Genomic DNA, 57,671 nt, shown 5'->3' on the forward strand with positions numbered 1-57,671 from the left:
GGGATGCGGGTAGTAAACCGCGCATTTGTGAACTTCATAGAAGGAAAAACAGTGAGGGCTTATTGATTTCATTAATGTAGCAAGCTGGGGAGACTCGTCTTTACGTCTTGAGGAGAAGATTTTAGCTTGGTGTTTCTTGTGGTTAAGATTTATACCATCAAGTGTACCAAGGTTTCATAAGGTGCAGTATTTGACTGATTTTGGAAGGGACCTTTGGTATAGGCTATAGCCAATTATAGTATTTGGAATCAAAAAAGTAGCGGGTGAAAGCCCGCTACTTTTTTGTGGTACCAGATTGGGGTAGAAGGAAGTTTCCCACTTACCTCAGCCCGTTGATTACCTCCAATAGTTCATCTGGATTGATGGGTTTGGATACAAATGCATCGGCACCTTTGTTGATTGCTTGGGCCGCTACATCCTGATCTCCGTATCTGGTGATCAAGACTACTTTTGAATCCTTGTTTCCCGATTTCAATTTTTCCAATATCTCAATCCCTGTCATATCAGGTAACCTATAATCCAGAATGGCAAATTCAAAACGGTTCAGTTCCATCAACTCCAAGGCATCACGCCCATTTTGGGCATCCATGACCTGAAAGTTGTTTTTTGACAAAAACCGGGTGAGTAGTTTACAAAAAACCACATCATCTTCTACAATTAAAATTTTATTACTCATGGTTATTGGTTTGAGGTGGTAAAATATGATTTAGATTCGCTTTGACCAAAAGTTTGAATTGCATTTTGATCAATGGCATATACAGCCATGGTACTTTGGACAAAACCCTTGATAAGTTCATCCACGCCAAGACCTAGCTGACCGAAATTTCTGACATCAAACAGCATCAACCTTTCATCGGCGTAAGACCAGCCATCTTCCCCTTTTATGGAGAGGTTGGTGCCATAGACTTCCCAGGAATTCATGTCCTCTGGAAGCTCTTGGTTCAGAGGGAACCTTGATTTTCTTGAGTATACAGCCAAAGGCCTCATGCCTTCTGAAGTGGCGTGCATCATCAGGCGTAGGTCAAATGCAAAACTTCTGCCTTTGCTGTCAGGAATGGTACCCACGTGATACCATGACTTGTTGGGGTCAAGCCCCTTGCTATAATTGCTGTGGATCAATTGCTGTACTAAATAGTCGTCCTTTGGATCGATTTCAGATTTGGCATGTTCCAGTTCCTTTTTGTTCACTACTGTATATACACCTTGGCCAGCATTCGAATCCGGTACTTTGATCACCATGCTTCCACCCAAAATCTCGAAATATTTGTCAAGCTCTGAGTATTTCACTTTTCTGTAAGTGTCAGGTGTAAATATTCCAATGCCCTTATCCCTAAATTCCTCATTGAACCTATCGTAGGCAGCACTCGCTACTTCTTTGTTCCTGCCCCCGGCCAAACAGGCTTCGATGGGGTTGAGGAGAAGTGTTTTTGGGTTTTTGGGGATTCTTGTCCATGGTTCTTGGGTGACGTATCTGAAAGCCGCCCTTATTTCCACCCATTCTTCCTTTTCGTTTTTGACATGCATTTTCCCATCAGTAAACTTGACGGGTGGATCTTGATCGTCCTTGTCAAATTTTGCAAGAAAAACATCCTCACCAAAAACATCAGCCACAGTAGCAGCGTATCCAATGTTTTCCATTGGGTTTTTGTCATAAATCACGGCAAGTGCACCTTTTTCACCGTGCGCATCAACCATTGGTTTGAATGTCTGTTCGATCAGGCGTTTATACCCACCTTGCTCCACATTCAGATCCAGTAGGGGCATGGACTTCTGTCCAGACGGGCAGCTGTTTGTTTCGATGACTGTCAAGCGTCGATTCCCCTCATGGTTCGTGACATGCATCAGGTCAGTTCCGGCCCATCTGAAGTATTTTGGCTGATAAGCCATGATGTTTTTGATGGTCTCGGGATCACTTTGTGGATTCAGTCTATGGTACCGCTCTACCATCTGCTCATGCGTGAGGTTCAGAAAGTAGGATACCAATGGATGGATGTTTGAATTCAAAACCCTTGGATACCAATGGTCGGTAGGCTCAAAATCACCAGGCTCTACCAAATGTACGTTCTTCGAAATGGATAATTTCATATGTTTATATTTTTTTTCTTTAATGATCACCCCGATTGGTCGGGACAGGTTATGGAATCTCACACCTGCGGTAGGCAGGCTAGATTTCATATAAGTTGATTTAAATGAATTTCTGTTATGGTATACTCAGCTACTAAGTTGTATGCAGCTTAATTTTAAATATTTTGATTGTTCTTTGTCGAATGGTAGACAGCAGCTTCCAGAAATACCATTCTTAGGATATTTGGAGGGGCTGTCTTTCGTCAAAAACAGGGGTTATACTCTGATAAGGTTTTCGACTATCCCCCAGTTTTTCCAAAGCATCAAGACCCCACTGAGAACCATGCTAGCTACTACTATCTGCCTGAAGAAATTATCGGATATCTTTGCAAGAATCAACTTGCCAAAATATACTGCAACCATCGAAGTCACACCGATGATGATTCCAAACTTCATGACTTCTCCGGTAACATAGCCATAGTATGCATAACTGATGATTTTGGTGGCATGAAGTAAGATTGCATTGGCAGACCTTGTCCCAAGAAGGGATTCTTTGCTGATCCCGTAGTTGAGGTAAGCAGAATTCATCAATGGCCCAACACCTCCGATAAGTCCAGAAAGAAATGCGACCACAAGTCCCATAGGTGCAAAATGCCAAGCTTTGATTTTGAAGGAGCTTTTCTTTTTTTGTTTGAATTGGAAAATGGTGGAAACCAGTAGAAGCCCAATCAATATCTGCAGGTAGTCACTGGACATGCTTGCAAAAAGACTGGCCCCTAGGATAGAACCTACAATGGTAGATGGGAATAACCAAGCAAATAGTGTCCAGTCTATGTGTTTCCAAAAGAGTGCTACCTTAGATGTGCTACTCATGCCTATACTAATTGCCATCACTGGTGCCACTGCTTTCACACCTACCACGATTGCCACCAAAGGCATCAATAACAAACTTGCACCACCACCTGTGAGGGTACTCAATATAAATATGACGAATGCGCCAATTATCACTAGAATCAATTGCATAAATAAATCTTTTGTTGTCTTTTTACAGTTGGGTTTGGGTATCTAATGATGAAAATCCCCAAACATTTTGTGAATCGAGGCTACCAAAGAAAATTCCGTACCAAATCCTGAAGGGGACTGAAGTCATTTGTGGCATGGAAGGAAGTTGAGGTGTGGAGAATTTTCCCATATTGTGGAGTCAAATGAAAATTTTAAAAATATAGAAATATGAATGTAGATGTAGCTTTATTGAAGCAAATCTGTGAAATAGCCGGTGCGCCGGGTTTTGAGAAAAGAGTGAGGGATTTGGTGGTTGAGATAGTGAGTCCGATGGCTGACGAGGTTATTTTGGACAATTTGGGGAATGTGATAGTTGTTAAAAAATCTAAAAAAAATCCAGATGCAAAAAAGGTGATGGTTGCTGCCCATATGGATGAGATTGGATTTATCGTAACCCATATTGATGACAATGGCTTCGTAAGATTTCATACCCTTGGGGGATTTGATCCGAAGACATTGACCGCACAGCGTGTAATTATCCACGGGAAAAAGGATTTGGTAGGGGTAATGGGGTCCAAACCCATCCATGTCATGTCTCCAGAGGAAAGGACGAAGCTTCCCAAAACCACTGATTTTTTTATAGATCTGGGAATGAAAAAAGAGGAAGTGGAGAAATTCATTTCAGTGGGAGATGCCATTACCAGAGATCGTGAATTGATCGAAATGGGGGATTGTGTCAACTGTAAATCCATAGACAACAGGGTAGCTGTCTATATATTGATAGAGACTTTGAAAACCATCAAAGATCCAGCGTATGATCTTTATGCAACCTTTACTGTTCAGGAGGAAGTAGGCCTGAGAGGTGCAAATGTAGCTGCGCATAGTATCAATCCCGATTTTGGGATCGCTCTGGATACTACCATCGCATTCGATGTGCCAGGTGCGCAAGCACATGAAAAAGTCACCGAATTGGGAAAAGGTACTGCCATCAAAATCATGGATGCGATGACGATCTGTGATTACAGAATGGTGGATTTTATGAAAAAGACTGCTGACCAAAACCAAATCAAGTGGCAACCTGAGATTCTAACAGCTGGTGGTACAGATACTGCGGGAGTCCAAAGGATGGGGAAACAGGGAGCTATCGCCGGGGCTATCTCCATTCCAACAAGACATTTGCACCAGGTGATAGAAATGGCACACAAAGAAGATATAGTCAATAGTATATTGCTTCTGAATGCCTGTCTGGAAAACCTGGATCAATATGATTGGAAGCATTGAGTTGTAGTAAATGGGGAAATCGCTTTTTAACACGTAATCTTCGAGGGTTTAAACCTCATCACCTTGGTCGGTGTCCCCACCGACCAATCCACCTAAGTAGGACAACCCTCGAAGGGTTCCTCACTTTGAATTTGTTAAAAGCGATTTCCCTGGTTTTATTTATGCGATTATCCCCAATTGTGCAGGGTTGGGTTTGGGGTTATTCCGCAAACTCAAGGATATCTCCGGGTTGACAATCCAAGGCTTTACAGATAGCCTCCAGGGTGTTGAAACGGATGGCTTTTGCTTTTCCTGTCTTGAGAATGGAAAGATTTGAGAGTGTTATATCCACTTTTTCGGAAAGCTCATTCAATGACATTTTTCTTTTGGCCATCATTACATCCAAGTTTACGATTATTGGCATGGTTCAGATGGTTAGTTCGTTCTCAGATTGGATCTCCAAACCTCTATTGAATACCCGGCTGATAGCATAGACGATGATTCCCATTAGAAGGTATTCAAATGCACCTCCGGTATTGCTCCATAATTCTGACAGCTCAAAACCTCTTTTCAGAAGCCATTTGAAATATCCATTGGTGATGATAAGGAGCAATGCGATTTGGATTGCAACCTGGCCAATCTGCGAAATCAATTTGGATATTTCTTTGCTGAATGGGTGCATCAGGTTGATTTTTAGGAATATCCTGATCATCAGGTAGAAAATGAATGCCTTAAGTCCCGTGATGACCAAGATGAGTGAAAGTACACTGATGTAATGCCAGAAGTTTTGTTCCAGCAATGTTGATAGATCCAAGCCTTCATAGAGGTTCTGTGCCACCAAAGGGTTGAATAGGCTGTAAATGAAGTTGAACAGTACAGCTCCTGTTTTGATACATAGACCGATAAATACAGACCAGATCACAATAGTGATCAACATCAGTCCGGGTTGTGTCTCCCATTTTTTCTTCCATTCCATAGTTGTTGAATTTTTGTTTATGCAATATTCAATAAAAATTTATTGAAAAACAATAAATAAAATGAAATTTGAGAAGGAAATCAAAAACTCTATGGTCTTTGCTTTATTTTCTAATTGTGGTAGTTGAATAAAAGTTGGTTTAGTTTTATATAAAGAACATAGAAAAAATGCTTTTGAACTTTTATTGAATGAGGGTTACAGATCCACTTACTATATTGGACATTTGTATACCATCTTTAATATAGACATACTCAACTTTATATGGATAAGTTCCATCAATGATACTCTTACCATTATATGTTCCATCCCATCCGTCGCTTCCTGAGTATATTAATTCCCCCCATCTATTATAGATATACATTTTGAAAGTAAGTGGACAGTCTGATATTGGATCAAAGAGTTCGGATTTTGGTCTTAAACCAGTTGGGAGTCTTACAGCAGGATCAGCTTCAGACATGGATATTGCAGAGCTTGTTTCACACCCATTAGCGTCTCTGACTATTAGCGTGTAATTGCCAATAGGTATATTAGACAAGGTCTGACTTATAGTATTATTACCTTCCCAAGTATATTCATAAGGTGGGGTCCCTCCAGTAGCTATTCCTGATATTTGTCCAGTAGATTCGTCTGGACAAGTAAATTTGTCAATCTCAAAATTCACAATCAATGGATCTGGAGACTCGACAAAAAAGCTATAGAGAGTAGCGCATTCGTTGTTGTCATATATCAATATTTCATGGTTTCCAGAACTTAGATTCTGAATGATCCACTGATTATTTTCAAATTTGGCATCTTCAATAGCTAGCCTAAATGGACCAACCCCATCATGGATTTCTAATATGTGTACACCATCATTGCTGTCATGACAACTCGTTTGAATTGTGGATATTGGCGAGACCACCATGATTGGACTTGCGTTGATTTTAAGATCGTTCAAAAATATTTGACAGCCATTTTGATCCGATATAGTAACGGAATAGAGACCTGGGGCTAAGTTTGAAGCTCGATTACTATTGAGGCCAGGGATTTCGTGCCATCTATAGTTGTAAGGTGGTATGCCTCCAGATACTGAAATTTCTATTTCACCTTGATTTTCACCATTACAAAATTGATCAGCTATGGAAATGTTTTCGGATACTAAAGGTTCCCAGATGTCGACAATTAAAGGGTTTGAGGTCCCCTCACAAGATTGGTTGGAATCACTGTATTCTTGATACCAAATTTCTCCTACAATACCTGGAGTAGACCAACTTACTTCAACAGTGGATAGATCGTCTTGAGATACTATTTCACCCCCATTGATATACCATTTATAACTTCTACCTGACACTACTTCGGCCACTGTATATTCATATAATACTGATTCTTCAAAACAGATTGCTTCATATCCTATAGGAGGTTGGGGTTCTAATTTTTCCAAAATCCTGACACTATACTCTATCGTGTCACCAGGACACCCCAGCGGAGAAAATGGTATTGCTTTGATCCATGCTTCATCATTTGTTTCTCCCCAGTTCACAGTAACGGTATGATCTTCAATGTCACTGATTCTTCCACCTGATACGAGCCATTCTACTCTTTCAAAATTTTGATAAGAATCAAAAACATAGGTTAAATATTCTATATCTGGGCAGGAAATTGCTGGGCCAATAATATTGCCTAGCAAGGAGTCTACCGTCAGTTCAAAATAAATGTTTTCTTGGTCGTCGCAGCTTGAAGGGCTAATCGAGGCTGTGACGATCACATCGTATACCCCCGGTGCATCAAAAGTATGAGTGACAGATTGACCTTCTTTCACTTGAGAACCATCTCCAAAATCCCACAGAAAATAAGTAAAAGCATCATCTGAAGCTTCTATAGTCCATGTGCCCTCTACATTTAAGCAAGCAACCTTATCTCCAATTACTTCAAAATCATATTCACTATCAATTTCAAAATCCAAATTGTCAAAATTTGCACCTAGAGCAAAGCCATATGAATCTAAATTTCCAAGGCCATAAACGTATCCAATAAACCCTTCCGGGTTGGTAAGGTGATAGTTGGTTTCTTCCAAATCAATTCTTGCGTAGGAATACTCTGGATTAAAAGGAACGGGATCGAATTTTCCTCCAATATTCTCTCCATTCAGGATGGTTAGACCTGCCGAAGCTGTTTTGGTGATCAAGTTTAGGTGGTGGTAGGGGATATTACTTCTATTTGTGAATGGTCTAAAGTAAGACTCGAAAAGCAATTGATCATTTGCTTGGTAAGTAGTCATAAATGGATCACCAATATTTGGTGTGGGACCAGTGCTGTTACACGATTGGCTTCTAGAAAAAACAGTTACAGATATGGGGTTATTGCTGTTGATTGAGGCGGTTTGGTTAGGTCCAATCAATAATGAAACATAGCTGGCTGCTTGATTAATATTGTATATATCCCCATTCACTTCCACTTGTGTATTGGGCTGGGAAGCCACTATTTTCAATAATTCACCCGAGTTTCTTTGAGATAGAGAAATGTGTGTGTAGGCTGTTCCCCAAGTGCTTGTGGGATATATTTGTTGAAATAAATGATCATTTTGTTCTCCACAATTGCCTACGGCAGTCCATTTGTTACCGCCAAACACTGCAATATTGTTACATTCTGAAGCCGTATCTCCAATGACTCTCACTCTGGTCCCTGTGAGGTCATTGTTTTTCAACACCTGATAGGTTTCGCCTGCATTGAGTTCGATGGTAAATGGGGCAGGGAATGGTTGTCCATCGGTACCTCTAGCATACTGGATTTCGATTTTTGTATTGTCTTCGACGGCAATGATCAGCATTGCGCTTTCATTGTTCATATTTTGCCCATCTGTAGTCTCGGAACCAGACACGATTTCGAAATGTGAGGTAATATAATAATCCTTGCCTAGACTTGTGGAAGGTAATATAATCGTACCGTCAGTGCTTCTGTAATTTACAGTTCTTTCGTTGAATGCATGAACACTGATCTTCCCCGAAGCATGTATGTAGATACTCTTACTTTGAATCATTTCACTATTTCTATGTAATGCATCAAATTCGTCAAATACATAGGTGAAATTCTCGCCTAGCTCCAGTTCGAAAGGAACAATCACTCCGTTATAAATGATTTCGCCAGTAGTGGGTTCATAGGCTGTGATTTGTACAGAACCCACATCCATGGATCCTGGGCTCCCATTATTAGCCATATACCCAACCCAAAACTCCTTTCCAATCGTAGGGAATTGGGCATAGGACTCGACTATGGTTAAAAGAAATATTGATATTAATAAACAAATATTTTTCAATTTATTTAGTTGTTTTAAGTGTTTTGAAGCCTATAGATGAGTTTTGATTTAATTGATTTGTATGTGAGTTCCTGTGGTGGTAATCGTATTTAAGATCTCAGGTGAGCCATAAATGAAAAATTCACAATCATCGCCAATGGGGATTTTTCCCAAGGTATTGCCCTGGCTTTCGGAAGAGGGTGTTTGGTAGGAGGATTGATTGACTAAATTTAGTTCAAATAAATTAACTTTTAATAGGCTAAACATAATAGGCTTGTTTTGGGTTTTTCGCTTTCACTCGTTTTTAAAACAGATTTGGAGATTAATGAAATCGATTTCAATAATAATCAATTAATTCCAAATTGAAAATGTCAATATATTTAAATTGGACTCTTTATAATATACAATGCTTAATTATCAATGTTTACAATAATTTAAGCAATATTAATTTTAGTGAAATGGTCATTTGATAGACCATTCGACAAATATTGATTCTAAAATTTAATTAAAATTATTCTAAAAGGCACACTTTTTTTTATTTTCTAATGAAATCGATTGCATATTTGATTTGTTTTCCCCAGATTTAGGGGCATATTACATAAGTTTGAATGAATCCCATTTTGTCTAAACAGTGAAGTGTCATTGACAATCAACCCAAAATGAATAGAATTCTACAATACCTGCTTCCGGTTTTTATACTGAATATAGTTTTTGTGTCTGCATCATTTGCAGAGATCCGGCTGCCATTTTTGATCAGTGATGGGATGGTTCTCCAGAGGGGTGTTCCCGTCAATATATGGGGTTGGGCAGATATTGGGGAAGAAATCCAAGTTGAGTTTGATGGAATAATAGTCAAAGGAAAAACTGATTCCGACGGAAAGTGGGAGTTTGCCTTGCCGCCCATGAAAGCCGGTGGGCCATTTCAGATGCAAATCACTGGCAATAATGAAGTGTTGGAAATCAGGGATATTTGGATAGGTGATGTATGGGTCTGTTCTGGACAGTCAAACATGGAGACTACCATGGAAAGGGTAGAACCTATGTTTCCAGAAGAATTTGTCGATGCGTACAATACAAGGATCAAGTATTTTGATGTTCCGGATGAATACAGCTTCACAGAAGTCAAGTCAGACTTGAAGGGAGGTAAATGGTTGGAGTTGAATCAGGAGAATATTAGGTCATTTGCTGCAGTCGCCTATTTTTTTGCGAAGAATATCAACCAGAAATATGATGTCCCCATAGGGATGATCAATGCCAGTGTCGGCGGATCTCCAATACAGTCCTGGTTACGGGAAGAAGATTTGAAAGCATTCCCCAGGGATTATGAAGAAGCATTGCATTTTCAGACTCCCGGGGTGATTGAGAATATTGAAAGGACTGATCGGGAGAGAATAAATGCCTGGAGAAGTGAATTGAAATCCAAAGACCAAGGGCTTTTGAACCCAGATCTTCCATGGTATTCTACTGATTTTAACCCAAAAGATTGGCAAATCATGGAAGAGGTGGGTTTTTGGCCTACTGATGATAGAAAGCCAATCAATGGTGTTTTTTGGTTTAGGAAAGAAATTGAGTTGGATTTTGATCCTACTGGATCTTCCGGGCAAAAATTACTGCTGGGGACGTTGGTGGATAGTGATGAAGCCTACATCAATGGTGTACTTGTGGGAAGTACAGGCTATAGATATCCACCAAGGAGATACAATATACCTAAGGGTGTATTAAAGAAAGGCAAGAATATCATCGTCGTGAAAATAGTCAATGAAAGTGGTAGGGGAGGTTTCATTACAGAAAAACCCTACCAACTGGAGATTGGGGATCAAACCATTGACCTGAGTAAATCTTGGCAATATCAAATTGGAGCTAAGATGCCCCAAGCGCCCAGCCAAACTGCCGTTAGGTTCAAGCCGATGGGTTTATACAATGCGATGATCGCACCACTTCACCGACTTTCGATCAAGGGTTTGCTATGGTATCAAGGTGAGTCCAATGCCGGACAGGCAAAAAACTATGAAAAACAGCTAGCCTCTTTGATAGCAGGATGGAGAGAAGAATGGCAGCGGCCGGAACTCCCGTTTTTGTTTGTGCAGCTTCCGAACTTTATGGAAGTGACAGATCAGCCACAGGAAAGTGGATGGGCAGAAATGAGAGAGGTACAAAGAAAGACTTTAGCCATTCCCCATACGGGAATGGCAATTACCATAGATGTTGGTGAAGCAAATGATATCCATCCATTGGACAAAAAAAGCGTGGGGGATAGGTTGGCACTACAAGCCCAGAAGTTGGTGTATGGAGAGAAATCCGGCCCGTTTTCGGGACCATTGTTTGAGGACGCCAGATTAAGAAAGCATAAATTGATTCTTACTTTTTCCGAAACAGGCAGTGGATTGAATATTTCTAACGGTGAAGAATTGAAAGGTTTTGCTTTGGCTGGAGAGGATGGGAAGTATTATTGGACAGATGCAGCCATTAAAAAGCATAAAGTCATTATCAGGTTTCCTGCTTCTGAAAAACCCAAAAAATTGAGATATGCATGGGCAAATAATCCCCAGTGGGCCAATTTGGTCAATTCTGTTGGACTTCCAGCATCACCTTTTGAAGTTGATCTAATGCCTTAAAGCCACTGTTTTTTGTTTTGCAGCAAGGGTCGCTAAGGAGCGCAAAGATTTTTTTACTTTTAATGTTTCACTTTGGGGGATTCCTGGTCTTTATGCGATGAGTTTAGTTTGATGTTTTTGTGTCCTTAAAAGAAATCTTCGGTAAAGTTGTTGCCGCAAGGGTCGCAAAGGAGCGCAAAGTTTTTTTTACTTTTTTAATGTTTCACACTGGGGGATTCCTTGCCTTTAAGCGAATGATTTAGTTTGGTGTTTTTGTGTCCTTTGTGTATCCATAGTGTTCCTTGTGGTTAAGTTTTTTCACCACCAAGCCCATTAAGGCTTCAGAAAGTCCGCAAATGTTTGTCTGTTTTTTTGATTTTTCTTTGCGTACCATTGCGTTCTTAGCGGTAAAAGAAATCTTCGGTAAAGTTGTTGCCGCAAGGGTCGCAAAGGAGCGCAAAGTTTTTTTTACTTTTTTAATGTTTCACACTGGGGGATTCCTTGCCTTTAAGCGAATGATTTAGTTTGGTGTTTTTGTGTCCTTTGTGTATCCATAGTGTTCCTTGTGGTTAAGTTTTTTCACCACCAAGCCCATTAAGGCTTCAGAAAGTCCGCAAATGTTTGTCTGTTTTTTTGATTTTTCTTTGCGTACCATTGCGTTCTTAGCGGTAAAAGAAATCTTCGGTAAAGTTGTTGCCGCAGAGGTCGCTAAGGAGCGCAAAGTTTTTTTACTTTTTTAATGCTTCACTTTGGGGGATGCATAGTCTTTATGCGAGGAGTTTAGTTTGGTGTTTTTGTGTATTCATAGTGTTCCTTGTGGTTAAGCTTTTCACCACCAAGCCCATTAAGGCTTCACAAAGTCCGCAAAGTTTTGTCTATTTTTTTGATTTTTCTTATCGTACCATTGCGTTCTTAGCGGTAAAAGAAATCTTCGGTAAAGTTGTTTCCGCTGAGGTCGCTGAGGTGCGCAAAGTTTTTTTACTTTTTTAATATTTCACCCTGGGGGGATCCCTTGTCTTTAAGCGAATTATTTAGTTTGATTTTTTGTGTCCTTTGTGTATTCATAGTGTTCCTTGTGGTTAGGCTTTTCACCACCAAGCCCATTAAGGCTTCACAAAGTCCGCAAAGTTTTGTCTCTTTTTTTGATTTTTCTTTGCGAACCATTGCGTTCTTAGCGGTAAAGGAAATCTTCGGTAAAGTTGTTGCCGCAAGGGTCGCTAAGGAGCGCAAAATTTTTTTTACTTTTAATGTTTCACTCTGGGGGAATCTCTTGTCTTTAAGCGAATTATTTAGTTTGATGTTTTGTGTCCTTTGTGTATCCATAGTGTTCCTTGTGGTTAGGCTTTTCACCACCAAGCTCATTAAGGCTTCACAAAGTCAGCCAAGGATTGTCTGTTTTTTTTGATTTTTCTTATCGTACCATTACGTTCTAAGCGGTAAAGGAAATCTTCAATCAAGTTAGCGCATCTAGTACCTGAATTTCTGTCTATATTTTTAACCCTAGAGTCTTGAATTAACCCAAATTGATAGATTGAATGTGTCAAACAGGTAATTTATTTGCTTATACTGAATGAAGTGATAGGTAATATTTTATGATAGATAGATTTTTTGGTATAAATGACTGTTAAAATATAGTGTGCTAATACAAACAATGAAAATTCAATATTTTTTTTTATATATAAACAACTGGTAATCAGTATTTTGGTCTAAGCGAAACAGGTTGCCTTATTGAAATCATTCAAAAACCCGCTCAATTCGCTCCAATGAGGGTTTTTTTACTTTTTTTATGTTTCAAGTAAGCGCAACGAATTTTTTAAATACTTGATAATCAAATAGTTGAAAATTAGTTTGTTTTTCGTTTTATATACAAGACTTTCTATATTTGATTCAGTTAATTTCAATCAAAACCCAGAATAAATATGATACATTATTACACTTCAATTCCCCAGTTACAAGACCCTGTTTGGGTGAATGTTTCGAGTCATTCACAGATGGCTATTCTTAAAAAAACTTGTAGCACTATTTCACCACTTCATTCAGTCAATAGACTTCAACAAGCCTAAGGTTTTTGGGCAGGTTGGGATTGTTTCCCCTTGCCTGGTTCCAAGCTTTTGAGTTTATGTCATGCTACAATGACATATACATGTCAACTGGTGCGCATCAGTATTTAACTTGACTACAAAATTCAATTATTAAATAAAACCCAAAATCAATGAGCATGATCAATACCCAACAAAACACCAGCTAGGTATGGTGTCACGCAGAATGTAGGATTTCTGCTGGAGCTGATCTGAATATTGATATTTAGACAAAAGCTCAACAATCAATCTTTTAAACCTTAAATAATAATTACCAAAATTATATGGATACAAAATTACTAAGGCGATTCTTTTTTATAAAAAAGAACTTGACATACGTCTTGGCAATTCTGCTGATCATGACGACAGTTTTATTGCCTTCCTATGCCAGAGATGCCAGAGGGGATGTTGCAGTTGGATTTTCGGATTCAACGGCGACTGCATCGATGTCTGTACCCGGTGAACTTAGCCATGGAGAAACTAAGTTGGATATCGCCCAAGCAAGGGTGGATAAATCAATTGTCAACCAAACGGAAATCAAAAAAGCCGGACAAGGGGTTGATCTTTTCAATGTCTTGGACGAGTTGGCAGCAAAAAATGATTTTGCTTACAATGTCAATGGGATCAAGAAACCAAGTAAACCTTCATTGGATAAAGCAAACGCAATCAAGTTAGCGCAGATAACAGGTATAGTTACAGATGCCAAAGATGGCCTTCCGATTCCTGGTGTGACTGTCCTTATCAAAGGTACTACCAAAGGAGTTGCCACGGATTTGGATGGTCAATTTAGAATTAATGTTGAGCCAGGAGAGTCTTTAATATTTAGTTTTATTGGCTACAAATCAAGAGAGATAGCCATAACAGACGGAAGAACTACCTATAACATTTCTTTAAGTGAAGATGAAACTTCGCTGGAGGAGATTGTTGTAGTTGGGTATTCTGAGCAGAAAAAGGAGACTGTTGTAGGTGCAGTTGTATCAGCACGAGGTGAGGAGCTTCAAAGAACTGGTGGTGTATCAAGTGTTGGAGCAGCTTTGACTGGAGCATTACCTGGATTAATAACTACAGCGGGTACTGGTGTACCAGGTGCTGACCAACCCCAAATTGTAATTAGGGGACAAAATAGCTGGAATGGAAATAGTCCTTTGATATTAGTAGATGGTGTGGAAAGACCTGAGTTTTTTAATCAAATGGACATTGGTTCGGTTGAATCTATTACAGTTTTGAAGGATGCATCAGCTACGGCTCAGTTTGGATCTAGGGGTGCCAATGGTGTAATTATAGTTATAACAAAAAGAGGTAGAGACGGAAGGGCTGAAGTGTCAGCTCGTGTAAGTAGTGCTGCAAAAGTAGTATCTATGCTACCAGGTAAGTTCGACTCCTATGATGCAATTGGTGTGAGAAATATGGCCATTGAGCGTGAACTGGGAGTGAACCCAAATGCATGGTCGCAAATCATACCTCAAGAAATGCGTAACTTATATCGATACCCAACAAGTCTAGAAGATGCAGAAAGGTATCCAAATGTAGATTGGCAAAGAACCTTGTTTAGAGATGTAGCGATGGCCCATAATGCTAATGTGAGCATTAGAGGAGGTACACCAAGAACTAAGTATTTTGCTAGTATTGATTACCAAAATGAAGGTGATCAGTTTAGAGGGCTTTCGAATAACGATAGAGGATACCAAGCTGGTTTTGATTTCAACAGGTTCAATTTTAGAAGTAACCTTGACTTTCAATTAACTAAATCAACTGTATTGAAAGTAGATTTGGGAGGGACGTATGCAGCCAGAAAAACTCCATTCCTTGCAGGAGATAACAATGCCTATTGGTCTTCAGCATATAACAATGCCCCTGATGCATTTATGCCAATATATTCTAATGGTTTTTATGGTTTTGTTGGTGAAGGAAGTTCTGGAGCTACAAATTCGTATTCAGCATTGGCTCACAATGGTATAGAATATATCACTACTGCTAATCTAATGTCCAACTTTATATTAGAGCAAGATTTGGGCATGTTGATTCCAGGTTTGAAGTTTAGGGGTAATTTATCGGTAGATAATAGGTTTACTGAAGTTGGAAGAGGTGTAGATGATAGGTTTAGAGAACCAAGAGCCATGTTTATAGATCCATTCACTGGGCAAGTTTCGTACTTTAGGGAATTTGATACAAACTCAAATTTCGATTATTTTCCAGAAAGATGGAATACTACAGTAGGTAATATTGGTACAAATAATTTCAATGGCCCTCAAAGACGTTTATTTTATCAGGCTAGATTGAATTATAATAAAACGATAGCTGATGATCATAATATATCAATATTAGGCCAGGTACAAAGACAAGAAGATGCTATTGGAAGTATGATACCTGTATATAGAGAGGATTGGGTTTTCCATACTTCATACAATTATAAAGGCAAGTACTTGATCGACTATAGTGGAGCGTATAATGGATCTGAAAAGTTTTCACCTGAGAACAGGTTCGCATTTTTCTCTGCTGGAGGTATAGGTTGGGTGATTTCGGAAGAAAACTTCCTAAAGTCTTTCTCTTCAATTGATTTTTTGAAGATAAGAGCGACATACGGGGAAGTTGGTGATGATAGTGCTGGAGGTAGATTTTTGTTCATGAACCAATGGGCATTTGGTGGTGCAGCAAGGATGGGTTTGGTTGGTGATCCCCCTGCAAATAGTCCCTATCAATGGTATAGGGAAACTGTGATTGGCAATCCTTCCGTAAAATGGGAAACTGTTTATAAATATAATATCGCTACTGAATTCAGCTTCTTTGAAGGTAAATTGTATGGTGAGTTAGATTTTTTTAGAGACAATAGGGTAGATGTATTGATGACTTCAGGAAGAGCTGTTCCATCATATTATGGGGCTTCTGCACCTGCTGCAAACTTGGGTGAGGTGATGACGCAAGGATTTGAATTACAGCTTGGTACGGAAAGGAAGTTTAGTTCAGGATTAAGGCTATGGGCAGATATAGCCGTCACGCATGCAACAGATCAAGTGATCTTTAGAGATGATCCAGAATTGTTGCCAGCTTACCAAAAACAAGCGGGTTTCCAACTAGGACAAACAAGATCTCATATCACTAACGGATTTGTTGGTTCATGGGATGAAGTATATGCACAGACACAATTTAATGCAGAAAATCAAAGTAGAATCCCTGGGATGTATCAGATTGTTGACTTCAATGGTGATGGGATTATTGATGCATTTGACTCAGCACCATATGGTTATTCTGGTGTGCCCATGAATACTTACAATACCAACATTGGTGCTGAGTATAAAGGGTGGAGCTTGTTCTTACAGTTTTATGCGGTAAACAATGTGACACGCTCTGTTCCCCTAATGAGCTTGACCAATCAAAGAAATCTAGTGTTTGAACAAGGAAGCCTTTGGTCACCAGATAACTTGAGTGCAGATACTGCTTTTCCAAGGTGGTTGCCTTCAGCTGGTTATCATATGGGAAACAGGTTCCAATTTGATGCATCTTATATCAGGTTGAAAAACGCAGAGATTGCCTACCAATTTCAACCAAATCAGGTCAAAAAACTTGGCTTGGCGAACTTGAGGGTTTTCTTAAACGGTAACAATCTCTTGATGTGGACACAAATGCCAGATGATAGAGAATCTAATGCTGGCGGTGGTGGAGGAACTGGTGCATACCCATTGGTTCGTAGGTTTAATTTAGGTTTAAATATGACATTCTAATGAAAACAGTTATGAATATTCTAAGAATGAAAAAATATAGCATAACCAGTATTTGGGTTATTGCATTGGTGATGATTTCTTCATGTGAAGACTACTTGGATAGAACTCCTGAGTCAGTTATTTCTGAAGAAACTGCGTTTCGGAATTTTGAGAATTTCCAGGGATTTACAGAAGAGCTCTATCGTTGTATCCCAGATAAGTTTCATTCTCACAATCAAGCGACAGGAAACTTTGGTGATGATGAAATATGGTCAGATGATTCTCCTGATCAGGTTGGGTTTAGATTTGACAGGGGAGATTTTTGGGCGTGGACACATTGGTCAAGCTACTTTGATCATGGTAGTCTAACGACAACTCAAGATAGAACTGCAAAGGGACTTTGGCCATTGGCATGGTATGGAATAAGAAAAGCCAACTTAGGCTTGGAAAATCTGCACAGGATGACAGAAGCAACACAAGAAGAAAGAGAACTTATAGAAGGTCAATTACTTTTCTTTAGAGGATGGCTTCATTTCAATATGGCTCAGTACTGGGGTAGCCTTCCCTATATCGATAGGGTTTTGCCTGGTGATGAGCCATTAAGGGAAGAGAAGTTATCTTATCAAGAGTTTGCAGAAAAAGCACATAATGATTTCAGAAGAGCAGCTGACTTATTACCTATCAACTGGGACAATACTGCGACAGGTAGGAGAACAGCTGGCAACAACCATTATCGCATCAATAAGATCATGGCCCTATCCTACTTAGGTAAAAACCTGCTTTGGGCAAGTAGTCCATTGATGAATAGTGTATCAGGCGGAGGTCCAGTTTATAATGCTGACTTGGCAAGAAGAAGTGCAGAAGCATTCGGTGAATTGTTGAATTTGGTGGAATCTGGACAGACGCAGTATGCCTTAGAGCCATTTAGCAACTACAAAAGGATATTCCTGACTAGAGGTCAGAATTGGCTATTACCAGGAGGAGCTGAAACTATTTTTAGAACTCTGGTGCATGGTGTAAATGCGACTCATTGGAACTTGACGCAATGTTGGATACCAGCTGTAATAGCTCGTGATGCAAATCACAGACTCTCACCGACTTCGAATTATGTAAATAGAAATTATGGAATGGCGAATGGGTTGCCTTTACCAGAAGATATTTCACAAGCTGACCCAGAGTCTGGTTACGATCCTAATTATCCTTTTAGAAATCGTGACCCTAGGTTTTATCATGATATTGCCTATGATGGTGTACAGATGGTACTTGGTTCATTATCACCAGAAAATGCAAATCTTAGATATGCAAATCTTTACACAGGAGGAAATTTCAGAAATGATAGAAACAGTACCCGTACAGGTTATGTACACATGAAATTCATGATGGTTGGTTACAATAATTTCGACCAACTCTTTAGCTACGGTAATGCGGGTAGCAGGAATATTCCCTATGTACGACTTTCTGACATTTACCTGATGTATGCCGAAGCTGCTTTGATGGGGTATAATAGTGTAACTGGTCAATCTCCTAATTTTTCAAAAAATGCTGTAGAAGCAGTAAATACCATCAGGGAGAGAGCTGGTATGCCTGAAGTTTTACCAAGATTTCAAACTACAGTTTCTGTTTTTCTTGAAGAATTGAGAAGAGAAAGGGCAGTAGAGTTGGCTTTTGAAGGTCATAGATTTACGGATTTGCGTAGATGGATGTTGATAACACATCCAGATTATGCAGCAAAAACAGCGATGGAGTTTGATAGGGCAGAAGCTTTAAATACCGAGGTCCCATCAGATACCAGGATTGTGAATTTACGAGAAAGGGTGATTATCAATAGGAACTATGATGACAAGCATTATTGGTTGCCTTTTAAAGTTTCTGACGTATCACTTTACCCTGAGTTTGACCAAAACCCTGGATGGTAAATGTGTTTTTTAAAGTTTAAATTTTAGAAAAGAAAATTATGAAATACATATGTAAAAGCCTGTTTCTTGTGGTCATTATGCTTTGTTCTGGGACATGGCTATGGGCTCAAGAGGAGGTTATGTTGATCGAAATAAGATCTACCGTGATGTCCGAAGATGGCATTCCGTTGTCAGGAGCTAGGGTGTCTAGCGAGAGTGACAGGGTATTTGCAACTACAGATGATTTTGGAAAATTCGAAATTGAAATCAGGCCAAATGCAACGATTGAGATCTTAGCTGATGGTTACATTGCGAGGTATATTCAAGCAAGTGATATAGGATCAGAGATTGCTATGAAACTTGTACAAGATGACAGGGTAAATGTGGCCATGCGCCAAGTAAATAGGGATAAGCTTTTAGGAGGTGTTTCTTATGTAGATGTGACTGAATTGATGAATGTAAACTATTTTGTCAATAGTCTTGATAACATGGCATCATTTGCAAGTGGTTTTCATGGGAATATTTGGGGGAACAATGGTTTTCTGGTATTGGTAGATGGACTTCCTAGAGATGCTAGCTCAGTAGTTGCTACTGAAATAGATCAAATTTCCTTTCTCAAGGGAGCGGCTGCAGTAGCTCTTTATGGGAGTAGGGCTGCAAAAGGCGTGATCTTAATCACAACAAAAAGAGGAGTAGCTGGTGAAAATCAAGTGAATGTAAGGGTGAATTCAGGTATCCATGCACCAAAACGCATTGCCAAATACTTGGGTTCTGCAGAATACATGACGCTATACAATGAGGCAAGGGTGAATGATGGACTTTCACCTTTATGGACTCAGGAAGATATCTACAATCATGGTTCAGGAATCAATCTATACAGATATCCAGATTTGGATTTCTTATCTTCAGATTACTTACAGAGAGTATATAGTGCACAGGATGCTACATTAGAAATTGCAGGAGGAAATGATAGGGCGAGGTATTATACTAATATCGGATACTGGGGACAGGGGTCTCTATTAAATTTTGGAGAAGCAGTTAACAATAGAAATGAAAGAATCAATATTCGTGGAAATATTGATGCGAAACTCAATGACTATATTACTGCGAAAGTAGATGCCGCTATGATCTTCAGGAATGATTATGGTACCAATGCGAACTTTTGGGGTGGTCATCATGGCCTTAGACCTCATCGGGTATCTCCTATGATTCCCTTAAGTATGCTAGAGCCAGATGATCTGAGTTCACAAGTTTATTTTCAAAATAGCGACCACATTATCAATGGTCAATATTTACTAGGTGGTAATCAACTAGAACCTACAAATCCAATTGGGGATATATATGCTGCAGGCACGAATGTAAATACCAATAGACAGTTTCAGTTCAATATAGGTACAGAAGCGGATCTTAGAAACCTCACTGAAGGCCTTACCTTCAATGCAAATTTTGGGATTGATTATTTGACCTCATATACCTTAGCATTCAACCATCAGTATGCTACTTATCGGCCTACTTGGACGAATTATGCGGGAGAAGAGTTGATAGCTTCACTCGAAAGGTTTGGTCAAGATGCTAGTACCCGAAATCAAAATATAAGCAATAGTTTGTTTCGTCAGACATTGATGTCATCTGCACAATTGAACTACACAAAGCAACTCAATGAAGATCATCATGTCTATGGAATGTTGTCAGCTTATGGTTTCTTAATTACAACTTCTGGACAATATCATAGGATGGGAAATGCCAATCTGGGATTATTGCTAGGCTATGAATACAAAAATAAATATCAAGTTGAATTCAATGGTGCCATGCCTCATTCTGCAAAATTGCCTGAAGGTAATAGAAAAGCCATATCACCTACCCTAAGTGCTGGTTGGAGATTGAGTGAAGAAGGCTTTATGTCAGGCGCTTCTAATATAAATAACCTTAGGCTAACAGCTTCTGCAGGTATAATCAATACAGATCTTGATATTGATGATTATTACATGTATGTCACCAATGTAGTTACTAGAGATGAAGGGAGTCATTGGGTAACTTGGAATGATGGTTTGAGTGTACGAACAGGAGTGGTAATGGGAGCAGAAAACCCATTCTTCACCTATCCAAAGAGAGAAGAAATCACTTTCGGTTTAGATGGATCATTTTTCAACAATAAGCTATTCTTCAATGGTAATTACTTCGCATCTAGAATGAGTGGGTTGATCACAAAGGTTGCTTTGGAATATCCTAGTTACTTGACTTCTAGCTGGCCCAATGCTGATTTTCTCCCAAACTTGAACTATAACAGTGATTTGAGAACTGGTTTTGACTTTAACTTGAACTATAGAGAAAAAATTGGTCAAGTCAATTGGAATTTTGGTTTAGTTGGGACCTATTATGAGGTAAAGGCTTTAAGAAGGGCTGAAGCATATGAAGATGATTATCAGTTTAGATCTGGGACTCCGCTTGATGGAATATGGGGTTTGAGAAGTGATGGTTTTTTTAATAGTGTAAGTGAGATTGAAGCTGCTCCTAATCAAACTTTTGGTCAAGTTAGACCAGGTGATATCAGGTATTTGGATCAAAATGGAGACGGTAGTATCAATGTCAGAGATGAGGTTTATCTAGGTAGAGGAGGATGGTGGGGATCACCTTTGACTCTGGGTTTGAACATAACTGCAAACTGGAAAAACTTCACCTTTTTTGCGCTAGGTACAGGAAGGTTTGGTGCAAATGCCATGAGAGACAGTCCATACTTCAGAGCTTCGGGTGAATCAAAGTATTCTGAAGTGGTCAGAGATCGATGGACACCTGAAACCATGGATACGGCTACTTATCCTAGATTGACTACTCAAAATGCAGCAAACAATTTTAGGACCAGTGATTTCTGGATGTATTCTACAGATCGATTTGATTTGGAAAGGGTTCAAATTACTTACAATGTACCAGCTGTATTAACATCAAAATTGTTTGTAAAGAACCTGGATGTCTATTTGAGTGGGATGAATTTGTTGACCATTTCACCATATAGAAGGATTTTAGAAACTAATTTCGCTGGTCCCCCACAGACCAGATTTTATAACCTGGGTCTAAATGCAAGATTCTAAAATTTGGTAATCATGAAGAATTTAAAAAATATATACTTATCCATTTTGATGATTAGTTTGATGATATCAAGTGGATGTACAGATTTATTCGAACCTTCACTGAGAGATATTCAGAGTATAGAAGGTTTGTATGAGAATAATCCAAATCCAGCATATGGATTATTGCAAAATGCGTATTTACCCCTACCTAGAAATAGTTGGCAGTTCAGTGATATGGCCACAGATAATGCTGTAAGCACAAATGAAAACCACGATTACCTAAGAGTAGCAACAGGACAGTGGACAGCTACATTCAATCCTCTCAATAGATGGGGATTAGGTACAGGTCTTCAGTATATTAACTTGTTTCTGGAGCATGTAGATAATATACAGTTTGCAAATGATCCTGTCACTAACTTAACCTTTCGAGACAGAATGAAAGGAGAAGCCTATGGGCTAAGGGCACTTTATATGTTTCACTTGCTACAAGCACATGCTGGGATGGTAAATGGAGAGTTATTAGGTGTACCTATACTTACTGCTTCGCAAGGGATTGGTTCTGAGTTTAATATACCTAGAAATACTTTTGAAGAATGTATGCAACAACTGTATGCTGATGTTGATGCAGCACTTGAACTGTTGCCATGGGACTATCAAAATATAAATAGTGTATCAGATATTCCTTCCAAATATAGAGAGCTTGGCGGTGGCTTAACCGAATACAACAGGGCATTTGGATCTGATGGAGGATTATTGGTGAGTGGAAGGATTGTCAGAGCTGTTAGAGCTCAGGCTGCCCTATTAGCAGCAAGTCCTGCTTTTGCTCAAGGGAACTCTACTACCTGGGCTGATGCTGCAAATTATGCTGCTCAGATCATTGACAGGCAAGGTGGTGTGTCGGGTATCTCACCTACTGGTCTCACCTGGTATAGAAATGTGAATGAAATCAATAATACAGGGGGAGGAAATACTCCTGGTGGTGAAGTCTTGTGGAGAACATCCTTAGGAGGAAACTCTACTAATCTAGAGGCTACTCATTTTCCACCTACTTTATTTGGAAATGGACTTTTAAATCCAACTCAAAATTTTGTAGATGCATTTCCTATGGCAAATGGCTATCCTATAGATCACCCAAGTAGTGGATACGACCCAAATGATCCATACAATGGAAGAGATCCAAGATTGAGAGAGTTTGTTATTGTCAATGGTTCTACTGCGGGCGTAAACAATACTGTAATCAATACGGCTGCTGATGGTCCTAATAACAATGCCTTGAATAGGGTAGAAACATCAACTAGGACTGGGTATTACTTAAGGAAATTACTTAGACAGGATGTGAACTTAGATCCAAATAGTACTACTGGTCAAGTTCATATTCAACCCAGAATAAGGTATACTGAGATTTACTTGATTTATGCGGAAGCAGCTAATGAGGCTTGGGGACCTACTGGGACTGGTTCAAATGGTTTTTCTGCTTATGATGTAGTTAGGGCTATTAGACAGCGTGCAGGTATAGGAAATGGCAGTACAGATGAATACTTGGAGTCAGTTAGAAATGATCAAGTTGCGATGAGGGAATTGATCCTAAATGAAAGAAGGATTGAATTGTCTTTTGAAGATTTCAGGTTCTGGGATTTGAGGAGATGGAATGCTAACCTTAATGAAACAGCTACAGGAATGGAAATCCAAAGTGGAGTTCATAGAATCATAGATGTTGAGAATAGGGTGTTTGGTAGTCATATGATCTATGGCCCTATTCCTTATGGTGAAACACTCAAATTTAGCGCATTGCAACAAAACGATCAGTGGTTACCTTAATTACTGTTTTAATTCAAATTGAAAAAATATGAAGAATTTAGTTTATATATCAATGATTATGCTGATACTCAATGTGTCATGCGTAAACGATGAGCGTGATTTCCCAGATTTCGAATATCAGACAGTCTATTTCGCTCATCAATTCCCTGTAAGGACGATTACCTTTGGAGAAGATTTATTTGATAACTCTCTTGACAACGAGGGCAAGGTTAGAGTCATGGCCACCTTAGGAGGTGCTTATGCTTCTAGGTCTGATGTTTTGTTAGATATAGAAGTAGATAATTCTCTTACTGAAAACTTGCTGTTTACTAGCGGTGGAGAACCTGTCAGAAATATGCCTAGTGAGTATTTTCAACTTCAAGACAATCAAATTACAATCCCGAGAGGCAGAGTAACAGGAGGTGTAGAAGTTCAACTGACAGGAGCTTTTTTCAATGACCCAGATGCTATTCGAAACTCTTATGTAATTCCGCTAAGAATTACCAATGTGGTAAATGCTGATTCTGTTTTGTCTGGGATACCTTTAGTGAGTAATCCAAATAGAGCTATAATTTCTGATTGGGATGTGCAACCAAAAGATTTTGTGTTCTATGCTATCAAATATATCAATGAATACGACGGGAACTACTTGAGAAGAGGTGCAGATGCGATCACTGGTAAGCCTGGCTATGAAGAATTGACACAAAATGCAACCAGAAGAGCCAACTACGTCGAAAATGATCAGATTCAAGCTATGAATACCAGTGCAAGAAATGAAACAATCTTGCCTCTAGTCTATCAAGGAGAAGGAGGAGTTAATGTCAATCTCCCTTTAAGGTTAACGTTTAACAACAATGGTGAATGCACTATTTCAGCAGGTGCAGATGGGTTTACTGCTTCAGGTTCAGGTAGGTTTGTAAGTAAGGGGGAAAAAAACTCATGGGGAGGACAAGATAGAGACGCACTTTACCTAACCTATGAAATTGATAATCCGATGATGAATATAGTGACTACGGATACCTTGGTAATGAGAGACAGAGGTGTAGGTTTTGAATTGTTCAACCCGGTACTTCAGTAATTGTAGACTATTAAAAAAGCAAATATGAAAAATATTAAAAAATATGGAATAGTGGCTTCTTTAGCGGTCTTAGGATTTTCGTGTGCGGATATTGATCCTTTAGAATTTGATGTTGAAAAGCCTGCTAGTATAGTGGAGTTTGATCGGATCAATGCATTTGATGACCTTAAAAGTTATTTGCCAGAGAACTCTAGCTTTCGAATAGGATCAAAGATCCCATTGCCTGATTACGGATCAATGGGTTTGTACTATAGAGTAATGAATAGAAATTTTAATGAGATTACCCCAAGCACAGAGGCATCTCATGGTGCAGTTGTCCAGAATGATGGATCATTAAATTTGGCCAGTCTGGAGAATTTCTTTGATGCTGTCGAAGTAAGTGGAATTTCAGTTTACTGGAATAACCTGATTACTCACAGTGGCCAAAATTCCACGTATCTAAACAGTATTATTGCCCCGTTGGTAATCCCTGGCGATGAAGGTACATACCTGATCAATTTTGAGGATTCTGAATTTGGGGATAATTTCCCAATGCACAATGGTGGAAGCAGTGTTGTGGTGACTGATCCCGTGACCCAAACCGGGAAGGTTTTAAACGTACTTGGCCCCCAGACATTCCCCATGTTTTCCATCACATTGCCTGATGGTGTGACTTTAGGAGATGTTGAAACACTCACATTTGATTTTAACGGTGCCGGATGTTGTGGTTTGTATGGACAGGGCTTGAGAATGGGGATCAGTGATGGTCCCACAGTATCAACGTTCACTGGGTATGGTAGTCCAGCAAGTTTTGGAGCTCCTGATGGCGGTTGGTCGAGAAATGCTATCATTCTGCCATTTGCTGATTTGAATTTGACAGCATCCCAGAAAGAGTTGAATAGCTTCACTTTGTCTGTAGGTTCTGCTACTGGCGCAGCCAATTACTTTATAGATAATCTTAGGCTTTTCTGGAGACAGGAAGGAGAAACAATTCCGAAAACTGGAGAAGAGATTACTGAAATCCTAACATACGAGATGGATAAATGGATTTCTGGAATCGCTGAAGTTGGAAATGAAGGAATTAAGACTTGGAATGTACTTAGTCACCCTATGAGTAATGACAATCCTACTGAATTGAGGTCTGGTGAAGAAATGGAAAGTATACCTGATGGAACATTCTTTTGGCAAGATCACTTAGGACCTCAATATGGAGTTTTAGCATTCCAGATGGCAAGGCAGTATGGTGATAGTGATGATCTTTACTTTATCAATGAGACTGGTTTGGTAGGAAATCCTGCAAAGTTAGATGGATTGATGCAGTACATTTCATACTTAGAAAGCAATGGAGTTCAAGTTGATGGTATTGCTACAGAGATCAGAATAGATTTAAGCTCAAGTTTGGCACAAGTAGCTTCACTTTTTCAACAACTTGCTTCAACAGGGATGAGGATTAAAATTTCAAGCTTAGAAGTAATACTTGACTCTACAAATCCCACACCTGTAATGATGAATAGACAAGAGGATTTATACACAGAATTGGTTGAAAGTTACTTTGAACACATACCTTCAAACCAGCAGTATGGGATGGTATTTGGTAGAGCCGTAGATTTACAAGAAGATCCACTTCGCCAAGGAATATGGTATAGGTATAGAACTTCTGAAAACCTGTTGGACAGAAAACCAGCCTATGCTGGAATTGCTCAGGGATTGATCAATGCTTTTGATTAATTGATTTATACTTGAAACAGTTGATGTAGGTTGATTGCATCAACTGTTTCATTAGTTTTTTAATGATGGAAGCATAGCTCGTTTCTAAAGTAAATGATGGCTTTTGTATGTTATGATTTAAATCAATAAGTGTTGCTGCATTTATTCTTTTCAATTACTAGTATGACTGTCAGGGATTTCCATTTAAATAGATGTTCAAATAAAGTGACTTAAGTACAATTTATCAGATTAGAGTCTAGAAATATGTCAATCAAAAGATAAAGCATGAAATACTTTAAGGTCTTATATATAGTCATATTAAGTTTAGCTTTTGCTTGTAGCGAAGTGGAAGATTTAGCCCAGGTCGAAGATGAGCTAGAGGAAATAGGTGATGAATCTTTAGACTTTGAATTCCCTTTGTCTACTCCACTCTTGAAAGTAGAAGGCCGACAGTTGGTAGACCCCTGTGGCAATGAAGTACTGTTACATGGCGTAGCAATCACACCAAGTCCCTGGTTCAATGGTGGCCATGTAGGTGTCTGGAGATGGAACAATTACGATGTAGCCGGATGCCTTGCTTACAACAAAGGGGTGATGGATAAGCTGACCAATGCCGAAGAAGGTTGGTTTCTCAACATGGTCAGATTGCATATTGATCCTTATTGGAGTAATACTCCGGGAGAACCTATTCCAGAAAATGATATTTCCAGATTCGATTTTGATCGGTTTGTGACAGCTGTAGATGAAGTCATTGTCCCATTGATTGACCATGCAAAATCCCGTGGCATGTATATCATCCTAAGACCCCCGGGAGTTTGCCCACACCAAATAGCTTTGGGTGATGAATATTTTGATTACCTCTTGAAAATATGGGATCATATTTCCCAACATCCTGAGCTGAAAAACAAAGCACATGTCATGTTCGAGTTGGCAAACGAGCCAGTCCATATCCTTGGTACCAATGGGGAGTATGGCAGCAACACCCAGCCTCATTTCGATGCCTTAAAACTGTTTTTCCAACCCATGGTGGACAATATCCGGGCTAATGGTGCTGAGAATGTCCTCTGGATACCGGGATCAGGTTACCAATCCCATTACAGTGGATTTCCAAACAATCCCATAGAAGATGACAATTATGGCTATGCTGTCCATATCTACCCGGGCTATTGGGGTCAGCAAAACAATGACCCAACTACATTCCGCAACAATTGGAATACCCATATCAAGCCTGTAGCCGATATAGCACCGATTGCTGTGACAGAAATCGATTGGGGACCGGAGCAGTATGGAGTATGGGGCAAAGGTGGTGTGACCGGAACAGCAGGAGCATGGGGCTTTGGTGCCAATTTCAAGCTTTTGGCAGATGAGTCTGGCAATGTAAGCTGGAATTTACTCTCCCCTGAGAATTTGTTCCATGATGGACATTTGGATGGAGGATTGGCATACGATGCAGATCCACAGGCATGTGCCTATCCAGTACATCAATGGTTCAGGGAGTATGCGAAGGAAAAAGTGATTTGTGATTGAAAATGAAGTGCAAAATTGAAAGTTTAATATAATATTCAAAACCTAACCAATTATGAAGATTACTAAATCGATCCCATTCAAACATGGGATCACCTTGGCCGTCATCCTGCTAATAGGGTTGGGTTGTGTGGTCAAAAAAGACAGAAAAACTACGGAGACATTGAAAGAAGCCTTCGAAGGTAAATTCCATATCGGAGCCGCTTTAAGTGCCAACCATATCAACAATCAAGGACAGGCATCTATGGAGGTCTTGAATACCCATTTCAACTCGATCGTGGCTGAGAACAACATGAAAAGTGGCATGATTCAGATTCGGGAAGGGGAATTCAACTTTGATGTGGCTGATAAATTTATCGAGTATGGTGAAGCCAATGATATGCATATCGTAGGGCACACCTTGATCTGGCACTCCCAAGCTCCGAGGTGGTTCTTTACGGATAGCGATGGCAATACCGTCAGTCCTGAAGTATTGGCCCAAAGAATGAAAGACCATATCCATACAGTAGTGGGTAGATACAAGGGAAAAGTCAAAGGCTGGGATGTAGTCAATGAAGCAATCTTGGATGATGGGTCCTGGAGAAAAAGTAAATTCTACGAGATACTGGGTGAGGATTTTATGAAGCTTGCGTTCCAGTTTGCCCATGAAGCTGACCCAGAAGCGGAGCTTTACTACAATGACTTCTCTATGGCACAACCCGGAAAAAGAGAAGGAGTAGTGAAAATGGTCAAAAACTTACAGGCACAGGGTGTGAAGATAGATGGGATTGGCATGCAGGGGCATATTGGCTTGGAACATCCGAAGATCCAAGAGTTTGAAAAAAGTATCTTGGCATATTCTGAACTGGGTGTGACGGTCATGATTACAGAGTTGGATCTAAGCGTGCTGCCTTCCCCAAGAAGGGATATGGGAGCGGAGATTTCTACCAATATAGAATATCAGCAAAGCCTCAATCCTTATACCGAAGGACTTCCCGAAGACGTACAGAAGCAATTTGACGAGCGTTACTTGGCCTTTTTCAAGTTGTTCTTGGATCACCATGATAAGATTTCCAGGGTGACACTCTGGGGGATCAATGATGGGGACTCTTGGAAAAATGGTTGGCCGGTAAGGGGAAGGACAGACTATCCATTGCTATTCAACAGGGATAATACACCGAAAAGTATCGTCAAGGACCTTATTGAATTGGCAGCGAAATATTGATTGATAATATAAAACCTGTTAGGTCCTAAAAATATTATGAGTATCTGCTTTCATACCGATAGCCACTTAAAATTATGTATTCATTCTATTTCAAGCGGCTGTTGACTGTCAACCGTCGACTGTTGACGATTATTTTCAAAACAACAAGTGGCTAATATGCAGCTATTTACAATTGTGAATAATCATAACAATTAAACAGCACTACACCTACACAAACCTATTGAATCCAAAGAATCTCCATATACAAGTTTCCGTGTTTGGAGATTCTATTAACCTAATTGAAAAATGAACCAACCTTCAAAGTCTTTAACCTTTACATTTTTGTTTATCGCTTTCTTTTGCCATTCGATTTTTGGGCAAAAAGCCATCAACCCCATCATCCATGCCGATGTCCCTGATGCTTCAATGATCAGGGTGGGGGATACCTATTATATGAGCAGTACTACGATGCATATGAATCCTGGTGTGCCTATCATGAAATCAAAAGATTTGGTCAATTGGGAGTTGGTCAGCTATGCTTATCAAACCTTGGGCAATAGTGATGATCTTACCTTGACCAATGATAAAAATATGTATGGCAAAGGCTCTTGGGCAAGTAGCCTGAGATATCATGAAGGGAAGTTTTATGTAAGTACATTTTCAGGAAATACACATAAAACTTACATCTACAGCACCGAAGATATTGAAAACGGACCATGGGAAGCGATCGAATTCAGACCATCATTGCATGATCATACCTTGTTTTTTGAAGATGGGAAAGCATATATGATCTGGGGCGCAGGAGAGATCAAGATGGTAGAGCTAGAAAGTGATCTATCAGGAATCAAGGTTGATACTGAAAGGGTTTTGATCAAAAATGCCCATGAACCTATCAAGGAAAACATCATGCTTCCAGCAGAAGGTACTCAGCTTTTTAAAGTCAATGGAAAATATTACCTATTCAACATTTCCTGGCCGAGAGGTGGCATGCGAACAGTAATCATCCATAAGGCTGATAATTTATTTGGACCATATGAAGGAAGAGTAGCATTTCAGGATAAGGGTGTCGCCCAAGGTGGATTGATCGATACGCCAGATGGAGATTGGTATTCATTTTTATTCCGAGACAATGGGGCAGTTGGTAGGATTCCATATTTGGTACCTGTTCGCTGGGAAAATGATTGGCCTGTTTTGGGTGAAAATGGCAAAGTGCCTATGGAATTGGATTTGCCAGCAAGCAAAGGACTGATCCCCGGTATAGTAGCATCAGATGATTTCAAGCGAAAAAAAGGAGAGCCTGCACTTCCACTCGTGTGGCAATGGAATCACAATCCGGTCGATAGGCTTTGGTCTATCAATGGAAAAAAAGGAAAACTTACACTCAAAACCGATAGGACTGACCAATCAATCCTAACAGCCAGAAATACACTTACCCAAAGAACAATCGGTCCGGAAAGTATAGGTACAATCAAATTGGATGTTTCCAAAATGAAAGAGGGGGATTGGGCTGGTTTGACATTATTGCAGAAGGATTTTGGATTGATTGCAGTCAAGATGCTCAATGGTCAAAAACAGCTCGTCATGCTAAGGTCAGAAGAAACCAATGAGTCAGAGATAGAAAGTGTTCCCTTTACTGGAAAGTCGGTTTTGCTAAGGGCAGTATGTGATTTCAAGGACAGGAAAGACCAAGCCAAATTCTATTACAGTACTGATAATGGTAAGATTTGGAAACAACTGGGAGATACCCTTCAAATGAAATACACGCTGCCCCACTTTATGGGATATAGGTATGGTCTTTTTTATTATTCCACAGAGCAGCCTGGTGGACAAGTTGACTTTGACTTTTTTCAGATTGATGACCAAATAAAACTTTGATAATCCATGGAAATAAGATTGAATCAGATGTGTAAAATTTCGATAAAATGCCTAGCCCTTCTTTTGTCTGTATTGGGTTTTTCCTCCGCTTGTTTTGGACAGAACCCACTGATCAGGGATCAATTTACAGCTGATCCAACTGCTAGGGTGATCCATGGGAGGATCTACGTATTCCCATCCCATGACATCAAGTGTGATTCAACACAAGGCCGTCCTGACTGGTTTTGTATGGAAGATTACCATGTGTTTTCTTCCTCGAACCTAACAGATTGGGAAGATCATGGGATGATTCTAAGCCAATACCAAGTTCCTTGGGCAGACTCGGAATCATTCAGCATGTGGGCTCCCGATGCGATAGAGAAGGATGGTAAGTTTTATTTTTATTTTCCCAGCAAAGCCAAAACTAGGGAGCTGGAAAACGATGCCCCTGGTGTGAACGGATCCAGCTTTAAGATTGGAGTGGCAGTATCCGATCAGCCGGGAGGCCCATATACACCGGAAAACCAACCAATAGCCAAAGTGGACGGCATTGACCCCAATGTCTTTATAGACCATGATGGCCAGGCCTATCTTTACTGGTCCCAACATCATTTTTACGGCGCCAAACTGAAGCCCAATATGAAGGAGTTGGACTCTGAAGTGTTCACACTCAAAGAATTCCCAGCCAAGGGACTGAAAGAGGGACCTTTCGTATTTGAGCGCAATGGGATCTATTACATGACTTATCCTCATGTCGCCAACAAAACAGAGCGGATTGAATATGCCATAGCAGACAATCCACTTGGACCATTTGAATACCAAGGTGTCATCATGGATGAATCACCAGTAGGCTGCTGGACAAACCATCAATCCGTCGTAGAATTTGAAGATCAGTGGTACCTCTTTTATCACCACAATGATTATTCCCCAGATTTTGACAAAAACAGGTCAATTAGGGCTGATAGCTTGTTTTTTGACCAAGAAGGCAAAATCCAAAAAGTAATCCCAACACTCAGGGGAATCGGGTTGACAGCTGCTACCGGCCATATCAAAATGGATCGCTACAGCTCAAAAAGTAGCCAGGGATATAAGTTTGTTTTTTTGGATGAAGGGAACCCTTTTTTGGGTTGGAAATCTGTCTTTGACAAAAAAGGTGCTTGGGTAAGGTACAATCAGGTGGATTTTGGAAAAGGGGATCTCAATGAATTTTGTGCAAAAATCAAAACAAACAATGCCAAAGGGGTTCTTGAGTTGAGATTGAGCCATACCAAAGGCGAATTGGTTTCTACAATTGACTTGGATAGCAATCAAGATTGGACTGAGTACCGATCGGTTGTTGAATCTGAGATTGCGGGTGCCCAAGACCTGGTATTGGTTTTCAGGGGTAAGGGGAAAGTGGAAGTAGACTGGGTTTCTTTTGGGAAAATATAAATTGGAAAAAAGTGAAGAGAATAAAAAAGTTACACATGTTCATCAATAGGATTGGATCGACTGCAAAAATTGTCTTGGCTTTTGGAGTACTGCTAATCGCCAATAGCGCTTGCCAAGCACAATCTTCAAAGAATGACCCCTACATGAAGCTATGGTATGATAAACCTGCCGAAAAGTGGGTAGAAGCCTTGCCTGTGGGGAATGGCCGTTTGGGCGCAATGGTTTTTGGCAATCCGCAAGAGGAAACCATCCAACTCAATGAAAATACTTTCTATGCAGGCCAGCCCCATCGCAATGACAATCCAAATGCACTGAAAGCACTTGATCAGGTAAGGAAGTTGATATTTGATGGGGAATATGTGGAAGCCCAAAGCGAGGTGGATAGGAACTTTTTCAAAGGACCACATGGGATGCCTTATCAGACTATTGGAAACCTTAAGTTGAGATATAAGGATGAAAGCGAAGTAGAAGATTACTACAGAGAGCTGGATATCGAAAACGCCATTGTCAGTAATCGTTTCAAGAAATCAGGGGTGAATTATACCACCAAGCTGATAGCTTCTTTTCCCGATCAAGTCATTGTTGCAAAGCTGACTGCAGACAAATCCAAATCGATCAGCTTTACAGCCACAATGGACAGGCCGGGAAATTTTGACTTGCGTGTTGATGGGAATGATCAGTTGGTCATGTCTGGTATTTCAGGTGATCATGAAGGGATCAAAGGGGCAGTGAAATTTGAGGCAAATGTAAAGTTTGTGAATAAAGGGGGAAGTATACAAGCTGAAAATGATAAGATTCAAATATCAGATGCTGATGAAGTTACCATATACATTTCTATAGCAACCAATTTTGTCAATTATAACGATATCAGTGCAGATGCACCGGTTAGAGCGACTGGGTATTTAGAAAAAGCTCTCACAAAGAGTTTTGCAGAAATCCATAAAGATCATGTTGCCGATTATCGGAACTATTTTGATAGGGTCCGATTGGATCTGGGAAGAACGGATGCTGCCGATCTACCGACTGATACCCGGATTGAGAGGTTTTCTCAAGGCAATGACCCACAATTGGTTTCATTGTATTTCCAGTTTGGAAGATACCTTTTGATAGCCGCTTCTCGACCAGGAGGACAGCCGGCAAACCTTCAAGGCATCTGGAATCATCAACTGAATCCAGCTTGGGACAGTAAGTACACTGTGAATATCAATGCGGAGATGAACTATTGGCCTGCTGAGATTACAAATTTGAGTGAGCTGCATGGGCCATTTATCCAAATGGTAAAGGACTTATCGGAATCAGGACGACAAACAGCCACAGATATGTATGGCGCCAGGGGTTGGGTGTTGCACCACAATACAGATCTATGGAGGGTAACCGGGCCGATCGACTTTGCCGCAGCAGGCATGTGGACTCTTGGTGGAGCTTGGGTTTCCCAACACTTGTTCGAAAAATATGATTTTTCAGGTGACAAAGCATACTTGGAGTCTGTTTATCCTGCGGTCAAACAAGCAGCTGTTTTTTTCTTAGATTTCCTGGTTGAAGATCCCAAAACTGGCTATATGGTAGTCTCACCATCTGTTTCCCCTGAGAATATTCCTTATCAGTATCACAACTCCGCAGTGGCAGCTGGAAATACGATGGACAACCAATTGCTTTTTGATCTATTTACCAAAACCATCAAAGCAGCAAAAATACTTGGAGATGAAGATGATTTGATCAAAGAAATGAAGGCAATGCTCTCCAAACTTCCTCCAATGCAGATCGGGAAATGGGGACAGCTGCAAGAATGGCAGGAAGACTGGGACAATCCCAAAGATGATCACAGGCATGTCTCCCATCTTTACGGCCTTTACCCTTCCAACCAGATTTCTCCCTATAGAACTCCAGCGCTTTTTGCAGCAGCCAAGACTTCATTGCTTGCAAGAGGAGACGAATCTACGGGTTGGTCAATGGGATGGAAGGTTAATCTTTGGGCAAGATTTCTGGATGGAAACCATGCCTATAAGCTGATCAAGGACCAACTGAGCCCTGCCATACAGCCGGATGGAAAGCAAAAAGGGGGGACCTATCCAAACTTGTTTGATTCGCATCCTCCATTCCAGATCGATGGAAACTTTGGGTGTACAGCAGGGATAGCCGAAATGTTGGTACAAAGCCATGATGCTGCGATTCATATCCTACCTGCTCTTCCTGATGAATGGAAGAGGGGTTCAGTGGCTGGCATAAGGACACGTGGTGGTTTTGAGGTATCAGTCGATTGGGAAGACAACAAAGCGAAAGTGGTATCGATTCATTCTAACCTGGGAGGGATTTGTAGGATCAGATCCTATCACCCCCTGGAAGGAAAGGGCTTGGCCATCGCCGAAGGTTCCAATCCCAATCCATTTTATGAAATACCCAAAACCAAACCGGCAGAAATCAAAGACCATCATAAACTTGGGATCGATGATTCAAAACATGTATATGAATACGATCTCGAAACTGTAAAAGGGAAGAAATACTTGATTTCAATCAAAAAATAACCATTATGAAACCATACCAACTTAAAATCCTAACGATCACATTCCTGTTGATGAACTTCGGGCTGTCGACTTTGGCCCAAGATGAAAACTTTTACATTTTCCTGAGTTTTGGACAATCCAACATGGAAGGGGCGGCGAAGTTTGATGAGCAGGACACTGTCGTGGATGAGAGATTTCAGGTATTGCAAGCTGTCGACTGCGACAATTTGGAAAGGAAAATGGGGCAATGGTACCCAGCCGCTGCACCTATCACCAGATGTCATACTGGGCTAGGTCCAACAGATTATTTTGGAAGGACTTTGCTGGAAAATCTACCCGAGCATATCCGTGTAGGAGTGATCAATGTATCCGTGGGAGGGACTAAAATTGAGCTTTTCCAAAAGGATGGTTTTCAATCTTATGTAGATACTGCACCGGATTGGCTTCAGAATATGGTCAGGGAATATGATGGGAATCCGTACGAAAGATTGATTACGCTGGCCAAACAAGCCCAAAAAGAGGGGGTGGTCAAGGGAATTCTCCTTCATCAGGGAGAATCCAATACAGGAGATCAAAGTTGGCCAAGCAAAGTTAAAGGGGTATATGATAGTATACTTTCAGATTTGGGCTTAGCGGAAAACTCCCTTCCGCTTTTGGCTGGTGAGATGGTCAGTGCAGAGCAAGGTGGCAAATGTGCCAGTATGAATGCGATCATTCAAACTTTGCCATCAACAATTCCCCAAGCATATGTGGTTTCTTCGGCAGATTGCGAAGCTGTGGATGATGGCCCGCATTTTTCGGCAGCAGGTTATAGGGAACTGGGGAGAAGATACGGGACACAAATGTTGTCAATATTGAATTAGAGGGGTTTGGGTAGAGTACTTAAAAGTAGGAATTATGAAAAGAGTTAATAATTTAAGATGGTCACTTTTTTTTCTTGCAGCAATTATGCTGGGATTCATTTCCGCTTGCGTAGATGAAGAGGAATCAGAAAACAGGACCGCCCAACTCAGTTGGGATTTAAGTAGTATCCCCGACGGGGATTTATCAGCCAGTAGTGGCAGCTTAAACTTGGATGTCCATTGGGCATATACCCAATGGATAATTAAAGTAGAGGAAGTCATTGAAGGGGAAGATTTTGTTCAGGAATTCACACCTAGAGTCGCCGGTAGCAACACTATTGGCAGCTCCACTACGAGAGTCGCCATTCGGTATCGACAGAATGATACCTATTCAGATAATGTGGTCAAGATAAGCCTTCAGGCTTCAGATGGTACAGGGGAGAAATTTGAAATGATATTGACCCAAGCAGGAAAGGAATTTGTCCCGTTTAGAATCAATTTGGATCAAAATGTCACTTACCAGCATATTTCGGGATTTGGTGGGGGAAATATGATGTGGGGGACAGATTTTTTGGATGCCAACGAAATCAAACTTGCTTTCGGAACAGGGCCAGGTGAATTGGGACTTTCGATTTACCGGGTTAGGCTTTCTCCAGTTAGAAATGATTGGCCTGCCGTGGTAGAGACTGTCAAAGAAGCCAAGAAGCATGGGGCGACCATTATTGCTTCTCCATGGTCGCCACCCGTCAGCATGAAAAGTATCAACAATCTGGTAGGAGGATATCTTTTGGAAGAGAATTATGAAGCTTACGCAAATTATTTGAATGATTTTGTTCAGTTCATGGCTGAGCAGGGAGCTGCTGTAGATGTGGTTTCTATCCAAAACGAACCGGATATTCAGGTAAGTTACGAGTCCTGTGATTGGACGGTTGGGCAGATTTATGATTTTGTCAAGTTCCATGGGGATAAAATCCAAGGGGCAAAGCTTACTGCTGCAGAGTCATTCAATTTCAAACAGTCCTATACAGACCAGATACTCAATGACCCGGATGCACTCAAAAACCTGGATATCGTGTCGGGACACATCTATGGCAGTGGCCTGGCACCGTATCCATTGGCTGAACAAAAAGGTGTGGAAGTGTGGATGACCGAATACCTGATGAACCAGAATAGTGGTGTTGACATCAACAACTGGAATACAGAAGAGGCGGTCATTTGGGAAGAGACCATGGGCATGTTGCAGACCATCCATGATTCTATGATTTCGAATTGGAATGCCTATATCTGGTGGTATATCAGAAGGTTTTACTCATTCTTGGGCGAAGGCGAGCAAGGAACTACCAGGGGGCAGACTTTAAGAAGAGGTGATGCCATGGCCCAGTTTGCCAAGCATGTCAGACCAGGTTATACCAGGATATCTGCAAGCCTTTCAGAGCCAAGGAACATTGATGTCACTGGATATACAGGTGAAGGGAAACTTGTAATTGTCTTGATCAACAAAGAAGCGGAAAGCATTCCTGCGATAGAATTGGAAATACCAGAAGGGTTTGACACTGTGCATGCAACTGTCACCTCTTTGAACCAGAGACAAAATTCAGTTGATGTCACTACCCAAGGTGGTGTTGCTTCCCTTGGCTTATCGGCAAAGAGTATCACCACCATTGTGTTGGAATAATCAGAATCTTAAAAAGCATTTATCAATCAATCAATACGAGTATAATGAAAAAAAACCAAGCTATTATTTTGTCTTTCATTTTGGCATTTATTTCCATATTTGATGGGTTTGGGCAGAAGAAAAAAAGCAATTCCCCCATTTTCTCTGAAGTGGTCTATGAGGGAAAAGACCAGGTATACATCGATAATCCATTGAAGGAAGGTGAATTTTACAACCCTTTGCTTCAGGGATGCTATCCAGATCCTGCCATTACTAGAAAGGGGGATGATTATTTTATGGTTGTCTCTTCCTTTGCGATGTTTCCAGGAGTGCCTATTTTCCATTCCAAAGACTTGGTGAATTGGACACAGATAGGACATGTTTTGGATCGCAAGTCGCAACTCAAAGTCCATGACACCGGGATCAGTATGGGGATCTATGCACCGGATATCAAGTACAATCCATACAATGACACCTTCTACATGATCACTACACAGTTTGCAGGTGGATTTGGAAATATTGTGGTGAAGACCAAAGATCCGTTTCAAGGATGGAGTGATCCCATCAAATTGAAATTTGACGGAATTGACCCGGGGATATTTTTTGATGACAATGGCAAAGCCTATGTAGTTCACAACGATGCCCCAAATGAAGGCGAAGAAAGATATAATGGCCATAGAGTGATCAAAGTCTGGGAATATGATTTGGATAGTGACCAAGTGGTAGCAGGTACCGACAAGATTATCGTGGATGGAGGGGTAGACCCAGCCAAAAATCCTATTTGGATTGAAGCACCCCACCTTTACAAGAAGGATGGGACATACTACTTGATGTGTGCGGAAGGTGGCACGGGAGGAAACCACAGCGAGGTGATTTTCAAAAGCGATAGCCCAACTGGACCGTTTATCCCAGCTCCATCCAACCCGATCCTGACACAGCGTTATTTTGGAAACAACAGAAATTATCGGGTTGATTGGGCAGGCCATGCAGACCTTGTCTTAGGTCCTGATGACAAATATTATGGGGTCTTCTTAGGTGTAAGGCCAAATGAAAAAAACAGGGTAAACACTGGAAGGGAAACTTTCATTCTTCCAGTTGATTGGTCTGGAGAGTGGCCGGTTTTTGAAAATGGCTTGATCCCTATGGAACCCAAATTAAAAATGCCTGAAGGTGTGACTGAAAATAAAACTGGCAAAGATGGGTTTTTCCCTAATGGCAATTTTGTGTACACCGAGAAATTTGATTCCAAGGATTTGGACTTTAGGTGGATCGGACTAAGGGGACCTAGAGAGGATTTTATCTCATTTACCAAAGGTGGTCTACAGATCAATCCTTTTGCTGCCAATATCAAAGAAGTGAAGCCAACCTCAACTTTGTTCTACAGACAGCAACATCAGAATTTCTCCTTTACAACCAAGCTGACTTATCAGCCGCAAAGTGAAAAAGACTTAGCGGGCATTACTTGTGTTCAGAGTGAAGCTTTCAATTATGTCTTTGGTGTGACCAAAGTGGGCAATGACCATGTATTGGTTTTGCAACGCACAGAAGGAAAAGGTATGGGAAGAAACAGACAAATCAACTCACAAATACTAGCCAGTACCAAAGTAGATATTTCCAAACCCCTCACTTTACAAGTGAAGGCTACCGGAGATGATTATGAATTTGGCTATGCTGTGGCAGGTGGTGAAATTCAGAATCTTGGTGGTAAAGTATCAGGTGACATATTATCGACAAATGTTGCCGGTGGATTTACGGGTAACATGATCGGACTTTATGCCACTACAGCCAATGATGCGACCGTGGAATAGACATGAATAAAAAGTAACCCATTATACATTTTAAATGCATCAAAATAACCTATCATGCTAAATACACTTAAAACACTGGCTAAATCTTCTATTCTAGTCTTGTTGCTTTTCTGCGCAAAATCTACAATTGCCCAGGATGGAACCATTTACCCACTTGAAACCCCAGATGAACCCAATGCTATTCCTCTTGGTACAGGAGGGGTCGATGATCAACCAGCTTCAGAGACTTGGTTTCGGCAATGGGGCGACCCAATGGCTCGTAATATTACTGTGGCAAGCCTAACTCCATTTCTACCGGAACCCGGAAAGGCAAACGGTACTACTATAATAGTAGCTCCCGGAGGAGGCTTTCGATGGTTATCATTGAAAAACGAAGGCTGGGATGTGGCAGAAGCATTGGCCGCACAGGGAATCACTGCTTTTGTGCTCAAGTATCGCCTTCATCCAACTCCTGAATCCTTGGATGGCTTTAGGGAATCTATGAATAGAACCTTCGATGCAGCATCTAATCCAGCACAAGACGAAGAACCAAGGCCTCGTCCCGTGCAGCGAGATCTTTCTGACCAACTTGAGGACGCTGAGGCTGCCTATGCGATGATCGTGGAAAGAGCCGAAGAGTGGGGGGTAGATACGGACAGAATAGGCATGATTGGCTTTTCGGCAGGTGCCGGTCTTACCATGCATTGTACACTGAACTCCCAAACCATGAAGCTGGCCTTCATTGGTCCGATCTATGGTGGTATGGGTCCGGTAAAGGTGCCGGAGGATGCGCCGCCCATGTTCAATGTGATCGCCAGCGATGATTTTCTTTTCAGGGGGCAGTTTGGTATCATCGATTCCTGGTACAAAGCAGACATTCCCGTTGAGTTTCATCTTTATCAAAATGGTGGTCACGGTTTCGGCCTGGGAAATCCCAACCGAACCAGTAACCGCTGGTTTGATGCATTTATTCACTGGCTGGATGTCAATAGCTTTCTCACAGCTAAGTCGTCGGAGTGATGAGCCCTTAGCAGTTGCTAATAAATAAGAAAAAAATAGAAATATTAAATCTCACGAATAAACCTATTCTATGAAAAAGTTATCGCTTTTCTCCAAAGCAAAAGACCTATTGAAGCTAGCACTTGGATTGGTCATGATCTCTGCATCTGTATCATGTGCCCAAGAAGAAGCTCAAACCAGCTTGATGCATGAAGGGAAATATGTGCACACAGTGGCTGGTAATCCATACCTTCCTTTGTGGGAGCATGTTCCTGACGGAGAACCACGGGTATTTGAAGATCCTGATAATCCGGGTAAGTATAGGGCTTATATAATCGGTTCCCATGATGTCAGGTTCACGAGCTATTGTGGACCGGATATTAGGATGTGGTCAGCTCCTGTAGAGGATTTGACGAGCTGGAGAGACGAAGGAGCTATTTTTACCTATGAAATAGATGGACAATGGGATGTGATGTATGCACCAGATTTGGTGGAAGTAAAAAGAAAAGACGGAACTAAGGAATACTACCTATACCCACATAGCAGAGGTCCTGGAAGAGAAGCAATGGTAGCAAAAGGTTCAAGACCAGATGGGCCATTTACTCCGATCAATATGACGGAAGATGGAAAGCGTACAATCCCTGGAAGTATTTTAGGTTTTGATCCCGCTGTCTATATAGAAAATATCGATGATCCAAATGATCCTGATTATGAGATAGGTTTCAGAGCTTACGGATTCTGGGGATTCCAGAGATCTATGGCAGCTGAATTGGATCAGAATACCATGTATTCAATCAGACCTGGTACTGAGGTGATCCCTTATTTTCTCCCTGCTAGTAATAGATATGGTTCTCTAAGAGATCCAGAGGGAACTCAATATCCAAATATCTACGAGGAAGAAGATTTGGGAACATTCAATTTCTTTGAAGCTTCTTCTATTAGAAAAGTTGGCAATAAATACATCACTGTATTCAGTGGCTATTCAGGACCTGATTATGGAGTAAGTAGCACCAATTCCACTTTGAGATATGCAGTTGGTGATTCTCCACTTGGTCCATGGAAAAGCGGAGGTGTATTGGTGGATTCGAGAGGGCCGGTTTTGAATGAAGATGGAACCGGTATCATGCTTACCAACGGTGGGCACAATACCCATGGAAGTATCGAAGAGATCAATGGACAATGGTACGTGTTTTACCACAAGCCACCTAGAGGATTTGGTTTTGCCCGTCAGCCTGTTGTGGCACCGATTAGCATAGAGGTAGATGAAAAACCAGTAGCAGAAGGTGGAGGAGCAAGAATCAGAGCCTATGATCCATATGCCGAAAACAAACAATGGACTGCCAAGGACAGCCAAGGCAGAGAATACAAAGGTGCTGAAGTGACCTCAGAAGGTTTCCATATGTATGGTCTTGATCCATATCAATATTACTCAGCAGGATATGCCGCATATCTTTCTGATATCAGCATCCAGCAGGATTCTTGGGATATTTGGGACAATCACATGCCGATCACGCAAGTCAAAGACGGACATATTATTGGTTATAAATACTTTGGTTTTGGAGGTCTGTCTGAAGATAAAAATGGACTCAAAGCATTTGAAGGAACAAAATCTGGAAATCAAACAGCTTTCAATCTTTTCCTAACTCCAAAGACAGACAAAGCTTTCAAAGTCAATGTTTGGATAGATGGTCCTTATGCAAATGACACTTGGAAAGGTACTAAAATCGGTATGATCGAAGTTCCTGCAAATTCTAAAAACGAATCGACAAAGTTCAAAATTGATGTATCGGAATATGTTGATCAATTGGACAAAAAACATGCTGTTTACTTGGTTTCAGAAGGAGATGGATCAGAGCCTCTTTTTGACTTGTTGGGATTGGCATTTAGTGCAAAGGGAAAAGAAATCGAAAGGCCTATTTCTCCAAAGATTAGCATATCAGTGAATGGTGAGGCTGTAGAAGTTCCAGAAACACCCATAAGATCCACAAATGAAAATGGCATCGTTGGTTATGGTCTTTATGAAGTAAATGCAAGCCTTGCAGCTGGTTCGGATTCTAATCCCAAAGTAACTGCCAAAGCTGATAATCCATCTGTGAAAATCTCTATTGAACAAGCTGAAAATAAAGACGGAGAAGCTACAGTAACTTGTGATTACAGAGGAGTTATCAAAACTTACAAAGTGAGATTCATTTAAAAGTATCAAAATAAACTGAAGAGGTGAATCAACCTATTTTAAACTTTCCTAAAAACTTTCCCAAAGTTCAAAACTTTGGGAAAGTTACACCAAAACCTTAAACCTAAGCCAAATGAAAACAGCCATAAAATTTCTATTCACTTTAGCTTTTAGCTTAATCATCCAGATAGGTTTCTCTCAAAACCCAATTATCCGTGATGTTTTCACAGCCGATCCAGCACCTATTGTACACAATGATATTGTTTACTTATACACCAGCCACGATACAGCATCTGTAGATTCCAAAAATTATGAGATGAAAGATTGGCTTGTATTTTCATCTACCGATATGGTGAATTGGGAGTATCAGGGAGCACCCGTTTCCCCAAAAACTTTTTCTTGGGCTACAGGTGATGCCTACGCGGCACATTGTACAGAGAGAGATGGGAAGTTTTATTTTTATGTTTCCACATTTCATAAAAAAGATGAAAACAGCAATGGCGGTGCCGCCATCGGTGTAGCTGTGTCTGATAGTCCTACTGGTCCATTTGTAGATGCCATTGGCAAAGCATTGGTTGTAAATGAAATGACCACCGACAATAAGCATGGCTGGGATGATATCGATCCAGCAGTTTTTATTGATGATGACGGTCAAGCTTATATTTATTGGGGCAATGGAAGTCTGAAATGGGCAAAGCTCAAAGACAACATGATAGAAATGGATGGCGAAATCAATTATTTGAATCCCGAAAATTTCATTGAAGGCCCATGGGTCTATAAGCGCAATGATCTGTACTATTTGCTTTATGCCAGCAAAGGGGATAAAGCAGAGCAAATTGACTATTGCATAGCCACAAGTCCAGAAGGGCCATGGGAACACAAAGGAGTGATTATGGAAAGTGTTCCCAATAGTTTTACAGTTCATCCTGGGGTGGTTACTTACAAGGGAAAAGATTATTTCTTCTATCACAATGGCGTGCTACCCACAGGAGGAAGCTATAGAAGATCCATTTGTGTGGACTACATGTACTACAATGAAGATGGTACAATCCAAAAAGTGATTCAGACTGAGGAAGGAGTCAGTGCTGTTTTATAATTAAACAATATGATTATCCGCAATGACACCAAAAAGTGAATTTTCACATGAAATCATGAGGATAAATCGTCGACGGTTGACTGTCAACTTACCCTAGAAACAATATGGATACATTATTTCAAATGGCTACTGGTGAGAAAGCGGATATACATATTAAACAATATCCAAATCATCTAATCCTCAGATCCTTAAAGTGGAAACTGTAGTCGTTGTTGGTTTGTACAGATCAAAAAGAAATTCAAGACTAAAAGAGAAGCTAAAGAGATATTAAATGAAACGAAAAACGAAACAAATCAAGTTAGGTTTATTTATATGTTTTTTGCTGCATTGCTTTGCAATTCATGCACAAGATAAACTTTACAGTAATGAATTTCCGATATCGGATGTTGTTTTGCTCGATGGCCCATTTAAACATGCCCGAGACTTGAATCTTCATGTGCTATTACAATACGATGTTGACCGTATGCTGGCACCTTACCGCAAGATTGCGGGTTTGCCCGAAAAGGCAAAAACCTATCCCAATTGGGACGGGCTTGATGGTCATATAGCCGGTCATTACCTTTCGGCAATGGCCATGAATTATGCTGCTACAGGCGATCTTGAATGCAAAAAACGCATGGAATACATGCTTTCGGAGCTCAAAGCCTGCCTTGAAGCCAATGCTGTCAATAATCCGGAATGGGGAGTTGGTTATATCGGTGGTTTTCCTAATAGTGCAGATTTGTGGAGTGCATTTAAAACAGGTGATTTTAGTATTTACCTTTCTGCCTGGGCGCCTTTTTACAATTTGCATAAAATGTACGCTGGGCTAAGAGATGCCTGGCTATATGCTGGCGACGATGATGCCAAGGACTTATTCTTGAAGTTTTGTGACTGGGGAATCAACATTACCGCTGATCTTTCCGACGAGCAGATGGAGACTATGCTCAACATGGAATACGGTGGAATGAATGAATCCTTTGCCGATGCATATCAAATATCTGGAGATGAAAAATACCTCATTGCAGCAAAACGGTATTCGCACAATACTTTTTTGGAGCCGTTGGCGAATGGGATTGATAATCTCGACAACAAGCACGCCAATACCCAAATACCTAAATTCATCGGTTTCGCAAGGATTGCAGAGCTTAGTGGTGAACAAGACTACGAAAAAGCAGGCCGCTTCTCATGGGAGACTATAACCGAAAACCGTTCCCTGGCTTTTGGAGGAAATAGTCGTAGAGAGCATTTTCCAAGTGTTGAATCCTGTGGAGATTTTATCAATGATGTAGATGGTCCGGAATCTTGCAATTCATATAATATGCTGAAATTGACCGAAGACTTGTTTCGTATGCAGCCTTCGGCGCATTATATGGATTACTACGAGCGTACTGTGTTCAATCATATTCTTTCAACCCAACACCCGAAGCATGGTGGTTATGTGTATTTTACAACTGCCCGACCACGCCATTACAGGGTGTATTCAGCACCAAATGAAGCAATGTGGTGCTGTGTAGGTACAGGTATGGAAAACCATGGGAAATATAACCAATTGATATACTCTCATTCAGGTGATTCATTGTACCTCAATTTGTTTATTGCGTCGGAACTCAACTGGAAAGATAAAAAAGTTAGAATTAGGCAGGAAACGGATTTCCCGAATGAAGGAAGTACAAAAATCACTGTCACTGAGGGCTCGTCTAAGTTCAAACTGATGGTCAGGTATCCAAAATGGGTGGAAAATGGGGCATTGAGGATTTTAGTAAATGGGGAAGATGTTAAGTTCACTGAACAACCCTCTTCTTATATTTCCATTGAGAGAGATTGGAAGAAAGGAGATGTTGTAGAAGTGGTAACACCCATGCACAGTACAATTGAACGTTTGCCAAATGTTCCTGATTATATCGCATTTATGCATGGTCCCATTTTACTCGGTGCTGAAACTGGCACAGACGACCTAAGGGGTCTGATTGCTGGCGATGGGCGATGGGGCCAGTTTCCGGGTGGTAAATTATTGCCCATAGACCAGGCTCCCATTCTTGTTGAAGATGATTTAGATAATATTGCCAGCAAATTGGTGCCAGTTGAAAATGAGCCCTTGAATTTTACGCTCAATGTTAAAATGGTTAATCCTATCGATCTAAAATTGAAACCATTTGCCCAAATCCACGATGCCCGGTATATGATATACTGGTTGGCACTTACCAACGACGGCTATCAGGCCTATATGGATTCATTGGCCAATATGGAATTTGAAAAGATTGCCCTAGAAAACCGCACCGTCGACTTTGTGGCTACAGGAGAACAACAACCCGAAACCGACCATGCCATGCAAGTCGAAAATTCGAGTTCAGGCAATGCCAACAACGATTTCTACCGTGAAGCAAACCGGGGTGGATATTTCAGTTATGAAATGAAAACAAATTCAGAAACAAACCTTGGTCTTCATGTACGCTACTGGGGAGCCGAATGGGGTGGCCGCAAATTTGATGTTTTTATTGATGATGAAAAGCTATTGACCGAAGATAATACAGGAAAATGGAACCAGTCGAAGTTTCAAGATTTAGAGTACACTATTCCTGATTCGATGGTAAAGGGCAAAAGCAGCATCAGGGTCAAATTTCAATCAATACCAGGAAATACTGCAGGAGCAGTTTATTACATCCGTCTAGTAAAAAAATAAATAATATGATTATCCGCAATGGTACCAGTAGTTAAATTATGCATATGTAATCATGCGGATAATTGTCAACTACGCCACGCCTGTCCGCCGTGGTGGAGCGCACGGGTGTCAACGGTTGACAGTCAACTTGCCCTGGAAATAATATGGATACATTATTTTAATTGGCTACTTGTAAGAAATCGGATATACATAATAAATAAATAAGATATGAAAATTATAGCCACATGCTGTTTGATATTCATTACTGCATTTTCCCATGCGCAAAACACTGCCATTGTAAAAAGCCCTGATGGGAAACTTCAAGTTAAATTGGAAGTGATAGATGGGGACTTGGGATATTCAGTTTCCTACAGTGATCATATGATGCTGGAAAAATCCCCCTTGGGATTGCTAGCCAATGAAGGCGATTTTTCGAGAAACCTGACTTTTGTAAGTACATCCACTGGCGAAACTGACAATGCCTACACATTGGATAGGATCAAGAAATCCTCCGTCAAATACAAAGCCAATACGCTCACATATACTGTCAAGAATATAGATGGCAAAGAATTGAATGTACATTTTCAGGTCAGCGACAATGACATTGCTTTTCGATATGAATTACCCAAATGGGGAGATACAAGGGCTGTTGTAATTGAAAAGGAGGCGACTGGTTTCAAATTTCCTACCCAAAGCACCTCATTTCTTTCACCCATGATGACACCGATGACTGGCTTTGCAAGGACAGCACCAAGTTATGAAAGTGGTTATACAGTAGATGCCCCCATCGAAAAAAACAATGCAAGATTCGGATATGTATTTCCTGCTTTGTTCCAAATAGGTCAGAATGGCTGGGTGCTGTTATCAGAAACCGGTGTAAGTGGTGGTTACAATGGCTCTCATCTCAGCAGTTTTAAAGAGGGACTATTTACTGTCGAATATCCCCAAATGGAGCAAAACAATGGGTTTGGAAGTACAGGGGCACAGGTGGGGCTTCCTGGGTCTACGCCGTGGAGAACGATCACAGTTGGAGAATCGCTCAAACCCATTGTAGAGACTACCGTTGCATTTGATGTGGTTGAACCTTTGTATGAAGCTTCCCAGGTTTACAAATACGGAAAAGGAACTTGGAGCTGGATACTCTGGCAAGACAACAGCATGAACTATGATGATCAGGTCAAGTTCATTGACTTGGCAGCTGAGATGGATTTCGAATATATTTTGATAGATGCATGGTGGGATGATAGAATCGGTTACGACCGCATGGAGGAATTGATCAAATATGCCAATTCCAAGAATGTAGATGTTTTCCTTTGGTACAATTCAAACGGAACTGCCAATGATGCCTTTCAGACTCCTTTGAACAAAATGAATACTTCCATCGCAAGAAAAGAAGAAATGAAATGGTTGCAAGAGGCGGGAGTCAAGGGATTGAAAGTCGACTTTTTTGGAGGGGATAAGCAGGAGACCATGCGCTTGTATGAGGATATCTTGGTCGAAGCGAACGAGTATGGGTTGATGGTTATTTTCCATGGGGCAACCCTTCCCAGAGGCTGGGAAAGGATGTATCCAAATTTCGTAGGAAGCGAAGCTGTGTTGGCTTCCGAAATGTTGGTTTTTGTGCAAGATACAAGAGAGAAAGAGGCATTTTACGCCACCCTTCATCCATTTATCAGAAATACTGTCGGAAGTATGGAGTTTGGTGGGATACTGCTAAACAAGTATCTAAACAAAGGAAACCAAAGAGGGCAAAAACGCTTGACGACAGACATCTTTCAATTGGCCACGGGTGTTCTTTTCCAAAACCCAGTACAGATGTTCGGCTTGACGCCAAATAATCTAGAGGATGTTCCTGAATTTGAACTGGATTTTTTGAGAAAATTGCCCACTACTTGGGATGAAACCATCTATATAGATGGCTATCCCGGCAAATACAGCGTGATCGCCAGAAGAAGTGGCAAGCATTGGTATGTAGCGGGTGTGAATGCAGAATCCAATACCAAAACATTGAAAATCAGCATTCCCATGCTGCAAGGGCGAAAAGTGTCATTTTACAATGACGACAAGGACATGCAGCCGACACACAGTAGCCTGGAAATTGGAAATGACGGGGAGTTTACGGTTACTATCCAACCAAATGGCGGGTTTGTATTGACTGATGATTTATAACCGGAAGAAGTAAATTTCTACCAAAACCATACCTATGAAAAATATACGCTTTGCATATTTGATTTTCTGTGCCATGTTGTTTCATTTTGGAAATAGCCAAGCACAAAACCCCATCATCCAAACATCCTACACAGCCGACCCTGCTCCGATGGTGTACAATGACAAAGTCTATCTATATACTTCACATGATGAAGATGGATCGACTTGGTTTACCATGAATGACTGGAGATTATACACAACGGAAGATATGGTCAATTGGACCGATCATGGGTCTATTCTCTCATACAAAGATTTCGGATGGGGCAAAATAAATGCGTGGGCCCCACAATGTATAGAGAGAGAAGGGAAATTCTATATGTATGTCCCGATTACAGACAGAAACAACCAAAATGGTATTGGAGTGGCCGTATCGGACAGTCCCTATGGGCCATTTGTGGATCCTTTGGGCAAGCCATTGATCAGCAATAGCATGGCGGATATAGACCCTACAGTTTTTGTAGATGATGACGGTCAGGCTTATTTGATGTGGGGAAATCCAGTTTGTTACCATGTTAAGTTGAATGAGGATATGATTTCCTTGGATGGGGAAGTTGATCAGTTTCCAAATACTATTGAATCCTTCGGAAAGAGAAATGCCGATGATTCCAAAAGACCAACCACATATGAAGAAGGTCCTTGGCTGTACAAAAGAAATGATCTGTATTATTTGCTGTTTGCAGCAGGAGAGCTTCCGGAGCACTTGGGGTACTCCATGGGTGACAGTCCGACTGGCCCCTGGAAATATCAAGGGATATTGATGCCTTCTGAAGGAAGGAGCTTTACCAATCATCCGGGGATTATTGATTTTAAGGGAAAAACCTATTTATTCTACCACAATGGTGCTTTGCCTGGGGGGAGTGGTTTTACCCGGTCGGTCGCAGTCGAAGAAGTCAAGTTCAATGAAGATGGTACGATCGTCCCGATGAAAATGACCGAAGGAATTACTGAAAGTTTAGGTTCTGTAAATCCATATGTAAAAAACGAAGCTGAAATGATTGCTTGGTCAGAAGGAGTCAAGGCGAAGCATAATAAAGTGGTAGGAAATTTTATCACTGCCACCAGGAATGAAGCTTATACCAAAGTGATAGGCGTTGATTTTCGAGATAGTGGAGCTACCAAATTCACGGCAAGGGTAGGTACAACCCATCATAGTGATGTATACATGGAAGTAAGGCTTGACAGCAAGGAAGGTGAGCTATTGGCAACCATCAAAGTCCCACTCACAGGTGGAGACGATAGGTGGTCTCTTGTCGGTGCTGATATTGAAAAAGTGTCAGGGATCCATGATTTGTACTTTGTGTACAAAGGAAAAGCTCCAAGCGATATCATGTTCTTTGACTATTGGTTATTCACAAGGTGAATTAAAAGACAAATAGGAGTGGTCCTGTGATCAGAAGCAAGAAGCTTGAAACATAACATCCAAAATATTCCATTATGAAAAGATATTGTATAAACTTATTGCCAGTCATGGCATTACTTCTTCTTGGACTCAGTTGTACATCGCCGGAAGAGATAGTCCCAGAATTGGATGACCCAATTGAAGAAGATGACAATGTGGAGGTTGCCATTCCTCTAAAGGAATTGTTCAAGGATTATTTCCCCATTGGTGCGGCGGTTACGCCACAGCAAGCGAATCTTGGTACACCGCACGGACAGGCATTGCGAGAGCATTTTTCCAGTATCACAGCCGAGAATGTCATGAAGCCTGATGCACTCCAGCGAGTCAAGGGTCAATATACATGGGGAAATGCGGATCAGTTAGTAAAGTTTGCAAAAGACAACGGTATGCTGGTAAGGGGACATTGTCTGACATGGCATGCACAGTCTCCGGACTGGATGTTTTATGATGAAAATGGGGAGTTATTGTCCAAAGAGGTTGCCCTTGCTCAACTGGAAGAACACATTACAGCCGTAGTCTCTAGGTACAAAGGCGACGTATATGCATGGGATGTGGTCAATGAAGCCATGTTTGATTGGGATCCAGAAGGTGTGATCGAGTATAGAGAGGATTCTCCCTGGTACCAAATGATAGGGGAAACATACATTGACTCGGCTTTTGTATATGCCCACAGGGCAGATCCGGACGCGAAGTTGTTCTACAATGACTATAATTCCATATTTAGCTGGAAGCGTCATAAAATCTATAACATGGTCAAAAGGTTGAAAGACAATGGGATTCCTATCCATGGAATTGGTCTTCAGGGACATTGGAATGTGAATACTTCTGAGTCTGACATCAGAACCACTTTGGATTTGTTCCGGACTTTGGATGTAGAAATTCAGATTACAGAATTGGATGTGCCTGTTTATCTGTCAGGTGACGAACCTGGAGCGGTGGAGTACAACAGCACATTTTCCTTCAGACAAAAGGCTGCCTACAGCATGATCTTTCAAGTCTTGTTGGACTATAGTGATCTCATTACAAATGTTACATTTTGGGGTATTGGAGATGATCATACATGGTTAGATCGGCCTGATAGGAAAGCTTTCCCTTTCTTGTTTGATGAGGATTTGAAGCCAAAGCCGGTATATTTCGAAGTACAGAAATTGGTTCAAAACCAGTAAAGTTGCTTTTCGATAAAAAATCCAAGAATATGCGTAGGATTATGCAATCGTATGCGTAGAATTATGCAACCGGTTTCTATTTGAATGTAATAAGCAGTATTTTGGGGTTTAATTATAACTGTACCAAGATGAAAGATAAATCGAATAAACCAAAATCAACCAAAAGTGAAAAAAGGAGAGATTTCCTTAAAAAAAGTGCATTGGCATTTGGCGCATTTCATATCATGCCGAGTCATGTACTCTTTTCAAAACCTGAAATCAAAAACAAAGCAGGGGAAATCGTACAGATGGCGTCTAGGGTACCCAGTGATCGGGTGAATTTGGCTTGCATAGGGATAGGAAATAGGGGTGAGCAGGTGATCAATGATTTTGACAGGACAGGATTGTCCAATGTAGTTGCGCTTTGTGATGTGGATATGGGCGCAGCCCATACGGCCAAAATTATGGAGAAACATTCGAAGGCAAAACGTTTCAAAGATTTCAGGGAGCTTTTTGATCAAAGTGAGGTTGCATTTGATGCCGCAGTGATCTGTACACCGGATTTTTCACATTTTCCCATTACCATGCATGCGATGGCTTCCGGTAAGCCTGTGTATGTAGAGAAGCCAATGGCGAGGACATTTCAGGAAGTGGAATTGATGATGAAAGCTGCCAAAAAATATGGTGTCGTGACCCAGATGGGGAATCAGGGACATTCGGAAGCAAATTCATTCCAGTTCAAATCTTGGGTGGATGCTGGCATTATCAAAGACGTCCATGCCATCAGCTGTCATATGAATAGCCAAAGGAGATGGCATGGTTGGGATACTTCTATGACAAGCTATCCAAAAGCCGAACCAATTCCGGAAACTTTGGATTGGGATCTTTGGCTGACGACGGCCGAGCATCATGACTACAACAAGGATTTTGCCAATGGACAGTGGAGATGCTGGTATGAATTCGGAATGGGCGCTTTGGGTGATTGGGGTGCGCATATCATGGATAGTTTCCACAGATATTTGGACTTGGGTCTTCCAGAAGAAATCAATGCAGTGAAGTTGGATGGCCATAATCCACTCTTCTACCCACAAGCGACTACCCTTGACTTCAAATTTCCAAAAAGGAAAAAAATGCCGGCACTAACCGTGACCTGGTATGATGGATTGGACAATTTGCCACCACTGCCTGAAGGTTATGGAAGTTCCGAATTGAGTGCGGATATTCCGGCAGCGGGTACAGGCCAAATAGAAAAGAGAACTTTGAATCCAGGGAAAATAATTTATTCCAAAGATTTGACTTTCAAGGGAGGTTCCCATGGAAGTACACTTTCTATCATTCCAGAAGAGGCAGCCAATGATATGAAAGGATCACTTCCTGAAGTACCGGAAAGTACCTCAAACCATTTTGCCAATTTCCTTTTGGCATGTAAGGGGGAAGAAAAAACAAGGTCTCCATTTGAAGTATCAGGGCCATTGAGCCAGATATTTTCACTGGGTGTCTTGGCTCAGCAAATGAATACCAACCTGAAGTTTGACAGAAAGAAAAAAGTCATCACCAACAACAAAACAGCAAACGAACTCCTGAATGGCACCCCACCAAGAAAAGGCTGGGAAGAGTATTATAAATTGTGAGGAAAGAGAGATTAGAAGCGAGATTTTAGAGACAAGATTCAAGAAACATGGAAGCGAGAAGTTAGTGATTAAGTAAGGAAAAAAACCACGAAGTGGTTAAACTTTAAATAACCCCGGGTTGCAACCCGGGGATTAATGATGATACAGGAAACAACAACCCCGAAGTGGGTTGAACTTCTTCATTTAAAAGAAAAAGTGTCGACTACTTACCCCTCGGTTTGTGTCCCAACAAACTGATTACTACTATAACTTTCCCTTGGAATGTGTCTTCACGGGTCAATCTTCGTGAGTTCTTTTCTTTCATGCAAACAATAATAAAAATATGATTATCCGCTTGTGTACAAGTACGTATATTAAAACACATAAATCATGCTGATAATCGACAACAGACAACAGTTTACGGTCAACTGCTGATGGATTTGAACTGAATACATTATTTTAAGTGGCTACTTGTATGTAGGCGGATATACATAAATAAAAAACACCTTAAACCCATAACCAAATAACCTATGAAAGCACTAAAAACAACAGCCTTGGTTTTCAGTTTGGCTCTTTCAAATTTTGCATTTGGTCAATCAGATCAGATCATTGCGCCAGAAGGCTTTGATAAACCAAGTACAAATAAGCCTCAAGGAGAAGTCAAAGAGTTCATGTATCCTTCCAAAACAGTGGGGGTAGACCGAAAGGCAAATATTTATCTACCACCTAATTTTTCTGAGAATGAAGCTTATCCAGTACTTTACTTGCTACATGGTATAGGTGGGGATGAGCGGGAGTGGCTGGATCAAGGAACTCCAAATGTGATCCTGGACAACCTCTATGCAGACAAAAAGGCAAAACCAATGATCATTGTGATCCCCAATGGTCGGGCGATGAAAAATGATCGAGCAGAAGGAGATATTTTTGGAGCAGAACCAGTGAAGGCTTTTGCTACTTTCGAAGAAGATTTGCTCAAGGATTTGATCCCTTACATAGAGAAAGAATACAAGGTAAAGCCTGGAGTAGAAAATAGGGCTATCGCAGGCCTTTCGATGGGTGGAGGACAGTCTATGAATTTTGGGTTGGGCAATCCAGAGCATTTTGCTTGGATTGGCGCATTCTCTCCAGCTCCGAATACAAAGCGGGGTGAGGATTTGCTGCCAAAACCTGAGGTGACCAAGTCTAATCTGAAGCTTTTGTTTTTGAGTTGTGGAGATAAGGACAATTTGATGAACGTTTCAAATGGCGCCCATGATTATTTAAATAGCAAAGGAATAGCGCATACTTACAGAGTGATTCCAGATCATCACCACAATTTTGAATACTGGAAAAATGAATTGTATTTCTTTGCTCAGGAGATATTTTGATCCACTATTGATGTACATTTATCCACTCTGCAGCTGTTAGGGAGGGTAAATGGATAATTGGAAGAAAGAAGGTTTCGGACATTTAAGGTTTCATCCCAGTCAAATTGATGGAAATCATCTTATTTTATTATAATCTCAATTTTCAAATTTTTAATGTCTTTAACCATTCTCAAGAGTATATAATGATGAGATTTTATTTTAATTTATTCAATTCTCTTCTTTGTACAGCTTTACTTTTCTGTAGTTGTAAAAGTATTTCCAATGAAGTTGATGACAAAAAAGATTTAGTGGCAAAGTATTCTAAAAAGTTGAATTGGAGGATCGTTTTAAAATGTTCCTTGTTTTGTGCTTCACTATTATATTCTTGTGGCAATTCAAAAGACTCTATTCAATTTGCAACTGACTCTTATGAGAACGCAGAAATAATATGTATAGATCCGAGAAAGGATGTCGATAAAGACTATGCTATGAATGCATCTTTGATTGTATCTACAGTGGAATATTTTCCTCTATCTCTACCAGAGAATATGATTATAGGTGAGATAGCGAAAATGATTCATCGCAATGGACATGTTTATATATTCGATCGCCATACGGAATCAATTTTTATATTTACCGATGAAGGAGAATTCGTAAATGCTATCCAAAGAAAAGGAGAGGGACCAGAAGAATATGGTGATATAAAGGATTTTGAAGTTGATCCAGAATCAGGCAATGTTTTGATTTATTCACCAATGAGTCAAAAAATACTCCAGTATGCTATCACAGGGGAATATTTGGGTGCTATGAGAAACAAGGCACACCTTTCCTCATTTTTTCCTATCAGTGATTCTACTATGGCGATGTACAATTCCCGAATGCCAAATGGGCATGTCTTTGAAAGTACTTTTCCAATTCAACCTAGGTTTTTTATCACAAATGAAAAAGAAGAGATTGAAAAGCAAGACTTGGAGTGTGATTATCGGGAACAATTGCTTATGTATCCAGTTGCGGGCTTTGGATTTTATCAAGTTGGGGATTCGTTGAGGCTCATGGAGTCTATCAATGCGGTTGTTTATGGTGTTGATGTAGCCAAGGGAAGAGTATATCCGAGATTTGCATTTGACTTTACCAAAGTCAATCCCCCAAGGTTGTATGATATGGATGCTGATGAGCTTTCATCATTTGTAGAGAATTATAAAAATAAAAAGAAGGGGGATTGGGCATCTCTTTATAAGGTGAATGAAACGGCTGATTATCTGTGTGTCACATATAGTTATGGTGGTTATATGAATACGGCATTTTATTCAAAGCATAGTAAACGATTGATCAACTTAGGGTCGGTTTGGATCAATGATATGGATAAAATTTCCATGCCTTCTGTAGTGACCATAACTTCTGATGGTGGTTTTTTAGGGTACTTTAGCTCACAAAATTTTTCTACTATGGTGAAAAATAATAAAAATAAGCTTTCGCAAAGGATATTGGATTTGGAAAAGAGCCAGAGGGATGCAGAAAGCTTTATCTTGATAAAGTTTACGTTGAAAGATTTTTGATCACTACCAGATAGGTAAATGAAAATATTGATCCGCTCAGTTTTATTAATCAGCTTTGTCCTCCTAGCTATCATCGTCGTGGCATCATGTGGCAGATCTACAGATGTCATCGAGCAGGTTTACTATGATCAAGAGGGTTTTATTGTTTTTGATTTCAATGATCACAATACAGTAGCTATTCTTTATCTATCAGAGTTTGTAAAAGAAATTGAATATATCCCTTTAGAAACAAACTCAGCTTGTTTGATTGGAGAAATTGATAAAGTACTTATTGATAAAAATTTCATCTATGTATTAGATAAGCGAATAGCAAATGCTGCTTTTGTATTTGATATGGAAGGGCGTTTCATAAAACAATTGGGTAGGAAAGGAGAAGCAGAAGGAGAGTATATGGAACTTGGAGAAATGACACTCATTGGTGAAAGTCAGATTATGATATATGACCACATCAGACAGCTAATGGTCGTTTTTGAAAATTTGGAGTATAGTTATACCCAGAAAATAGATTGGAAGTCAAGTAATATCCAGGAGTTAGATGGATATTTTTACCATAACCCATTCTTGGCAAAATATAATGACAAAGGAGCAGGTCCTTATGAGTTATTTATTTCAAATAATGAATCTGTTATCATAGAAAGTCACTTTGAATATCCATCAGTTAGAGATGTTGCATACGAAAAGCGAAATGTATTTAGGTTTTATGATGATTCGGTTTTATTTATTCCACCATTTTACAACAAAGTATTTAGCATCAAAGGGCAAAAAATAAGCCCTAGATACTTTCTGAATTTTGGAGATAAACAGTTACCAATAGAAGATACATATAGCTATGAAGCACTTTCTGATGCTTTGAAAAATTATGGACATATGGGAGATACATTTTTAGAGAATCAACAGCATGTGTTTTTTGAGGCAAGCTATCTTAAGCCTTCCTCCAAATATTGCTTATATAATAAAAAAGAGAGCGTTTTCAAGTTTTCATCAAAAATGATCAATGATGTGGATAGCTTAGTCCATTTTAAATTTGATAATTTCAATGGGGATTTTGCTTATGGTGCATTGAGTCCAGTTGACTTGATAGCGGCTATCACTCAAAAGGAAAATTTGGCAAAGAAAAAACTAGATGATTCTAGACTTAAAATGTCAGAAACTTCAGACAATCCTGTCATTGCAGTTTATCATTTTGTCCGACCTTCTTGATTTAAGCTGTGTTTATAGTTATGATTTAATGATACTTGAAATTTCTCCATTTTAATGTTTTGGCAGTGTTTAGAGATAATAAGAAAAACACAATGGAGCGTGATATAGGTGGTGCTTTCTTGCCTCAAGTAAAAGAGGTGAAGATATTCCTTACGGTTTTTGATGAGGACTTCAACCTGATCTCGGAAGGGGAAGTTCTTGAGTTCAACTAAGAAAGCGTGAAATACTTTGCAAAAGATGGTATGCTTTGGTAAGGGTTTTGGATAATCAAGGACAGGTCACATCTACTTTGCTTATTGGTTTTTACAGTAAGGTGAGGAGTAATGGCATCCGCTATTTGAGGCCTGTTTTGCCTAAAGGGGACTATACAGTGGAACTTGAAGTGACGGGAGAGCAGTCGGTTTGGTACGACAAAAGTAAAAACCGTTTTGGTAGTGATGACTATTTCGTGACTGTAAGAGATATTCTGGTAATGAAATGACTAAATCAATTTTGGAAAGCATATTAAGTAAACTTCCGATTAGATGTTGTATAAAATGAAATATATCTACACAATTATTTTCCTGTTAATATCTGGTGTAAGTCTGGCGCAGGGACCAAGAGAGAAAAAGAATTTTGATTTTGACTGGAAATTTTCGCTTGAAGATGTCACTGAAGCCAAAAAAACTGATTTTGATGACAGCAATTGGCAGAAAGTTCAGTTGCCGCACGACTGGAGTATTAAGCAACAGGTATCAAGAGAAAATGCCGGTAAAGGCTGGATGGAAGGTGCAATGGGATTTTTCCCTGGAGGTATTGGATGGTACCGCAAAAGCTTTACGGTCCCCGGAACCTATAAGAACAGAAAAGTTGTCATTCAATTTGACGGAGTTTACCACCAAAGCGATGTGTATATCAATGGGAAGCATTTAGGGTTTCACCCTTACGGTTACACTACATTTGAATATGACCTGAGCCCCTACTTAAACTATGGAGGAGAGAATTTGATTTCCGTGAGAGTGGACCATAGCGACAGCCCTTCATCCCGTTGGTATTCAGGCTCGGGAATTTACAGGCAT

General features: G+C 40.4%; 39 protein-coding genes (2 of these 39 cut by a window edge). 31 read left to right on the top strand and 8 right to left on the bottom strand.

Going from position 1 to position 57,671, the window contains the following annotated elements:
• A protein-coding gene (locus ACFSKL_RS07950; RefSeq protein WP_376885121.1) for an amidophosphoribosyltransferase crosses the window boundary here: on the top strand, positions 1–66 show its 3' portion. Its footprint begins 1,818 nt before the window's first position; the window shows 66 of its 1,884 coding nt (coding positions 1,819–1,884); its start codon lies off the left edge, out of view; the stop codon is at positions 64–66.
• A gap of 253 nt (positions 67–319) precedes the next feature.
• On the opposite strand, the gene ACFSKL_RS07955 is transcribed toward ACFSKL_RS07950, so the two are convergent.
• The 3 genes from ACFSKL_RS07955 to ACFSKL_RS07965 form a co-directional block, all read right to left on the bottom strand.
• Positions 320–676, bottom strand: coding sequence for a response regulator (locus ACFSKL_RS07955; RefSeq protein ID WP_376885123.1), 357 nt, complete (start codon positions 674–676; stop codon positions 320–322).
• A gap of 2 nt (positions 677–678) precedes the next feature.
• On the bottom strand, positions 679–2,175 hold the full coding sequence (locus ACFSKL_RS07960) for an ATP-grasp domain-containing protein (protein WP_376885125.1): 1,497 nt from the start codon (positions 2,173–2,175) through the stop codon (positions 679–681).
• Positions 2,176–2,340: 165 nt separating this feature from the next.
• Positions 2,341–3,087: a sulfite exporter TauE/SafE family protein gene (locus tag ACFSKL_RS07965; RefSeq protein ID WP_376885127.1), complete on the bottom strand. Its 747-nt coding sequence runs from the start codon at positions 3,085–3,087 to the stop codon at positions 2,341–2,343.
• Positions 3,088–3,294: 207 nt separating this feature from the next.
• On the opposite strand from ACFSKL_RS07965, the gene ACFSKL_RS07970 reads away from it, so the two are divergent.
• On the top strand, positions 3,295–4,347 hold the full coding sequence (locus tag ACFSKL_RS07970) for a M42 family metallopeptidase (protein WP_376885128.1): 1,053 nt from the start codon (positions 3,295–3,297) through the stop codon (positions 4,345–4,347).
• Positions 4,348–4,546: 199 nt separating this feature from the next.
• On the opposite strand, the gene ACFSKL_RS07975 is transcribed toward ACFSKL_RS07970, so the two are convergent.
• The 4 genes from ACFSKL_RS07975 to ACFSKL_RS07990 form a co-directional block, all read right to left on the bottom strand.
• Positions 4,547–4,750: a helix-turn-helix domain-containing protein gene (locus tag ACFSKL_RS07975; protein WP_376885130.1), complete on the bottom strand. Its 204-nt coding sequence runs from the start codon at positions 4,748–4,750 to the stop codon at positions 4,547–4,549.
• Between the two features lie 3 nt (positions 4,751–4,753).
• Positions 4,754–5,302: a DUF2975 domain-containing protein gene (locus ACFSKL_RS07980; protein WP_376885132.1), complete on the bottom strand. Its 549-nt coding sequence runs from the start codon at positions 5,300–5,302 to the stop codon at positions 4,754–4,756.
• Positions 5,303–5,483: 181 nt separating this feature from the next.
• On the bottom strand, positions 5,484–8,594 hold the full coding sequence (locus tag ACFSKL_RS07985) for a PKD domain-containing protein (protein WP_376885134.1): 3,111 nt from the start codon (positions 8,592–8,594) through the stop codon (positions 5,484–5,486).
• A gap of 48 nt (positions 8,595–8,642) precedes the next feature.
• Entirely contained in the window at positions 8,643–8,840 is a 198-nt protein-coding gene (locus tag ACFSKL_RS07990; protein WP_376885136.1) for a hypothetical protein, read from the bottom strand.
• Positions 8,841–9,232: 392 nt separating this feature from the next.
• On the opposite strand from ACFSKL_RS07990, the gene ACFSKL_RS07995 reads away from it, so the two are divergent.
• A complete protein-coding gene (locus ACFSKL_RS07995) occupies positions 9,233–11,188 on the top strand; it encodes a sialate O-acetylesterase (protein ID WP_376885137.1) in 1,956 nt (651 codons plus the stop codon).
• Positions 11,189–12,145: 957 nt separating this feature from the next.
• Here the strand turns inward: ACFSKL_RS07995 and ACFSKL_RS08000 are convergent.
• The gene (locus tag ACFSKL_RS08000; RefSeq protein WP_376885138.1) at positions 12,146–12,490 is read right to left on the bottom strand and encodes a hypothetical protein; all 345 of its coding nucleotides are present in this window, start codon (positions 12,488–12,490) and stop codon (positions 12,146–12,148) included.
• A 1,039-nt stretch (positions 12,491–13,529) separates the two neighbouring features.
• Between ACFSKL_RS08000 and ACFSKL_RS08005 the strand changes: the two genes are divergently transcribed.
• The 28 genes from ACFSKL_RS08005 to ACFSKL_RS08140 form a co-directional block, all read left to right on the top strand.
• Positions 13,530–16,964: a SusC/RagA family TonB-linked outer membrane protein gene (locus ACFSKL_RS08005; RefSeq protein WP_376885140.1), complete on the top strand. Its 3,435-nt coding sequence runs from the start codon at positions 13,530–13,532 to the stop codon at positions 16,962–16,964.
• On the top strand, positions 16,964–18,859 hold the full coding sequence (locus ACFSKL_RS08010; RefSeq protein WP_376885142.1) for a RagB/SusD family nutrient uptake outer membrane protein: 1,896 nt from the start codon (positions 16,964–16,966) through the stop codon (positions 18,857–18,859). The genes ACFSKL_RS08005 and ACFSKL_RS08010 overlap by 1 nt, the downstream gene beginning before the upstream one ends.
• A 38-nt stretch (positions 18,860–18,897) precedes the next feature.
• Positions 18,898–21,924, top strand: coding sequence for a SusC/RagA family TonB-linked outer membrane protein (locus ACFSKL_RS08015; RefSeq protein ID WP_376885144.1), 3,027 nt, complete (start codon positions 18,898–18,900; stop codon positions 21,922–21,924).
• Positions 21,925–21,936: 12 nt separating this feature from the next.
• Positions 21,937–23,721, top strand: a complete 1,785-nt coding sequence (locus ACFSKL_RS08020; protein WP_376885145.1) for a RagB/SusD family nutrient uptake outer membrane protein — start codon at positions 21,937–21,939, stop codon at positions 23,719–23,721.
• Positions 23,722–23,749: 28 nt separating this feature from the next.
• On the top strand, positions 23,750–24,778 hold the full coding sequence (locus tag ACFSKL_RS08025) for a DUF5627 domain-containing protein (RefSeq protein WP_376885146.1): 1,029 nt from the start codon (positions 23,750–23,752) through the stop codon (positions 24,776–24,778).
• Positions 24,779–24,802: 24 nt separating this feature from the next.
• Positions 24,803–26,485: an endo-1,4-beta-xylanase gene (locus tag ACFSKL_RS08030; RefSeq protein WP_376885148.1), complete on the top strand. Its 1,683-nt coding sequence runs from the start codon at positions 24,803–24,805 to the stop codon at positions 26,483–26,485.
• 264 nt (positions 26,486–26,749) lie between these two features.
• Positions 26,750–27,991 (top strand): glycoside hydrolase family 5 protein, encoded by a 1,242-nt coding sequence (locus ACFSKL_RS08035; protein WP_376885150.1) that lies wholly within the window; start codon positions 26,750–26,752, stop codon positions 27,989–27,991.
• Positions 27,992–28,043: 52 nt separating this feature from the next.
• A complete protein-coding gene (locus tag ACFSKL_RS08040; protein WP_376885151.1) occupies positions 28,044–29,192 on the top strand; it encodes an endo-1,4-beta-xylanase in 1,149 nt (382 codons plus the stop codon).
• A 285-nt stretch (positions 29,193–29,477) separates the two neighbouring features.
• Positions 29,478–31,046: a glycoside hydrolase family 43 protein gene (locus ACFSKL_RS08045; protein ID WP_376885154.1), complete on the top strand. Its 1,569-nt coding sequence runs from the start codon at positions 29,478–29,480 to the stop codon at positions 31,044–31,046.
• Positions 31,047–31,052: 6 nt separating this feature from the next.
• Complete coding sequence (locus ACFSKL_RS08050; RefSeq protein ID WP_376885155.1) at positions 31,053–32,456, top strand: family 43 glycosylhydrolase; 1,404 nt, start codon at positions 31,053–31,055, stop codon at positions 32,454–32,456.
• 11 nt (positions 32,457–32,467) lie between these two features.
• On the top strand, positions 32,468–34,978 hold the full coding sequence (locus ACFSKL_RS08055; RefSeq protein ID WP_376885156.1) for a glycoside hydrolase family 95 protein: 2,511 nt from the start codon (positions 32,468–32,470) through the stop codon (positions 34,976–34,978).
• A 5-nt stretch (positions 34,979–34,983) separates the two neighbouring features.
• On the top strand, positions 34,984–35,820 hold the full coding sequence (locus ACFSKL_RS08060; protein WP_376885158.1) for a sialate O-acetylesterase: 837 nt from the start codon (positions 34,984–34,986) through the stop codon (positions 35,818–35,820).
• Between the two features lie 34 nt (positions 35,821–35,854).
• Positions 35,855–37,474: a glycoside hydrolase gene (locus ACFSKL_RS08065; RefSeq protein WP_376885160.1), complete on the top strand. Its 1,620-nt coding sequence runs from the start codon at positions 35,855–35,857 to the stop codon at positions 37,472–37,474.
• Positions 37,475–37,518: 44 nt separating this feature from the next.
• A complete protein-coding gene (locus tag ACFSKL_RS08070; RefSeq protein ID WP_376885161.1) occupies positions 37,519–39,261 on the top strand; it encodes a glycoside hydrolase family 43 protein in 1,743 nt (580 codons plus the stop codon).
• A 54-nt stretch (positions 39,262–39,315) separates the two neighbouring features.
• Entirely contained in the window at positions 39,316–40,260 is a 945-nt protein-coding gene (locus ACFSKL_RS08075) for an alpha/beta hydrolase (protein ID WP_376885163.1), read from the top strand.
• A gap of 70 nt (positions 40,261–40,330) precedes the next feature.
• Positions 40,331–42,433 carry a hypothetical protein gene (locus ACFSKL_RS08080; RefSeq protein ID WP_376885164.1) on the top strand — a complete coding sequence of 701 codons (2,103 nt, stop codon included), beginning with the start codon at positions 40,331–40,333 and terminating at the stop codon, positions 42,431–42,433.
• A gap of 112 nt (positions 42,434–42,545) precedes the next feature.
• Positions 42,546–43,508, top strand: a complete 963-nt coding sequence (locus ACFSKL_RS08085) for a glycoside hydrolase family 43 protein (protein WP_376885166.1) — start codon at positions 42,546–42,548, stop codon at positions 43,506–43,508.
• Positions 43,509–43,779: 271 nt separating this feature from the next.
• The gene (locus tag ACFSKL_RS08090; protein WP_376885168.1) at positions 43,780–46,170 is read left to right on the top strand and encodes a glycoside hydrolase family 127 protein; all 2,391 of its coding nucleotides are present in this window, start codon (positions 43,780–43,782) and stop codon (positions 46,168–46,170) included.
• 207 nt (positions 46,171–46,377) lie between these two features.
• Positions 46,378–48,318, top strand: coding sequence for a glycoside hydrolase family 97 protein (locus tag ACFSKL_RS08095; RefSeq protein ID WP_376885170.1), 1,941 nt, complete (start codon positions 46,378–46,380; stop codon positions 48,316–48,318).
• A gap of 34 nt (positions 48,319–48,352) precedes the next feature.
• Positions 48,353–49,717, top strand: a complete 1,365-nt coding sequence (locus ACFSKL_RS08100; RefSeq protein WP_376885172.1) for a glycoside hydrolase family 43 protein — start codon at positions 48,353–48,355, stop codon at positions 49,715–49,717.
• Positions 49,718–49,791: 74 nt separating this feature from the next.
• The gene (locus ACFSKL_RS08105; protein ID WP_376885174.1) at positions 49,792–50,922 is read left to right on the top strand and encodes an endo-1,4-beta-xylanase; all 1,131 of its coding nucleotides are present in this window, start codon (positions 49,792–49,794) and stop codon (positions 50,920–50,922) included.
• Between the two features lie 128 nt (positions 50,923–51,050).
• On the top strand, positions 51,051–52,532 hold the full coding sequence (locus ACFSKL_RS08110) for a Gfo/Idh/MocA family oxidoreductase (protein WP_376885176.1): 1,482 nt from the start codon (positions 51,051–51,053) through the stop codon (positions 52,530–52,532).
• Positions 52,533–53,041: 509 nt separating this feature from the next.
• Entirely contained in the window at positions 53,042–53,878 is an 837-nt protein-coding gene (locus ACFSKL_RS08115; RefSeq protein ID WP_376885178.1) for an alpha/beta hydrolase, read from the top strand.
• Between the two features lie 107 nt (positions 53,879–53,985).
• Positions 53,986–55,413: a 6-bladed beta-propeller gene (locus ACFSKL_RS08120; protein WP_376885180.1), complete on the top strand. Its 1,428-nt coding sequence runs from the start codon at positions 53,986–53,988 to the stop codon at positions 55,411–55,413.
• Between the two features lie 18 nt (positions 55,414–55,431).
• Positions 55,432–56,613: a 6-bladed beta-propeller gene (locus tag ACFSKL_RS08125; protein WP_376885182.1), complete on the top strand. Its 1,182-nt coding sequence runs from the start codon at positions 55,432–55,434 to the stop codon at positions 56,611–56,613.
• Positions 56,614–56,678: 65 nt separating this feature from the next.
• On the top strand, positions 56,679–56,825 hold the full coding sequence (locus ACFSKL_RS08130) for a hypothetical protein (RefSeq protein WP_376885183.1): 147 nt from the start codon (positions 56,679–56,681) through the stop codon (positions 56,823–56,825).
• A gap of 35 nt (positions 56,826–56,860) precedes the next feature.
• Positions 56,861–57,094, top strand: coding sequence for a hypothetical protein (locus ACFSKL_RS08135; RefSeq protein ID WP_376885185.1), 234 nt, complete (start codon positions 56,861–56,863; stop codon positions 57,092–57,094).
• Between the two features lie 55 nt (positions 57,095–57,149).
• Positions 57,150–57,671, top strand: partial view of a glycoside hydrolase family 2 TIM barrel-domain containing protein gene (locus tag ACFSKL_RS08140; RefSeq protein ID WP_376885187.1) — the 5' portion only. 1,845 nt of this gene lie beyond the right edge of the window; the window shows 522 of its 2,367 coding nt (coding positions 1–522); its start codon is at positions 57,150–57,152; its stop codon lies off the right edge, out of view.

The organism is Belliella marina (assembly GCF_042682445.1).
In the GTDB taxonomy this organism is placed as follows: domain Bacteria; phylum Bacteroidota; class Bacteroidia; order Cytophagales; family Cyclobacteriaceae; genus Belliella; species Belliella marina.

Coding starts and splice junctions, on each gene's coding strand:
- ACFSKL_RS07955 (WP_376885123.1), bottom strand. CDS start 676: ATGAGTAATAAAATTTTAATTGTAGAAGATGATGTGGTTTTTTGTAAA.
- ACFSKL_RS07960 (WP_376885125.1), bottom strand. CDS start 2,175: ATGAAATCTAGCCTGCCTACCGCAGGTGTGAGATTCCATAACCTGTCC.
- ACFSKL_RS07965 (WP_376885127.1), bottom strand. CDS start 3,087: ATGCAATTGATTCTAGTGATAATTGGCGCATTCGTCATATTTATATTG.
- ACFSKL_RS07970 (WP_376885128.1), top strand. CDS start 3,295: ATGAATGTAGATGTAGCTTTATTGAAGCAAATCTGTGAAATAGCCGGT.
- ACFSKL_RS07975 (WP_376885130.1), bottom strand. CDS start 4,750: ATGCCAATAATCGTAAACTTGGATGTAATGATGGCCAAAAGAAAAATG.
- ACFSKL_RS07980 (WP_376885132.1), bottom strand. CDS start 5,302: ATGGAATGGAAGAAAAAATGGGAGACACAACCCGGACTGATGTTGATC.
- ACFSKL_RS07990 (WP_376885136.1), bottom strand. CDS start 8,840: ATGTTTAGCCTATTAAAAGTTAATTTATTTGAACTAAATTTAGTCAAT.
- ACFSKL_RS07995 (WP_376885137.1), top strand. CDS start 9,233: ATGAATAGAATTCTACAATACCTGCTTCCGGTTTTTATACTGAATATA.
- ACFSKL_RS08000 (WP_376885138.1), bottom strand. CDS start 12,490: ATGGATACACAAAGGACACAAAACATCAAACTAAATAATTCGCTTAAA.
- ACFSKL_RS08005 (WP_376885140.1), top strand. CDS start 13,530: ATGGATACAAAATTACTAAGGCGATTCTTTTTTATAAAAAAGAACTTG.
- ACFSKL_RS08010 (WP_376885142.1), top strand. CDS start 16,964: ATGAAAACAGTTATGAATATTCTAAGAATGAAAAAATATAGCATAACC.
- ACFSKL_RS08015 (WP_376885144.1), top strand. CDS start 18,898: ATGAAATACATATGTAAAAGCCTGTTTCTTGTGGTCATTATGCTTTGT.
- ACFSKL_RS08020 (WP_376885145.1), top strand. CDS start 21,937: ATGAAGAATTTAAAAAATATATACTTATCCATTTTGATGATTAGTTTG.
- ACFSKL_RS08025 (WP_376885146.1), top strand. CDS start 23,750: ATGAAGAATTTAGTTTATATATCAATGATTATGCTGATACTCAATGTG.
- ACFSKL_RS08030 (WP_376885148.1), top strand. CDS start 24,803: ATGAAAAATATTAAAAAATATGGAATAGTGGCTTCTTTAGCGGTCTTA.
- ACFSKL_RS08035 (WP_376885150.1), top strand. CDS start 26,750: ATGAAATACTTTAAGGTCTTATATATAGTCATATTAAGTTTAGCTTTT.
- ACFSKL_RS08040 (WP_376885151.1), top strand. CDS start 28,044: ATGAAGATTACTAAATCGATCCCATTCAAACATGGGATCACCTTGGCC.
- ACFSKL_RS08045 (WP_376885154.1), top strand. CDS start 29,478: ATGAACCAACCTTCAAAGTCTTTAACCTTTACATTTTTGTTTATCGCT.
- ACFSKL_RS08050 (WP_376885155.1), top strand. CDS start 31,053: ATGGAAATAAGATTGAATCAGATGTGTAAAATTTCGATAAAATGCCTA.
- ACFSKL_RS08060 (WP_376885158.1), top strand. CDS start 34,984: ATGAAACCATACCAACTTAAAATCCTAACGATCACATTCCTGTTGATG.
- ACFSKL_RS08065 (WP_376885160.1), top strand. CDS start 35,855: ATGAAAAGAGTTAATAATTTAAGATGGTCACTTTTTTTTCTTGCAGCA.
- ACFSKL_RS08070 (WP_376885161.1), top strand. CDS start 37,519: ATGAAAAAAAACCAAGCTATTATTTTGTCTTTCATTTTGGCATTTATT.
- ACFSKL_RS08075 (WP_376885163.1), top strand. CDS start 39,316: ATGCTAAATACACTTAAAACACTGGCTAAATCTTCTATTCTAGTCTTG.
- ACFSKL_RS08080 (WP_376885164.1), top strand. CDS start 40,331: ATGAAAAAGTTATCGCTTTTCTCCAAAGCAAAAGACCTATTGAAGCTA.
- ACFSKL_RS08085 (WP_376885166.1), top strand. CDS start 42,546: ATGAAAACAGCCATAAAATTTCTATTCACTTTAGCTTTTAGCTTAATC.
- ACFSKL_RS08090 (WP_376885168.1), top strand. CDS start 43,780: ATGAAACGAAAAACGAAACAAATCAAGTTAGGTTTATTTATATGTTTT.
- ACFSKL_RS08095 (WP_376885170.1), top strand. CDS start 46,378: ATGAAAATTATAGCCACATGCTGTTTGATATTCATTACTGCATTTTCC.
- ACFSKL_RS08100 (WP_376885172.1), top strand. CDS start 48,353: ATGAAAAATATACGCTTTGCATATTTGATTTTCTGTGCCATGTTGTTT.
- ACFSKL_RS08105 (WP_376885174.1), top strand. CDS start 49,792: ATGAAAAGATATTGTATAAACTTATTGCCAGTCATGGCATTACTTCTT.
- ACFSKL_RS08110 (WP_376885176.1), top strand. CDS start 51,051: ATGAAAGATAAATCGAATAAACCAAAATCAACCAAAAGTGAAAAAAGG.
- ACFSKL_RS08115 (WP_376885178.1), top strand. CDS start 53,042: ATGAAAGCACTAAAAACAACAGCCTTGGTTTTCAGTTTGGCTCTTTCA.
- ACFSKL_RS08120 (WP_376885180.1), top strand. CDS start 53,986: ATGGAAATCATCTTATTTTATTATAATCTCAATTTTCAAATTTTTAAT.
- ACFSKL_RS08125 (WP_376885182.1), top strand. CDS start 55,432: ATGAAAATATTGATCCGCTCAGTTTTATTAATCAGCTTTGTCCTCCTA.